The sequence below is a fragment of the Lentilactobacillus kisonensis DSM 19906 = JCM 15041 genome (genome assembly GCF_001434135.1).
GTDB classification, from domain to species: Bacteria; Bacillota; Bacilli; order Lactobacillales; family Lactobacillaceae; genus Lentilactobacillus; species Lentilactobacillus kisonensis.
This window is the reverse complement of sequence record NZ_AZEB01000022.1, coordinates 1-48,036: the sequence shown is the minus strand read 5'-3', so window position 1 is coordinate 48,036 and position 48,036 is coordinate 1. Positions and strand designations below refer to the sequence as shown.

General features: G+C 42.1%; 38 protein-coding genes, 3 pseudogenes and 1 riboswitch. Of the genes and pseudogenes, 18 read left to right on the top strand and 23 right to left on the bottom strand.

What is annotated here, in order from left to right; all coding sequences use genetic code 11:
- The coding region (locus FC98_RS14340; protein ID WP_143448119.1) for a helix-turn-helix domain-containing protein at nt 1-137 on the bottom strand (137 nt) is incomplete at its 3' end.
- Nucleotides 138-272: 135 nt separating this feature from the next.
- Here FC98_RS14340 and FC98_RS10480 point away from each other — a divergent pair.
- Nucleotides 273-1,130, top strand: coding sequence for a hypothetical protein (locus FC98_RS10480; RefSeq protein WP_235803615.1), 858 nt, complete (start codon nt 273-275; stop codon nt 1,128-1,130).
- 186 nt (nt 1,131-1,316) lie between these two features.
- Nucleotides 1,317-2,096: a hypothetical protein gene (locus FC98_RS10475; RefSeq protein WP_054655894.1), complete on the top strand. Its 780-nt coding sequence runs from the start codon at nt 1,317-1,319 to the stop codon at nt 2,094-2,096.
- Between the two features lie 522 nt (nt 2,097-2,618).
- Here the strand turns inward: FC98_RS10475 and FC98_RS10470 are convergent.
- The 3 genes from FC98_RS10470 to FC98_RS10460 form a co-directional block, all read right to left on the bottom strand.
- Nucleotides 2,619-3,140 (bottom strand): hypothetical protein, encoded by a 522-nt coding sequence (locus FC98_RS10470; RefSeq protein ID WP_008855378.1) that lies wholly within the window; start codon nt 3,138-3,140, stop codon nt 2,619-2,621.
- Between the two features lie 10 nt (nt 3,141-3,150).
- Nucleotides 3,151-3,588, bottom strand: coding sequence for a hypothetical protein (locus FC98_RS10465; protein WP_056949540.1), 438 nt, complete (start codon nt 3,586-3,588; stop codon nt 3,151-3,153).
- A 159-nt stretch (nt 3,589-3,747) separates the two neighbouring features.
- Complete coding sequence (locus tag FC98_RS10460; RefSeq protein WP_054655892.1) at nt 3,748-4,761, bottom strand: lipoate--protein ligase; 1,014 nt, start codon at nt 4,759-4,761, stop codon at nt 3,748-3,750.
- 445 nt (nt 4,762-5,206) lie between these two features.
- Between FC98_RS10460 and FC98_RS10455 the strand changes: the two genes are divergently transcribed.
- The 3 genes and pseudogenes from FC98_RS10455 to FC98_RS10445 all read left to right on the top strand — a co-directional run bounded on the left by FC98_RS10455 (nt 5,207) and on the right by FC98_RS10445 (nt 8,314).
- Nucleotides 5,207-5,680 (top strand): universal stress protein, encoded by a 474-nt coding sequence (locus FC98_RS10455; RefSeq protein ID WP_008855375.1) that lies wholly within the window; start codon nt 5,207-5,209, stop codon nt 5,678-5,680.
- A 208-nt stretch (nt 5,681-5,888) separates the two neighbouring features.
- Nucleotides 5,889-6,800 (top strand): RluA family pseudouridine synthase, encoded by a 912-nt coding sequence (locus FC98_RS10450; protein ID WP_054655890.1) that lies wholly within the window; start codon nt 5,889-5,891, stop codon nt 6,798-6,800.
- Nucleotides 6,801-6,841: 41 nt separating this feature from the next.
- Nucleotides 6,842-8,314, top strand: a pseudogene (locus FC98_RS10445) (amidase family protein).
- 213 nt (nt 8,315-8,527) lie between these two features.
- Here FC98_RS10445 and FC98_RS10440 read toward each other — a convergent pair.
- From FC98_RS10440 to FC98_RS10430, 3 genes are all read right to left on the bottom strand, one after another.
- Nucleotides 8,528-8,773 (bottom strand): hypothetical protein, encoded by a 246-nt coding sequence (locus FC98_RS10440; RefSeq protein ID WP_008855372.1) that lies wholly within the window; start codon nt 8,771-8,773, stop codon nt 8,528-8,530.
- A 150-nt stretch (nt 8,774-8,923) separates the two neighbouring features.
- Nucleotides 8,924-11,311 carry a phosphoketolase family protein gene (locus tag FC98_RS10435; RefSeq protein ID WP_008855371.1) on the bottom strand — a complete coding sequence of 796 codons (2,388 nt, stop codon included), beginning with the start codon at nt 11,309-11,311 and terminating at the stop codon, nt 8,924-8,926.
- A gap of 556 nt (nt 11,312-11,867) precedes the next feature.
- Nucleotides 11,868-12,599, bottom strand: coding sequence for a GntR family transcriptional regulator (locus FC98_RS10430; RefSeq protein ID WP_056949539.1), 732 nt, complete (start codon nt 12,597-12,599; stop codon nt 11,868-11,870).
- Nucleotides 12,600-12,721: 122 nt separating this feature from the next.
- On the opposite strand from FC98_RS10430, the gene ybaK reads away from it, so the two are divergent.
- Nucleotides 12,722-13,222, top strand: coding sequence for a Cys-tRNA(Pro) deacylase (gene ybaK, locus FC98_RS10425; RefSeq protein WP_056949538.1), 501 nt, complete (start codon nt 12,722-12,724; stop codon nt 13,220-13,222).
- Nucleotides 13,223-13,228: 6 nt separating this feature from the next.
- Nucleotides 13,229-13,960 (top strand): hypothetical protein, encoded by a 732-nt coding sequence (locus FC98_RS10420; protein ID WP_008855368.1) that lies wholly within the window; start codon nt 13,229-13,231, stop codon nt 13,958-13,960.
- On the opposite strand, the gene FC98_RS10415 is transcribed toward FC98_RS10420, so the two are convergent.
- From FC98_RS10415 to FC98_RS10385, 7 genes are all read right to left on the bottom strand, one after another.
- Nucleotides 13,961-14,602 (bottom strand): HD domain-containing protein, encoded by a 642-nt coding sequence (locus tag FC98_RS10415; protein WP_008855367.1) that lies wholly within the window; start codon nt 14,600-14,602, stop codon nt 13,961-13,963.
- A gap of 35 nt (nt 14,603-14,637) precedes the next feature.
- Nucleotides 14,638-15,213: a TetR/AcrR family transcriptional regulator gene (locus FC98_RS10410; RefSeq protein WP_054655888.1), complete on the bottom strand. Its 576-nt coding sequence runs from the start codon at nt 15,211-15,213 to the stop codon at nt 14,638-14,640.
- A gap of 15 nt (nt 15,214-15,228) precedes the next feature.
- The gene (locus FC98_RS10405) at nt 15,229-16,167 is read right to left on the bottom strand and encodes an alpha/beta hydrolase fold domain-containing protein (RefSeq protein ID WP_008855365.1); all 939 of its coding nucleotides are present in this window, start codon (nt 16,165-16,167) and stop codon (nt 15,229-15,231) included.
- Nucleotides 16,168-16,437: 270 nt separating this feature from the next.
- Nucleotides 16,438-19,059 (bottom strand): bifunctional acetaldehyde-CoA/alcohol dehydrogenase, encoded by a 2,622-nt coding sequence (adhE, locus tag FC98_RS10400; protein WP_056949537.1) that lies wholly within the window; start codon nt 19,057-19,059, stop codon nt 16,438-16,440.
- A gap of 213 nt (nt 19,060-19,272) precedes the next feature.
- Complete coding sequence (locus FC98_RS10395) at nt 19,273-19,803, bottom strand: DUF1836 domain-containing protein (RefSeq protein ID WP_008855363.1); 531 nt, start codon at nt 19,801-19,803, stop codon at nt 19,273-19,275.
- A gap of 188 nt (nt 19,804-19,991) precedes the next feature.
- Nucleotides 19,992-22,367, bottom strand: coding sequence for a cation-translocating P-type ATPase (locus FC98_RS10390; RefSeq protein ID WP_056949536.1), 2,376 nt, complete (start codon nt 22,365-22,367; stop codon nt 19,992-19,994).
- Between the two features lie 569 nt (nt 22,368-22,936).
- Entirely contained in the window at nt 22,937-23,302 is a 366-nt protein-coding gene (locus FC98_RS10385; RefSeq protein WP_008855359.1) for a hypothetical protein, read from the bottom strand.
- 196 nt (nt 23,303-23,498) lie between these two features.
- Between FC98_RS10385 and FC98_RS10380 the strand changes: the two genes are divergently transcribed.
- From FC98_RS10380 to nrdI, 3 genes are all read left to right on the top strand, one after another.
- Nucleotides 23,499-24,887, top strand: coding sequence for a hemolysin family protein (locus tag FC98_RS10380; RefSeq protein ID WP_056949535.1), 1,389 nt, complete (start codon nt 23,499-23,501; stop codon nt 24,885-24,887).
- 404 nt (nt 24,888-25,291) lie between these two features.
- Nucleotides 25,292-28,423, top strand: coding sequence for a YfhO family protein (locus tag FC98_RS10375; RefSeq protein WP_056949534.1), 3,132 nt, complete (start codon nt 25,292-25,294; stop codon nt 28,421-28,423).
- A gap of 89 nt (nt 28,424-28,512) precedes the next feature.
- On the top strand, nt 28,513-28,962 hold the full coding sequence (gene nrdI, locus FC98_RS10370) for a class Ib ribonucleoside-diphosphate reductase assembly flavoprotein NrdI (protein ID WP_040470651.1): 450 nt from the start codon (nt 28,513-28,515) through the stop codon (nt 28,960-28,962).
- Nucleotides 28,963-29,037: 75 nt separating this feature from the next.
- Here the strand turns inward: nrdI and FC98_RS10365 are convergent, their stop codons facing one another.
- Together FC98_RS10365 and FC98_RS10360 are read right to left on the bottom strand one after the other, a co-directional pair.
- Nucleotides 29,038-30,216: an MDR family MFS transporter gene (locus FC98_RS10365; RefSeq protein WP_040470649.1), complete on the bottom strand. Its 1,179-nt coding sequence runs from the start codon at nt 30,214-30,216 to the stop codon at nt 29,038-29,040.
- Between the two features lie 475 nt (nt 30,217-30,691).
- Nucleotides 30,692-31,432 (bottom strand): Ig-like domain-containing protein, encoded by a 741-nt coding sequence (locus tag FC98_RS10360; protein ID WP_056949533.1) that lies wholly within the window; start codon nt 31,430-31,432, stop codon nt 30,692-30,694.
- 267 nt (nt 31,433-31,699) lie between these two features.
- Here FC98_RS10360 and zwf point away from each other — a divergent pair, with 267 nt between their 5' ends.
- Nucleotides 31,700-33,178 (top strand): glucose-6-phosphate dehydrogenase, encoded by a 1,479-nt coding sequence (gene zwf, locus FC98_RS10355; protein WP_040470645.1) that lies wholly within the window; start codon nt 31,700-31,702, stop codon nt 33,176-33,178.
- Between the two features lie 167 nt (nt 33,179-33,345).
- Nucleotides 33,346-34,779: an NADP-dependent phosphogluconate dehydrogenase gene (gene gndA / locus FC98_RS10350; protein WP_056949532.1), complete on the top strand. Its 1,434-nt coding sequence runs from the start codon at nt 33,346-33,348 to the stop codon at nt 34,777-34,779.
- A 256-nt stretch (nt 34,780-35,035) separates the two neighbouring features.
- On the opposite strand, the gene FC98_RS10345 is transcribed toward gndA, so the two are convergent.
- On the bottom strand, nt 35,036-35,914 hold the full coding sequence (locus FC98_RS10345; protein WP_054656002.1) for a LysR family transcriptional regulator: 879 nt from the start codon (nt 35,912-35,914) through the stop codon (nt 35,036-35,038).
- Between the two features lie 143 nt (nt 35,915-36,057).
- On the opposite strand from FC98_RS10345, the pseudogene FC98_RS10340 reads away from it, so the two are divergent.
- The 3 genes and pseudogenes from FC98_RS10340 (at nt 36,058) to FC98_RS10330 (ending at nt 38,630) form a co-directional block, all read left to right on the top strand.
- Nucleotides 36,058-36,918, top strand: a pseudogene (locus tag FC98_RS10340) (aldo/keto reductase).
- A gap of 11 nt (nt 36,919-36,929) precedes the next feature.
- Nucleotides 36,930-37,967, top strand: coding sequence for an alcohol dehydrogenase catalytic domain-containing protein (locus FC98_RS10335; RefSeq protein ID WP_008855348.1), 1,038 nt, complete (start codon nt 36,930-36,932; stop codon nt 37,965-37,967).
- A gap of 21 nt (nt 37,968-37,988) precedes the next feature.
- Entirely contained in the window at nt 37,989-38,630 is a 642-nt protein-coding gene (locus FC98_RS10330) for an NAD(P)H-binding protein (protein WP_008855347.1), read from the top strand.
- Between the two features lie 473 nt (nt 38,631-39,103).
- Here the strand turns inward: FC98_RS10330 and FC98_RS10325 are convergent, their stop codons facing one another.
- The 3 genes and pseudogenes from FC98_RS10325 to lepB form a co-directional block, all read right to left on the bottom strand.
- Nucleotides 39,104-39,787 (bottom strand): NADPH-dependent F420 reductase, encoded by a 684-nt coding sequence (locus FC98_RS10325; protein WP_008855616.1) that lies wholly within the window; start codon nt 39,785-39,787, stop codon nt 39,104-39,106.
- A gap of 2 nt (nt 39,788-39,789) precedes the next feature.
- Nucleotides 39,790-40,836 (bottom strand): annotated as a pseudogene (locus FC98_RS10320) (LLM class flavin-dependent oxidoreductase).
- 250 nt (nt 40,837-41,086) lie between these two features.
- Nucleotides 41,087-41,671 (bottom strand): signal peptidase I, encoded by a 585-nt coding sequence (gene lepB / locus FC98_RS10315; RefSeq protein WP_008855614.1) that lies wholly within the window; start codon nt 41,669-41,671, stop codon nt 41,087-41,089.
- 243 nt (nt 41,672-41,914) lie between these two features.
- Between lepB and FC98_RS10310 the strand changes: the two genes are divergently transcribed.
- Nucleotides 41,915-42,514 carry a TMEM175 family protein gene (locus tag FC98_RS10310; protein WP_056949531.1) on the top strand — a complete coding sequence of 200 codons (600 nt, stop codon included), beginning with the start codon at nt 41,915-41,917 and terminating at the stop codon, nt 42,512-42,514.
- A gap of 494 nt (nt 42,515-43,008) precedes the next feature.
- Here the strand turns inward: FC98_RS10310 and FC98_RS10305 are convergent, their stop codons facing one another.
- Nucleotides 43,009-43,251: a hypothetical protein gene (locus FC98_RS10305; RefSeq protein ID WP_008855612.1), complete on the bottom strand. Its 243-nt coding sequence runs from the start codon at nt 43,249-43,251 to the stop codon at nt 43,009-43,011.
- Between the two features lie 72 nt (nt 43,252-43,323).
- Nucleotides 43,324-43,668, bottom strand: coding sequence for a hypothetical protein (locus FC98_RS10300; protein WP_081467778.1), 345 nt, complete (start codon nt 43,666-43,668; stop codon nt 43,324-43,326).
- A 107-nt stretch (nt 43,669-43,775) separates the two neighbouring features.
- Here FC98_RS10300 and FC98_RS10295 point away from each other — a divergent pair, with 107 nt between their 5' ends.
- Entirely contained in the window at nt 43,776-45,293 is a 1,518-nt protein-coding gene (locus tag FC98_RS10295; RefSeq protein WP_040470789.1) for a multicopper oxidase family protein, read from the top strand.
- Nucleotides 45,294-45,691: 398 nt separating this feature from the next.
- Nucleotides 45,692-45,855: riboswitch (M-box (ykoK) riboswitch) on the top strand.
- A 743-nt stretch (nt 45,856-46,598) separates the two neighbouring features.
- Here FC98_RS10295 and FC98_RS10290 read toward each other — a convergent pair.
- Nucleotides 46,599-47,621, bottom strand: coding sequence for a lipocalin-like domain-containing protein (locus tag FC98_RS10290; protein WP_056949530.1), 1,023 nt, complete (start codon nt 47,619-47,621; stop codon nt 46,599-46,601).
- A 154-nt stretch (nt 47,622-47,775) separates the two neighbouring features.
- Here FC98_RS10290 and FC98_RS10285 point away from each other — a divergent pair, with 154 nt between their 5' ends.
- Nucleotides 47,776-48,036 carry a TetR/AcrR family transcriptional regulator gene (locus FC98_RS10285; RefSeq protein ID WP_056949529.1) on the top strand — a complete coding sequence of 87 codons (261 nt, stop codon included), beginning with the start codon at nt 47,776-47,778 and terminating at the stop codon, nt 48,034-48,036.

Below are 48,036 nucleotides of genomic sequence, written 5' to 3'. Positions count from 1 at the left end.
TAAGGTTGACATCGAGATAATTCATAAGAAATTGTTGACGGTGATCGGTTCAGCCGAACGCCCATTTGGATATTGGACAGCCCTAGTTCACAAAAGGTTTCGATTTTAATTCGTTCGGAATAGGTTATACTAGACAAAAGATCAGCTCCTAAAAGATGGGTTTGTGGTAAACACCATTTTAAAGGAAGCTGATCTTTTTTGCCCGAACAGCGTTCGGATTAATTTTACAATCTACCTTAAAACAATTGTGAATGGATGAAAGGAACTCTATTATGAAAAAGCGACCTATTTCAATCTTATTTTTAACGCTACTGATCGTAGCAGGCTCTTTAGCTTCCTTTAATACGCCTACGTTAGCGAGTGAAAAGGGGCTGCATCGAGTTAGCAGTCGTTATATCAATAAAATCGGCTTAAAATCATCATATTATCGACTTAATCAAAATACCAAATTTAACTTTTATGGTGAAAAGATTGTTCTGCCAAAGGGGACAATCCTATCTGCCGTGGTAAGCATAGATAGTGGCAGTAAAGCAAAGAGTGGCAAGGCCCTTATTACAAATCACATTGATCTCAGCTATGCTTTGAAAAAGCGATTGGGATTTACGAAACCGTACAAGTTTGTGCCAATATTACTTTCATACTATCCAAGTAAGTATACTCGGGTAAAGCGCCCAGCCTATACACTACCATATGGGGAGAATATTCTTTATGCTGGTGGGATAAGGACATTTGAAAAGCGGGCTGCTAACTATTATTACAAGCCCAATTTTACTAGTAATGCATTAAAGCTTACATCAGATGGCTATCTAGAATTTTACAAGTATCGTAAAGAGCCCTTGGCAGATGGTGCCCTCAATTGGCAGTATGTTCAAAAAACAACGTCGTACGTTAAGATCCAGCACACACTAAAAAAAGGATCTAAGACTTTTCTGTATTATCAAAACAAGCTGAAGGGTGTTAAAGCCACTCACTTAAATAAGGGAAAGTATCATTATCGTTTAACCCTCAAGAATCAACATACGCCATACCAGTATTCCGGTAAAGTCTATGCAATGTGGGCTAGTCTGTACACGGTTGGTGGTGCCAGTTACTTCACAACACCTCAAAATGATGCGAATTACGGTGACTAATTCAGTTATTGCCCTTTAAGAATCCTGTTAAAACAATGCCAGGACATTAGTCATTTTTTCATTTATAATGGCCTCTTTAATCATCACTTTTTATTGTAAAGGACGGTGGTTTTCAAGCTTATTTACCTTATATTCACCACCAAGTATAGACTTAGGTTTAAATTATCCACGAGGAGATGTAACGTGATGAATAAGTTAATGACCGGTTTGTTGGCCGGTGTTTTAACCTGTGGTCTTGGATTTGTTGCTCAATCTTATCCAGCATACGCCACGGGAGTATACACTTCTATTAAAAGTAAGACTTATAAAAATGTTCCGTATCATTGGAACGGTCAAAGTAGCCATGCTTACCTATGGAATGCGAACCTCACAAAACGACAACATCGTCTGGCTCACTGGCCAGTAACGACTTGGTACGTTTCAAAATCGCTAAAAATGAGTAATGGTCATAAAACTGGCATCTTTTATAAAGTGACTAACGCAAAAAAGAGTATGAGTGGCTACATTGGGAAAGGTTACCTCACCAAAGGAGCATTAACTAAAGGAACCTATCCGACTGGTTTAATTGATTCAAAATTAAACCAATCATTAATCAATTTATTTCCAGGTACCACTCCGGATAAGCAGTTACAACAAGTGGCTGAATACTATATTCATGCGGTCAATACTACTGAACCAGGCGATACCTACTATGAATATGAAGGGGCAGTCTTAGGTGCTGAAAAGCAAAAGAAGGCTGGCGGATTTTCCACTTACACAGCGGCACCTGGCGCATATAATCAGCTTCGACAAAATAAGGTTAGTTTCTTAAAGTTTGAAAGGGATTGGCTTCAAAAGGATTTGAAAGCTGATCATAAAACGTTTTCTGATTTTTCTGGTTGGTCGATTGGCGCTTACGCATTTCCAAAGAATAGTATTTTTTATGGAATTATTATGATCGAACTATTGCCACCAATGACTAAGTAGCAAAAAGACTAGGTATAAGGGTTTTCACTTTAACTTTGGGAATACAGCTCAAAAACCTAGCCTTCCTTTCTGGATATATCCAGCTTATGCGTCATTAACCAAATATGGGCTTATCAAACTGGTAAATTCGGTTTTGCTGCGTAATACTTTGACCATCAGAGACCTCAAAGCCTTGAATTGCGTTTTGACTAATCATACTAGTTAGATACCTCAAATTTCCGAAGTCTTTTTGTTGACTGAAACTTTTGTCCCCGCCTTGCCCCATAATCTAATAATTATTTATATGTATGAAAAAAGGATTAGCTAAGATAAACTCAGCTAATCCTTTCATACGGCACTCATATTACTATGAATGGACTTCTTAGACTCCACAATCCATCGAAGTCAGACACCACAAATCCGTGCTTAAAATGTGTCCCGCTCAAAATACCACCTTAGTCGCTTGCGCGAACAGCAAATTGCTGTGTGGTCTCTCGACTCATCGCATATAACTAGTATGCCACATTTTACGGATCTTTTCAATTACTTTTTAGACTTAGGCTTCGCTTTCTTGGGCTTATTTTCAGCTTCCTTAGCTTCCGTTTCGGCCTGTTTAGCGATATTTTCTTGAACAGCCGCCAATTTTTCTGCCACCCAATCATTCATAGTCTTGGCATAATCACCAACGTGACCAATGAAATCGTCTGCGCTCGCCACTTCATCGATCCGCAACCCAGACTGGTTAACGTGTGGTGATGTCATAACCAAATAGACGTTAACTGGCAACTGTTCTTGATCAGAAATCATTTTGGAAATCCGGGTCGGCTCCTGTAGCGGCAAATTAATCAAATTAGTTTCCAGCCTAATCACGGCGTCAGCATCGCTCACTTTGAGCTCACCGTAACCTAACTTGCCTAAATTAAGCTGTTCTTCAACAAAATCATACACCGGCTGCATCACCTTAGCCGGATCTTTAACAATCGCAGCCGTTTTCCCCGTAAAGGATTTACCAGCTATTTTTTCATTCGTGACGTCTTCAATAAAATCCGCAACATCTCTTTGCATTTATTTTCACCTACTTTTTAAAATCCCTGAGTTTTTCAGCCTGCTTCTCGCGGCGGCCTTTCTGCAGTACCACTCGCATTCGATATGCAATTATAAACCAATAGATATTAACAAAAATTCCCAAGCCAGCAATTACGACCATTAGTACTCTAATTATGATATTAGCACCACTGCCATTTAGCATGGTCACAATCATCCCCACGAAGCCAACGGTATATATGGCAACCACCGCAGCCAGGAGATAGTAGCTAATCCTAACCTTCAATAATGCCAAAATAATTGTCGCCGCGTAAAAAATAATCGCAATATAGGTTACCTGGATGGCCTCTGATACTTGGGCAGTTTGGTGTAACTTCATCACTGGCAGAACCATCAGCCAATTAACTATCAGAAATAATAATAGCGACGCAACCGCCCACCAAACAACCTTTTTTTCCTCTTCTTTCATCTGATCCCCTATCTTTCAAAATTTCAAAGAAAAAAGGATAAATTCATTTGTGAATTTTATCCTTTTACTTACCATAATCAGTTTAACTTATTTAGTTACATTAAGAAAGTTAAGTTGTGGTAACTTTCTGATATCTTCAATTAATGCTCGTTAATAGTCTTAATCAGTTAACATGGCAATAATATCAGCCTTCGGAATTCCCGTGAAATACTGGTTAGTATCGACATCGCTTAATGCCTGTTCAATATCTTGACGTTCATATCGAATTCCTTTAAGCTTATTCGCAACTTCACCAGCATCTTGAGGCCCAAAGAAGTCACCATAGAACTTGATATTGGTGATCTTCCCATCGTCGACTTGCAGCCGGGCGTCGATTGTCCCATTGGTAAAGTGCTGGCGCTTCTTAACGGTAAATTCTGGTGAGTTCCCATATACCCAATTCCAATTGTTATAGTAATCATCAAAAATCTTATTAATACCATCCTCATCGGCTGAGGTTAATTGGTATTCCTTATCCTTAATGTCGGCTAAATTCTCAACGTGGAATAATTCTTTCAGTAAACGATCACGGAACTCTGGCGTGGTCAAGTTCTGATATTTAGGTGCTAGATATGGCTTTAAATTCGTTACCCGAGAACGAACTGACTTGATTCCCTTAGACTTAATTTTATCTTCTGGTACATCCAGGGCATTTGGAATCACTGACAAATCAACATCTAGCATCAAGGTTCCATGGGAGAATGTCTTGCCATTCTTCGTATACATCGCGTTGCCGGAGAACTTTTTGCCATCAACCAAAATATCGTTTCTGCCACTGACCTCAACACTGGTTGCCCCCATATCATGTAAGGCGTCAACGATTGGTTGAACAAATGACTTAAAGTCACCAAATTCTTCACTGTCACTATCAACAACGAAGCTAAAGCACAAATTACCAAGGTCCTGGTAAACCGCGCCACCGCCGGAAAGCCGCCGGGTCACAACGATTCCATGCTCATCAACGTACTTCTTATTAATTTCTTCAAGCGTATTCTGATTACGACCGACAATAATACATGGGCCTTCAATATAAAATAGTAATAATGGTTCATCAAATTGGATTTCATTCATTAAATACTGTTCAGCAGCAAGGTTTCTTCGAATATCATTTGACTTCATGACGTAATAATACATATTTAAAAACCCTCTTTTCATTATTTGACTCAAAGAGAATGTTAGCACCAAAAGTAAGCGATTTCAATCACATGCAGAAATTGCCGGGCTTTTAGGATGGCTAGCAGGCAAACAAGTGCTTGTTGTTTGAATTCGGGGTATCCGATCAAAATTTACATACAGCTATCGCACACTGTAACTCAGCTTTTTCATTTACATAGGATATAATTACTTCATGAGGTAAAGAACTAAACTTCTTTATTTACTTAGATTAGGACCGCTCCTCAAAGCAGAAGTCTGCATGTAAGCACCTCAAGCAAAAATCCCCAAACCCCGGGGATTTCTGCTTGAGGAGACTTACACTCCGACTTCTAACCGCTTTGCTCCGCTCACTTATTTTTACTTACATTTTCACCAGAGAATGTTATAGTTTAAGTAGTTACAAATCGATTACGGGGTGATAAATATGCAAGAACAAAAATATCAAAACGTCCTGGTGCCCGTTGATGGTTCTGCCGTCACTGAGCATGTGCTTCATCGCGCCATTGAGGTCGCTAAGGTTAATGATGCCCATCTAGATATTCTGAATATTTTGGAGGTTAATCAATTTAACCAAACTTACGGAAGTGCCGTAAGCGGTGACGTTGTTTTCAAATTAACTGAAAACACTGAGAATAAACTCAAGGAAATGAAAAAAGAAGCTGAAGACGCTGGCGTTAAGGACGTGGATATCCATATCCGTTTTGGTAATCCTAAGCCAATTATCGCCCGCGAATTTCCAAGTGATCATGGCACCGATATCATTGTCATGGGATCAACTGGGCTAAGTGCCGTTGAGCGCTTAATCATCGGTTCCGTTACCAGCTATGTCACCAGAACATCGAAGTGCGATGTTTTGATTGTCAGATCCAAGGACGTTAAGAAAAAGACGCAAAAATAAAATCGATCGTTCTAGGAAACCTAGACAACCAACGTTTAGATCTTAGAATTTAGCGGAAATGCAGTTATCCTGGTTTGGGGTAATTGCATTTTTCAATTAGTAACGGAAATTGACCGTTTATCGCAGCTTAATCAACATGTGAGTGATACAACAAAATAATCCCAATTCACTCAATATCCCCCCTCTTTTAGTTCGAAAGGAAAATTCCATGAACACACCCACCAAATGGCAATTTAACGAAATCGTTCCTTCCTCGCTTGATGGTCAACCGCTCAAATCACTTCTAGGCGACTATTGGCAGCTGCCAAAGCACTTAGTTTATAGCATCCGTCACGCCAAGCGGGTTCTCGTCAATGGCAGTTATCGCCCAGTCAACTTCGCCGTAAATGCCAATGACCACGTTCAGCTAACGTTTATTCCGGCCGATTTTGTAAAGCCATTCCCACAAGTTCAACCAGATTCGGCAGCTACTGTCAGTATTTTATTCGAGGATGCTAACTTAGTCGTTGTAAACAAACGGCGGGGCGATAAAACGCACCCCAATCAACCAGGCGAAGTCGGGGCAACAATCAATCACTTGGCAGCCTATTTACAGTCCGAGCAAACCGTCCCCTACATGATTCACCGGCTTGATCAGGAAACGAGTGGGGCGATTATCTTCGCAAAGAATCCGGTTGTTGTCCCCATCCTGGTCGCTAATATCCGCGAAAAACAAATTCGGCGGACTTATTTAGCCTGGGTTCAAGGCATTGGGCTCCCCACAAACGGAACGATTAATTTACGAATTGGCCGCGACCCTGAAGATAAACGAAAACGAAAAATCGATGGGATAAACAGCGCTCCTGCAGTCACCCATTACCAGGTTATTAAAGAGGTTAGGGGCTATTCGTTAGCTCAAATCCAACTGGACACTGGCCGAACCCACCAAATTCGGGTCCATTTTAAAGCCATTGGTCACCCCCTTGTTGGCGATCCGCTGTATAATTCAACTGATGCAAGCCCGGTCTTGTTACTGCATTCGTGGCAGCTTCAACTTCCCCTACCATTTACGAAGGCGCTCAAAACGGTAACTGCCCCAATACCGAAACATTTCCGTGACTTCAAAACCCGTCTCATTTAAGATGTGACTGCTTTTCACCTCTGCATAGAAAGGAGTTTCCAATGGCTGACAACTACTTAGCAACCCATTCCGCAACTGAATTATCAAAACTGATTCGATCAAACCAAATTGACCGAACTGATCTGGTACAAGAATTGGTTGAAACAATTAATTCAAAAAACTCACAATTAAACGCCGTAACCAGTTTATGGTCTGATCGAGCGCTTAAAATGGCCCAACAATTCCGCGATACGGGTCAACCCTTTGCTGGGATTCCAATTTTACTCAAGGGACTCGGTCAATCATTTAAAGACGAACCAGATACAGGTAGCTCGGCGTTATTGAAGGATCACAAAGCTACTTTTACCCATAATTTTGTTAAAGCACTCATCAATGCCGGCCTAATTCCCGTGGGTGAAACTAACGCGCCAGAGTTTGGCTTCAAAAACGTGACTGACGCCATGCTATATGGTGACGCCCATAATCCCTGGAACACAGATTTTCAACCCGGCGGCTCTTCGGGCGGGTCAGCTGCAGCGGTTGGTGGTGCCTGGTTGCCAATTGCAGGTGGTAATGACGGTGGCGGTTCGATCCGAATTCCATCTTCGTTTTCAGGGACAATCGGTTTAAAACCAACCCGCGGACGAGTACCAGCTGGGCCAATCGAATAGCGCGGCTGGCAAGGCGCCTCGATTAACTTTGCCATTACCCGTGATATCACCGACACCGCTACTCTCCTAGATGCTTTGACCACTGTTCAAATGGCCGCACCATTCCAGGTACCAAGGCCTGACATCAAGTTTGCCGAATCACTAGCTAATTTACCTAAGAATTTAAATATCGCCTACACAACTGAATCGCCCGTTGGTACCCCAGTGTCTGAAGAAGCTAAGGAAGCCGTTTTAAATGCAGTCCAAGTTCTTAAGGCAGCGGGATTTAACGTGGAACCAGCTGATGCACCAATTGATGGCATCGCTCTTATGCGTAGTTATTACGTTATGAATGCGGGTGAAACGGCCACTTTATTTGCCAATATGCATCTTAGCGATCAAACCATCAAGGAAAACGTCGAACCGCTAACTTGGGCGCTAGCCGTCACTGGCCGTTCAATAACCGCCGTTCAATACAGTCAGGCTTTAAGTACCTGGGACAGTATCGAAAGTGACATGGATGAATTCCAGCAGGCGTTTGATTTGTATCTGACCCCAACAACTGCTCACCAAGCTCCTCGGGTCGATCAGCAGTTAGTTTCTGACGAAAATATGGCTAAGCTTATCCATATTACTGATTATTCACCACAGGACCAGCTACAACTCATTTGGGACCAGTGGTTACCGGCCTTGACACTATCACCGTTTACCCAACTGGCTAATATTTCTGGTCAACCAGCTATTAGTCTCCCTACCTATGTTGGTAAAAATGGGCTACCATTGGGCATTCAGTTCATAGCTCGAAAGGGACGAGAAGATTTGTTACTACAAATCGGCAAATTCTTTGAAGATACTGGTCAATTTAAGTTAAAGCAATTATCCTAGCAAATTAGTCTGCCCCTAGACCCAAAAATGAGTCCGCTAAAATCGCCAATAACGGCAATCTTAACGGACTCATTTTTTATGGGACAGCTGCACAAAACAGAAGTCTGCACATAAGCACCTCGGGTGAAAATTCCAAAACCCGGAATTCCCACCCGAGGAGACTTATACTCCGACTTCTAATCGTTTTGCTCCGCTCACTTTTTATATCATTAATTAATCGTCTGATTCATGCTTAGCTTTATAGTCTTTCCAAGCCGCTAAACCCGCGTCAGTCAAGCCATCGACAGTCCGGCCATCGCTTTCAATGAGACCGGCATCGATCAATGGTTGTGGGTGCCCACCAATCGCATTGTCACAGTAGTCGACGAAGTGGTTGATCAGTGTTCCAGAACCAACCCGCCCCGTTTGAATTGCATCTAAGATATCAAAATCAGTTTGTGAAATTTCCATAGTTTTCATTAAGCCTCCCTTGTATTAGTTATTATAGTTGATTTAGTCTCCGTAATCATCCATCAAGACTTAAGCGTTAAAATACGCACAAAAAGGATCAAGAAATCCAAATTGAATTTCTTGATCCTTTAGTATTAGTAATTTAATTAGTTAATTGAATTACTTCTTAAGGCCTTCCCATTTCCAGTCAACAACTTCTGGAAGATCAGTACCTTCTTGACGAATGTAAGCATTGTGCTTATCAATCGTATCGTTCATACGTTGGATGAAGTAACCACCCTTGATCGTGTAAGCTGGAATATCTTGAACAGCTTCCTTAGCAAGGTTGAAACGATCCAATTGGTTCAAGACACGCATGTCAAATGGTGTCGTGATATCACCGTTTTCACGGTAACCATGAACGTGTAAGTTATGGTTATGACGATCGAAGAAGATATCTTTGATCAAGCCTTCGAAGCCATGGAATGCGAAGATAACTGGCTTGTCAGTAGTGAACAAGTTGTCAAAGTCTTCGTCGCTCAAGCCACGAGGGTCAACCTTTGGTGAACGAAGCTTCAATAGATCAACAACGTTGATGTATCGGATCTTCATTTCTGGGAATTCCTTGTTCAAGATTGAGATAGCAGCCAATGCTTCCAAGTTAGGTTCTGAACCTGCGGCAGCAAAAACAACATCTGGTTCTTGACCTTGGTCAGTTGATGCCCAATCGATGTAGCCAAGACCATTCTTAACGAGGTTTTGAGCTTCATCCATTGTGTACCATTGACGACGTGGGTGCTTTGAAGTAACGATTAAGTTGATCTTTTCGTAAGTTCTGAATGCAACATCACCAACAGCTAACAAGGTGTTAGCATCAGCTGGCAAATACTCACGGATGAATTCAGGCTTCTTCTCAGCTAAGTGAGTTAACATACCTGGATCTTGGTGGGTATAACCATTGTGATCTTGCTGGAATACTGTTGAAGTATCAACAAAGTTCAATGAAGGATATTGCTTTCTCCAGTATTGTTCTGAAGCCTTACGTAACCACTTCATGTGTTGAGTCAACATTGAATCAACAACACGGCCAAATGATTCGTAAGTAGCAAAGAATCCATGACGACCAGTCAATACATAACCTTCAAGCCAACCTTCTGCTTGGTGTTCTGAAAGTTGTGAATCAATCACACGGCCATGGTTTGAAAGATCTTCATCAAATGGTTCGTGAATATCTTCCATCCATTGACGCTTAGAGTCATCAAGTAAGCTGTAAAGACGGTTTGACTTAGTTTCATCAGGACCGAATCCACGGAAGCTAGTTGGGTTAAGTTCAGCAACTTTTTCCAACCAGTTTGACCATTCAATCATATCTTGCTTCTGAGTGACACCACGATCGAATTTAACTTCAAAGTCGCGAACGTTAGGAAGCTTCAATGGTTCTGGCTTGATACCACCATTAGTGATTGGGTTAACTGACATCCGTTGGTCACCCTTAGGGGCAACTTCGCGGATTTCTGGTTTAACAGTCCCATTTTCATCAAATAATTCTTCTGGCTTATATGACTTCAACCAGTTAATCAGTAAGTCTTTGTGTTCCATTGAACCTGCGGCAACAGGAATTGGAACTTGGTGAGCACGGAATGAACCTTCGATAGGGTTACCATCGAGATCCTTCTTAGGACCAGTCCAGCCCTTAGGTGAACGGAAGATAATCATTGGCCAGTTAGGTAACTTAACGTTATCTGGCGTTTCGTTTTCACGAGCATTCTTTTGAATAGACTTGATTTCTTCAATAACATGGTCAAGAGTCTTAGCAAATTCTGCTTCAACCTTGGCATGATCCGTATCAGCAGTAGCTTCAACGAAGTATGGATCCCAGCCCATTCCCTTAAAGTAACTTGTTAAGTCTTCGTCACTCATACGTGAAAGGATTGTTGGGTTAGAAATCTTAAAGCCGTTCATGTTAATAATAGGAAGAACAGCACCGTCAGTAATTGGGTTGATGAACTTGTCAGAGAACCATGATGCAGCCAATGGGCCAGTCTCTGATTCACCATCACCAATTTCAACAGCAGCGATTACATCTGGGTTGTCTAAGATAGCACCGGTACCATGTGAAAGTGAGTAGCCAAGTTCGCCACCTTCATGGATTGAACCTGGGGTTTCTGGTGCGGCATGGGAAGCAACTCCACCTGGGAATGAAAATTGCTTGAATAATTTAGCCATCCCTTTTTCGTCTTGGCTGATGTTTGGATAGATATCTGAATAACTACCATCAAGATATGAGTTAGAAACCATAACTTGACCACCATGACCTGATCCTTCAATGTAGAACATGTTCAAATCGTATTTGTTAATAACACGGTTCAATTCTGCATAGATAAGGTTTTGGGATACAATAGTTCCCCAGTGACCAATAGGCTTAACCTTAACGTCCTTGGCTTCAAGGGGCTTCTTAAGCAATGGATTGTCGCGTAAGAACAATTGACCTACTGAAAGGTAATTAGCGGCACGCCAGTACTTGTCAACAAGTTCCAAATATTCTTTGGAATCGTAATCTACTGTCATTAATTAACACTCCTTCTTCGATTTAACAACAAAGGTTCTGTATAGAATGTTCGAGAAATTGACAGATTCACATCTAATCAATTTACAACACTAATACTAAACGATATTTGTAAAAAGTCAACCTTTTTGCAAATTGATACGGTCCAATATTTTGTGCTCTCAAACGCTACACATTACCGCCATTATGAACGATATAAAAATATTAGTCTACCAATATATTGAAATTGTAATAAAAGTTTTTCAGAGCGACTGAAAATGCTTGTTCAAAGCTGAATCATTGGGTGTTTCGAGTGAAGGTGAGATCTGCCTTCATAGCTTTCAATTGGTGATGCACTTCGGTGGCCTAGCTAAAACGTATTCTAAAAAGCTAATGCTAAACCATGTAAAAGGCCACCAATAAAATTCAAAACCTGGATTTGTTCTTGGCAACCTAGTGGAAACGTGCTCAGCCCATCAGTTCTCTGCACCTAACTGAAAATAGCCACTGAACGGAAAACCACCGTTCAATGACTATTTACCAGTTAGGCTCCGAGAACTCCCGATGGGCATTCGCACTCTAACTATCTTCATCCAAACTAACAAACGTATTATAATTCAAATATTTATAATGAATCCTCATATTGGAGACTTCAAACGGTGTCCCATCATCCAGGAAGAAAATGCCTTCCATTACACCGACTGGCTCTACTGGCTTTAATCCCAGCAATTCCTGATCCTCTTTGCTTGATGGATCCGCGGTGATTGTCATGAACGACTTTGTGACTGATTTGCCGGTCGCGTCCTCAAAATAATTAAAAATCGACCCCTCAACTCGTTCGCTATTTAGCTCTGGCGCTACCCTGATTGGGATATAGCCCATTTCAATCATAAACGGGTTGTCGTCAAACGACCGCAATCGCTTAATTTGATAGACAAACTCGCCCGGATCCAGAAATAGTTCCGTCTGGAGTTCTTCACTCGCCGGGATCACCTTGAAGTCCAATAGCTTAATTTGGGGAACCTGGCCGTCACTCTTAAAACTATCAGTAACGCCCAAATTAGATCCTTCATATTGGAAGATCGTCTGATTCTTTTGATATAGCGGATTAATAAATGTCCCCGAACCACGCTTTTTGAAAATAATCCCCTGATTGGCTAATACATTCAACGCCCGTTTAATCGAGCTTCGGCTAACCCCATACGATTCGCTCAAGCTCCGTTCATCAGGGAGCCGTTTGGATTCAAATTCATTAGCCTGAATCCGATCTTTTAAGTCTTTCATGATGGTACGATACACTAAATCAGTCATTGCTGCTCCTTATTAAATCGTCCAATTGATCTATTATCTTTAGAGTATAACAGATATTTTCATTCTGTTCAGACAGAATTCATTTTCACAATGTGATAAAATATCCCTGAGGTGTATCCAAAATGGCAAAAAAGAAAAATAAAAAAGTTCACAAAACATTAGTTGAACAGATCCTTGATAAGCATCAAATTCCGTTTGAACAGATGACATTTCCAACTCATAAAGAGGGAGACGTTGAGCAGATCAGCGTCGATCATGTCGACCAAAATGAGCATCAGATCTTCAAAACCTTAGTATTAGAAGGCAAGAAGACCGGACCAGTCGTTGGCGTAGTCCCCGTTGACGAACACCTAGACGAAAAAAAGCTTGCTAAAGTGTCTGGCAATAAGAAGGTCAACATGGTGCCGCTAAAGGACTTACTCAAAACAACCGGCTACCAGCACGGTGCCAACACACCAATTGGTATTTGGGAGAAATTTCATTATCCCATCTACATCGACCAAGAAGCGAAGAAAATGGGTGACATCATCGTGTCATCTGGTCAAATTGGCCGCTCCGTTAAGGTGGATGCTCAGCAGCTAGTTGATCTTGTCGGTGGTCAATTTGCCGATATAAAGGAATGATGGTAAATGCTGACAACAATTTTAACAAACATTGGCTTGGTACTCGGATTAGTGATCGGAGTACCATTTCTTTTTATCCTGTTGCTTTCACTAATTAACCGCAATACCAAGCAACATATTGCAACGCGGTTTGGGATCAACGGCCAACTCTACTTTGGCTTCTTAGGAATTATGATTCATGAAGCTAGCCACCTAATCACTGCACTTCTTTTCGGCCACAAAATTAACCAGTTCCGCCTTATCAAGTTCCCTTCTAGTGAAAATCCGACACTCGGTTATGTTCACCACACCTGGCATCAGCGGAACATATACCAGAATATGGGCAACTTATTCATTGGCATTGCGCCAATTTTTGGCTGCTGCGGTGCCATCCTGTTAGCCTGCCGGTGGTTGCTGCCAAACGGTTACGAATTAGTCGTTACTTTAGCTGATCAAACAACTTCAGCACCCATTACCATCCCCGATTTCAATTGGCCGGGACTGCTCATTTTCATCGTCATCGCCGCCAACATTTGCATTGGCGGCTTTGATCTAAGCACCGCCGACTTTCAGAATGCGAAGCAAGGATTGTGGCAAGCCGTCGTCCTATTAATTATCGTTGCCCTCATCAGTTCATTCTTACCAATTCGGACATCCCTTTTTGGGTGGCTTATTCAATTAACAATTATCTTGAGCGTTATTTCAGGATTTAATCTAGTTATTTCATTACTTTTCAACGGCTTTTTCAGACTCATTTAACTATTTCAAGCCATTCCATTCATCCGTAAACTCGCTCAAGAACTCAAGCATCACTTGCTGACGGTGGTTGGCAATCTTTTTAGCAGTTTCAGTATTCATTTGATCCTTAAGCTTTAATAGCTTTTCATAAAAATGATTAATCACGGTGCCCCGTTTGCGATATTCTGCTTTGTTCATATCCTTTCGGGGCATTATTTTTGGATTATACATCATTTCACCAAAGTGGCCCCCAAAGTAAAATGTCCTGGCAATTCCAATCGCTCCAATCGCATCCAAGCGATCAGCGTCTTGCACAATCTGCCCTTCAATCGACAATTTGTGGTGAGTCTTAAGATTGGCGCTGTACGACATGTTATCGATAATTTCAAACACATTCTTGATGAATAAATCGTCACTGCCAATTTCTTTAAGCTTATTCGTGATTGCTTTTCGCTTTTCTTCGGGATTAGTGGTGACTTTATCATCGCTAACATCATGCAGGTAAGCGGCAATCAGCACTAACCGTTCATCAGCTTCTTCACCCTTCAAAATCAGCTTAGCCAACTTAACGACCCGCTCAATGTGCGTGTAATCGTGTCCCGTTGTTTCATATTCAAGTTGTTGTTCTACAAATTCACGAATCTGCCGTAGTCCTTCTATCATGTGTAAACTGCTCCTATCGTCTCGTTTAGAAACTACTATTTCAAGATTGCCCGTTTTGATAGCTGCTTAATCATCTCAAACGGGACTGTTTTTGAATTCAAAGTCCCATTATTAATCGCTAACAAGTATTCAATAACGGGTGTATATGCATATGCCATCAGCACTTGGTAATCAATAGCTAGAAACGCGCCATTTTTAACTCCCAGTGAAACAAATGTCATAAGTTTCTCATAACCTGAATAAGATTCTTCATGGGTAACGCCAAGGGTCTTTAAAATTGGCGTCTGGGTAATTTCCCGCAAAAGGAGGAAGTCCTCCAAATGCTTTTTACCGTATTCATAAACCAGGTCCATAAAGTGATCTAACTCATGTTCAAACTCACCAGCCAAGCTAATTTGGGTAATCGCTTCGGCTACTTTCTGTTTTCGATCCAAATAAAGCGCTTTTAACATCGCATCTTTATTGTCAAAGTAAGTATATAAAGTCCCAGGCGCAATCCCAGCTTCCTTAGCAATCTTACTCAGGGAAACCGCAGCGATCCCCTGCGTCATAATAATGTGACTGGTTCCCGATAAAATCCGTTCCTGCTTCTCTTTGTCCTGTGCACGCATCAGACCACCTCATTCCTATTCATTCAGCTGATTTAAAAACTGCCAAGCCTGCTTACGGGATGAAATTGCTTCAGGCAAATTTTCCTCCCAATGAAAGCCGTGCCACATTCCTTCTTTAATAACATACTGATATGGCACCCCAGCAACGCCTAGCTTTTCAGCAAACCGCAGCACGTTACTAAGCATGATATCACGAGTACCACTACTCATAAACGTTGGTGGAAACCAGCTGCCAATGGCCCCATAGATTGGCGAAATCATTGGTGATTTGGGATCGGTATCCTGAATGTACTTTTGAGCCATCCGCAGGGCAAGATGAGCTGACATGACATCCCGCCGATTGTTAAACACTGCGCTGTCGCCATTCCCACTAATATCAAGTGCGGGCGCAAACAACAACATCCCATCTGGTAACCGCAACCGTTGTTGGTGGGCCCTAAAAATAACTGCGGTAATGATACTTGCACCAGCGGAGCTTCCCATCCCAAATAATTTCCGTTGCCCGATCTCTTCCAGCAATCCCTGATAAAAGCGGGACACTTCGTCCAGGGCAACCTTGGAACCTGCCTCGGGAGCAAGGGTGTACGCCACGGAATAAACGGGTAGGCTTGTTTCAGCTGCTGCTAATAAGACATTTCGTTCACGAGCAGTGCCCATTACAAAGCCCCCACCATGGACGTTAAAAATGACGCCCTTAGTGAAATCAGTTGTGGGCGATGAAACCAGCTTACCACTTACGCCGTTAAACTTAACATCCTGAATCTTAAGGTGATGGTTCGTAATTATGCCCATCTCAACTTTATCTTCGCCAGCTTGGAATTGCCGGCGCATCTTAAGTATCAGCTTATCTGAAATCGGAATAAAATTCGGAATATCCATAAATCGAAATGTTTTTAAGGTTTTTGCAGCTGCTTGAGATACGGTGTTCAGTTGTTCATCATGTATTTTTGTCATTATTTATCCTCTTTCTTAATTGAACGATCATTCAATTAAGAAAGAGGATACCCGATTGATCAGTCAGAGTCAAATAAGGGGCCTTTTTTAATTTAAATTAAGTAGGGAACACCAAGCAATTCTGAACTGTGAGTATCGGTTCAATAACTACTAATTTTTTAAGATCAATACAATAATAATTCCTGTAATCATTATAAAAAAGCAGTCTCGTTAAATCCTAAATTAGGATTTCAACGAAACTGCCTTTTTATTCGGATTTTGAATCCCCTACTACTTTTCTACATTCGTACCATTGTAATCATCAATCATAATTTGCTTGAGATCAGCAATCAATGGTTCCTTTGGATTAGCAGTGGTGCATTGGTCTTCGTATGCTAACGTTGATAGCCGGTCCAATGATGCTTCGAACTTGGTCTTATCAACACCCTGAGCCTTTAAGCTCATCGTTACGCCAACTGAATGCGCTAACTCGATGAACTTCTGAACCAATCCTTCGATCAATTCTTCATCATTCTTACCTTCAACACCCACGTAACGGGCAATTTGAGCATAGTCCTTGTTTGCACGGAAGTATTCGTACTTAGGCCATGCAGCAATCTTTTCAGGTAATTTAGCATTGAAGCGAATAACGTGTGGCACCGTGATTGCAATTGCGATTCCGTGGGTAATCCCAAATTCACCACCAAGTTTGTGAGCAACTGAATGAGTGATCCCTAAGAAGGCATTTCCAAAGGCCATTCCAGCGAGTGTTGCAGCATTGTGCATTTCTTCACGGGCATGGGTGTCACCGTTGTACGACTTAGTTAAGTTATCAAAGACCAACTTAATGGCTTGTAATGACAATGGTCGGGTGTAATCAGATGCCATCGTTGAAACAAATGATTCAATTCCATGGCAAAGGGTATCCAAACCTGATGCGGCAACGGTTCCCTTTGGTACGGTTTCAACGAATTGAGGGTCAACGATTGCAACATCTGGGGTCAACGCATAGTCAGCCAGTGGGTACTTAACGTGGGTCTTGGAATCAGTGATAACCGCGAATGGGGTTACTTCTGAACCAGTTCCGGAAGTTGTTGGGATGGCAATCATTTGGGCCTTACGAGGTTTCTGGAAACGGTAAGCCCGTTTTCTGATATCAATGAACTTCTGCTTTGCGCCAAAGAAGCTGGTGTTTGGATCTTCGTAGAATAACCACATGTTCTTGGCAGCATCTAGTGGTGAACCACCACCCAAAGCAATAATTGTATCTGGCTTGAATGCCCGCATCTGGCGAACACCCTTTTCAACCGTATCAGTGGTTGGGTCGGTTTCAACGTCTGAGAACAATGAATATTCAATTTCATTTGGCCGCCGTTTCAATTCATCTAAGACGGTGTCAACGTAGCCATGTTCAACCATTCCTGGCGTGGTTACGATGAATACCTTGTTGATGCCTGGCATGTCATCAAGGTAGCGAATTGATGTTTTTTCGAAGTATACCCGTGGTAACTTAATCCATTGCATATTATTTCGTCTCTTTGCGATAGTTTTAATGTTTAGTAGGTCGTAATCAGTTACATTGTGAGAAATTGAGTTAGCTCCCCATGAACCGGTTCCTAATGTTAATGATGGTGTCATTTCATTGTAAAGATTACCGAGACCGCCAAGCCCACCTGGTGTGTTAACCAGGACCCGGGCAGCTTTCATCTTAATCCCAAATTTAAGGGAAACGTCGTCATCCATGGTCTGGATACCAGCAGTGTGACCTAGGCCACCAAAGTTGAGTAATTGTTCACAAATATCAAACGCATCGGCTTGGGTCTTAGCACGGTAAACACTGATTACTGGGCAAAGCTTTTCTGCGGATAATGGTTGTTTAGGACCAACGCCCGTTACTTCTGCTGCAAGGACTTTGGTGTTGTCTGGCACTTTGATTCCTGCAAGCTTAGCAATGTGCTTAGCTGATTTACCAGGAATTGGGCCGCGGACACTCCCACGTTTTGGATCAAACATCGTATCGGATAACTTCTGCTGCTCCTTCTTAGGAACGAAGTACACACCGTTTTTAACAAGCTGTTCCTTAACTTGGTCATAAATTTCAGTATCAATAACAGCACTGTTTTCAGTTGCACAAATCATCCCGTTATCAAAGGTCTTTGACAGGATCAAATCGTTAACTGCCCGTAAGATGTTTGCGGTCTTTTCAATATAAACAGGACCGTTACCAGGGCCAACGCCAAGAGCTGGCTTACCAGTAGAATAAGCGGCCTTAACCATGCCTGGGCCACCAGTTGCCAAGGTGCTGGCAACGCCTGGATGATTAATTAATTTATCAGTTGCTTCAATACTTGGTTCGCTAATCCATTGAATACAGCCTTCTGGAGCGCCGGCAGCAATCGCAGCATCGCGAACAATCCTAGCTGCCGCAATTGACGATTTCAAAGCTTGTGGATGAAAACTAAAGATGATTGGGTTTCTAGTCTTCATCGCAATAATTGACTTAAACAATGCGGTTGAAGTTGGGTTGGTTACGGGAGTGATTCCTGCAAGAACACCCAAGGGTTCAGCAACGGTGATTAATTGCCGCTCCTCATCATCCTTGATAACCCCAACGGTCTTGTGGTTACGAATACTGTGCCAAATCTCTTCGGTGGCATACATGTTCTTGATTGCCTTATCTTCAGCAACCCCACGGCCAGTTTCTTCATAAGCCATCTGGGCTAATTCCATATGCTTGTCTTGACCAGCCATTACCATTTGGTGGGTAATGTGGTCGACCTTTTCCTGATCAAATGAGTCCATAATTTCAAGGGCTTTGTGTGCCTTTGAAACCAACCCGTTAATCATTGTTTCAACATCGGTCTTGCCTTCAGTCTTTGCTTGTTTCTTTTCAACTACTTTGTTTTCAATCATTGCTTGCCTCCAATGAAAATATGTTTGTTATCAATTTCACAATTTCAATAATATCACGATTATTTCAAATGTAAATAGTTTTGTTCAAAAAATCACAATAATTTTCATTAGCTTCTCATCGCTACTCATGCAAGGGATACATAAAGAGGGGCCTGATAATCAGTCCCCTCTTTAATGAAAGCGATTACACATTTTTATATGTGAACGCTTTCACTACTTCTCAACTTTTGTTAATGGTTTTTCAATGATTTCCAATAATTTTTCAGATTGAATTCGATCAATAATGACGTTAACGGCTACCTGCATCAATTTATCATTGAGATTTCGTTCCTCCACTGCCCGCCCATTATTTTGGCCGTCAATGTTTTTAAACGAAAACATGAGGTGTTTGATGAAACTATCATAGGCTTGTTGCGGATAGATGTTGGCGGTCACCTGATCAATCCCATGGCGGATAACCTCCAAAGAAAACGCCGGCTTCAATAAGCTAATCAAAATCACATCAGCAATCTGCATCGTCTGGTACTTTTTCTTTACGGGAGCCATGATTGCCTTATGTTTAACGTAATTATTGATCATTGCCGGCGTCACTTTATCAATCCCAATCGGCCCCAACGTATCGTTCACTAAAGCTGTCATTTGGTCCATGTATAACGAAAAGTTGGGTAATTCAGCCCACAATGGTAACTCAACGCTTTTAAGCCGCTGTTCCCATTGCTGGTATTGTTTTTCGTCGTAGCTCATAAGATCACTCCTTTGGTTTTATTATATCACATTACCTAGTTTATTAGACTAGATATCGGTGCTTAAATTAAACTATCCAACTTCCACCTGCCAAACAATTAACGACCAGGGCCATTCTTCTTCGTCGTTTTGAAGAAGGACAGCACCCTGATCGTTGTTTGGTGAAGACTCTTTAATTGATTTATTAACTATTTTGCTTTGAGCCGTTTCTGTTTTCGCTTCTCCCGCTGAGTTAGGAACGTTGAGATAACTCCTTGAAGGAACATATAAAGGGGGTACGCTGACGCAATTAGTGGGACAGCATACAGCCAAATATCCTTGTCGAAAAATGACACCAGCGAGAAAACGTCATTAAAGAAGATGATGATGGCAAAGAACGCGGCTAAAACCAATAAGTCCATCCCCGCCTTCAAGCGGTTAAGCGGCCGTGATACCATCACCAGCGCAAACCAGCAGATCGCGCCGGTTAGCAGGACACACAACGTCGATGTAAATTCGTAACGCATACCGAATAGCGATCCCATGATTTCAATCACGATAATGTAGCCAACAATACAGATTGCCGCCGGTGTAGAAACAATTAATACCTGCTTCATGAACTGATTAGTAATCCGTGAAAAATTAGGCTCCAACGCTAAGAAGAACGATGGGATCCCCACCATTAACGACGTGATTGGTGTTAACTGAATTGGTTCAAATGGATAACCCACTGCCAAAAAGAGAAAGATAAACGATAACGCAACTGAATACATTGTTTTAATCAGGTACATGGAGGCAACCCGCTCGATGTTATTAATAACTCGCCGGCCCTCCTTTAAAACATCAATCATTGCATCAAAGTTCGAGTTGATGAGAACAAAGTCGGCAATACTTTTGGTGCTTTCACTACCAGAAGCCATTGCGATTCCACAATCAGCCTGCCGAAGGGCCAATAAATCATTTACCCCATCGCCGGTCATCGCAACCGTGTGTTTTTGTTCTTGCAAGGCACTAATCAACCGTTTCTTTTGATCGGGAGTCACCCGACCAAAGACCGTATTTTCTTGGGCAATTTTACCAAAATCGGCGTTCTCCTTCACCGTAGACATATCAATTGCATTTTGGGCATCTTTGATTGTTGCTGTCTGGGCAATCGTTGCGACTGTTGTTGGATCATCACCGGAAATCACCTTGATGTTAACCCCTTGGTTACGGAAATATTGAAATGTATTGGCAGCATTCGGCCGAATAACGTCTGAAATCAAAACCAATCCCATCATCTGTGGATTCCGCAACGGCTGATCTGGCTTCAAATCATCAACTTTTGCAATTGCTAGTACCCGATACCCTTTTTTAGCGTTACTGGTAATTTGTTCTTTAACCGATGCCGTTAAATTCTTGAAAATAAATTGTGGGGCCCCAAATACATATTGGTCCCTGTCTTCAAACTGGCCGCCACTCCATTTTCGCTCTGATGAAAATGGCACAATTGTTTTGACCGGCCACTTCGGATTCTCAATTGCATCCGTAATTGCCCTGGCCGTCTCATTGTTATCACCCGTACTATAGGTGATTCCAGCGGCAATTTGTTTCAATTGATCACTAGTGATCCCCGCCATTACTGGAATCGCGTCGACAAATTTTAGGTCCCCACTGGTAATTGTTCCCGTCTTATCAAGACAGATAACATCTACCCTGGCTAAAGTCTCAATTGCCGGCAAATCCCGGACGAGGGTATTCTTTCTTGCCAAATGCATCGCGGAAACCGCCAGCGTCATTGATGTTAGTAAGACCAAACCTTCAGGGATCATCCCAATCATGGCGGCAACTGACCCTAAGATTGCTCGATTAATGCCTGTGCCCCCGTACAGCTTGGCAACGAATAAAATAATCCCTAATGGAATAATGACGTAGGTCAGCACTTTAATAATCCGGTTAATCGTATTCAACAGAATGCTTGAAGTATCTTCACCCTGTTTGGCTTCATTAGAAAGATGGTTAACAAAGGTATCAGCCCCCACCTTGGTTACCAACATTTTACCGGAACCGCCAACTAAAAACGTTCCTGAAGTGAGCTGGTCGTCGGAATTTTTTAGGATTGTTTCCGACTCACCGGTAATTGGTGATTCATCGACTTCCATCCCCCGGCTCTCCAGCACTCGGCCATCCACCGGAATTTGATCCCCACGTCCCAGTGAAATAACGTCGCCAAGAACAATGTCTTCGGAATGAACCGCAACCGTTTTTGAATTACGGATAACGTTAATCTTGCCCTCCGCCAGTAAAACCATTTTATCGACTTGGCGTTTGGAACGAATTTCTTGAATAATCCCAATAGCGGTGTTGAAGAAGGCAATTCCAAGGAACAGCAAGTTTTTATAACTGCCAGTGTAAAACACCAGCGCCCCCAGGATAACGTTAATCAAGTTGAACAGCGCAAAAATATTATCCCGAAAGATCTCCTTAACACTTCTAGTCAAGGATTGTTCCGCGGTATTTTTGTTGCCGGTTTGAATTTGGTGCGTAACCTGATCGTCGCTAAGCCCGTGGTCAGCACTAATTTCCGTTAACTTAACCTCAGCCATCGTGATCAACACCTCGCTTTATGTCAATTGTACAAAATAACGGCTCAAAAACACATTTTTTTGTACGGTTTGGCGGAAATTTAAGAAAGAGTGAGCGGAGCAAAGCGGTTAGAAGTCGGAGCCTAAGTTGAATCACGCAGAAATCCCCGGGCCTGGGATTTTTGCGTGATGTAGCTTAGGTGCAGACTTCTGCTTTGCGGAGCGGTCCTAATCTATGTAGCAGCACAATGACTGAATGGCTTTGGACTTTTTATAACGAGGGATTAGGTACAAGTCTCTGTTTTCGAAAAACAGCTACTGAACATATAAAGGGTCCTACCTCTAAAATCCCAAAACCAGGATTTCCGCCGTTATCTAGTGGAATGGTGCTCCGAAAAGCAGGTGCTAAACATATAAAGGGTTCACCCCTAAAATCCAAAACCAGGATTTCCGCCGTTACCTAGTGGAATGGTGCTCCGAAAAGCAGCTGCTAAACATATAAGGGGTTCATTCCTAAAATCCAAAACCAGGATTTTAGGAATGAACCCCTTATATGATCGCAGCTAAGCGCTTTTCTCCGCACACTTATCTTATCTTACTATCTTCTTATCCAACACTTCCGACAACTCTTTCAAAGCATCATCCCTGCTCTTGATAACATCCATATTCCAAATAATGGAATCAATGTCACCACCAGCGAAGTCAAACTTTTCAAAGTAAATATATGGATCTTCATCGCTCTTTTGGAAGACCTTGTCAATTCTTTCGGCAAAGCCCTTCGTCCAATCGTCGTCATCCATTTCTTTGAAATCTTTTTTAGTGACGTAACCTTTTTGTTCAATCAGGTCAACCGCTTTTTTAACATCGTCATCCGAATACTCAAATTTCTTGTCGGTCTCTCGTTCTGCTTGATCGGCTTTTTTCTCTGCTGCACTTTCCTTAGCCTTTTCAGCCATAAACCTACATCCCCTTATCTTGTATCTACTTACTAGCGTAGCACTGTTTCCTGTCAAAATTAAGAAAAAAGTTACCTCCAGTTTTCAATAATCCGCAAATAACTTAAAAATTCTCTTGTTCGGGCGTATAATTAGAGTTAATCTGAAGTTTACAAGATTCGTATTAATATTAATATTTGAAATGAGGAATTGAATTTTGGGAGATAGCCAGATACTGACTAACCTACTGATCGTAATTGTCACTTTCTTCTTCGCAGCGTTCTTTGTTGCTAGTGAGTTTGCCCTGGTTCAGACACGAGCCAGTGCACTGGAAGAACGTAAGAAGGATCTGATTCGAGGCAAGGGTAAAAAAGCCAAAGGAATCAAAAAGCTTGATAGAGAAATTCACATGGTTACCAATCTCAACGAGTATCTATCGACAACCCAAGTGGGCGTTAGCTTAGCCGGAATCATTTTAGGTTACTTAGGTGAATCATTTGTCGTTACAATCCTAGTCGACGTCATGGAAATCCATAACTCGCCGATTGATCCAACCACCGCCCATGCAGTTGGCGCAGTGCTCGGAATTATTATCTTAACTTACTTAGAAGTTGTTTTAACTGAAATTATACCAAAGAACATCAGTATTGACATGCCACTGAAGGTATTGAGCTTCATTTCAACACCTCTGCATTACTTCCATGTTATCTTTTACCCGTTCGTGTGGTTACTGAACATTTCCGCCAACGGGATCGTTAAAATGCTGGGGCTACAAGTTGCCAACGAAAATGACGAGTCATTCTCACAAGCTGAAATCCTTAACCTATCACGAAACGCGGTTAAAAGTGGCCAGTTGGAACAAAATGACTACCTATATATGCAACGAGCGTTTCAACTAAACGATAAGGTTGCCAGGGATATCATGATTGACCGAACCCAGTTAGTCGTTATTGATATCACGACGACCGTTAAACAAGCCGTTCAAGTATACTTGCAGAAAAAGTTTAGTCGGATTCCGGTTGTTGCCGATAATAATAAAGATAAAATTCTCGGCTACGTGTATGTTTACGATCTTATCCGCCAATCTCAAGTCGATTCGTCGATCAAAGTTGACCGGTTATTAAGGGACATTTCAACAACACCGGAAATGACCCCAATTACTGATGTTTTGCATCAAATGATCGACAAACGTACCCCAATTGTAGTCGTGGTTGACGAGTATGGTGGTACATCCGGAATTATTACCGATAAAGATATCTACGAAGAATTATTTGGAACCGTGCGGGATGAAATTGATCCATCATTTACCGAGTATATTTTCAAGCAGCCAAATGGTACTTACCAGGTTAACGGCAAACTCACAACGCATGACTTTGAGCGCTACTTTGACGCTGATTTTCCTGAGTTTACGACCTCTGACGCAGTTACTTTAGCCGGCTATTTCTTGGATAATTATCCAGATATCAAGGCCGGAGATGTCATTTCATTTGAAAACTTCGACTTTAAAATCATTGACTATGAAAATTCATTTATCAATTGGTTTGAAGTCACCAAACATCAGCCGGTCAATTCAACTAATGAAGACGACTCAAACGATGCAACTTAATTTATCATTATTAACAAGGCTGTCCCAAGATATAACTTTTTGGTCAGCCTTTTTACATATTATCGGTGTATTATTATTTTGTGGAACGGCTGTAGGAGTAGTGGCTTTCGTATAAGAACTTCTGGGAAAAATTAAACTAAGATTTTCCCGCAAATCAGAAACCTGCGTATAAGCACCTCGGGTAAAAATTCCAGAACCAGGAATTTCTACCCAAGGAGACTTATACTCCGACTTCTAACCGCCTGGATCCGCTCACTTTTCTTAGGACAGCTCCTCCAAGCAACAATCTGCGCGTAAGCACCTCTAACAAAAATCCCAAAACCAGGGATTTCTGTTAGAGGAGACATACGCTCCGATTGTTAACCGCTTGGATCCGCTCACTTTAATTTTTGGAGGGATTTCACTTGAAAAAGCTATGGCAAAAAACACCAGCTTGGATTACCTATTCGGTGCTATTTGTCGCACTAATCTGTGTTTTAGTTGGATGCTTGTTTATGACTGGTCGATCAATGATTTGGGAGCTTGACGGTTTGGCACAGCATTATCCAATTCTGGTTCAACTACGCCACATGATTGCAACGTTTATCCATAATCCAAGTGGCGGTTTTACCCACTGGGCTTGGAATATCAGCCTGGGATCCGATCAGTTAACCAACTTTTCTTATTACGTTATTGGGGATGTATTTAACTACTTAATTATCCTCTTTCCAAAGAGCCAGATCGAAACTGGTTTTGCGTTCCTGGTCTTTCTACGAATGTATGCTTCCGGCCTCGCATTTCTCTTATACGCGTCATCTTATAAATTCAAGAAATTCAGTAAAGTCATCGGTGCGCTTGCGTATACATTTAACGGTTATGCACTCGCAACTGGCTTACATCATCCATTCTTCATCTTGCCATTAATTTTTTTCCCGTTACTATGTTACGGCATTGACCGGGTCCTCACGAATAAATCATGGTTGCCACTCATTTTTGCGGTTTTCATCGTCTTATTAGGCAATTTCTACTTTGCCTGGATCTTAGGGATTGGCGCCATTTTCTACACAGTCATCCGGACCTTCAGTCTTTGGAAACACCCTGACTTCCATCTCTTCAAATCAATTGGTAAATTAATTGTCTCGGTTGTTTTGGGATTAGGAATGTCTGCCATTGTGTTCATCCCCACGATTATGTTGGCCACCGGTTCAACTCGGATTACCAATAATTTTGCCAACGGGATGACATTATTTCCGCCAGAATATTATCTCAATATCGCCGATTCGATCCTGCCAACGGGGCGGGCAATGAACTTCTGGCTGGTCATTGGCATTTCAGCCGTTTCATTTCTCGGCATTATCTATGTCCTCCGCCATTTCAAGAAATATCTATGGCCTAACGTTGGCCTTATTGTCATCCTAATCGGCATTTTACTGCCAGCGTTTGGAGCCGTGATGAACGCTTTATCAACTCCCTCAAACCGCTGGGTATTACTGGGTAACCTCATTTTTGGAATGGCAACGGTCGTCTTTATTGACAATCTTGACAACTTCACCAGAAAAGACGTGGCCTGGTTTGTTGCCGCGGCAGTTCTATTACTGACCATCATTTGGGCCACTAATGGTTTCTTGTTAAACTTGAAGCCTCATGATGCCGTCACCTATGGTATTTTGCTACTAACGGTCATCGTCGTGCTCAGTGCCGTCTTCTTTAACTGGCGCAGTTCAACCAAAAAAATCGCTATCTTAAGCGTGTTCATGCTAAACATCGCCAGCAATATCATCGGTATTTATAGCCCCAACGCAAGCAATTTAGCGATTCAACAGTTAAACCGTGGGTTAGCAACGCGGTTTAGCAACGACTACTTTAACGGTGCCAATCAGTATCTAGCTAAACAACCCGGCTTCTTTAGAACTTCCAAGGCCCCCCGTTATCATTACAATCAACATTTACAAAATCTAGCTAACTACACGAATACCAATACCGATCTTTCAATGAACAGCGGCCTGAACGACGAATCGGTGTATCTCACCCTTCAAAATGGCTATCTGGGAAAATTCTCTCAAGCCGTTGGTAACAGTCAATTCTCAATGAATACGCCAATTGCCCAAGGGGACTATCGAACCGCGTTTAATGATCTACTAGGTGTTAAGTATATCTTCGCTAAAGCTAATACCGATAAGGCACCCGTACTCCCCTATGGCTACAAACCCATTCGTGATAAGAATGGCAAAATCAAAACCTTTCAGGCAGCGCCACGGGTTAATGCCGTTCCAGCAATTGAAAATATGGATGGCACCAACATTTACAAAACTAATAACGCGTTGCCACTTGTTTACCTGCAATCTAAAACCGTCTCACCCAATACGTTTAACCGTTTAAGCCCAGTTGATCGGGAACGGGTCATGACTCAAGGCGCTGTTGTGAACAAAAATAGTGATAACACACATCCGCTAACGTACCACTCCCCTAGCCGTCAACTAAAGTATTCCGTTCAAGTTGATGAGACTAAGGTCATTGATTCCGGAGACCAGCTAACTAAATACCGGCTAGGAATTCTGGGTGATGCCGATGCTGACAAAGTTATCAAGCAACCCCATGCTCAAGTTAGTTTAGGGGCTAACCTTCAAAAGACAAAGGATTTACTCGCCACCAACCGAATGATTCTGGAAAATAACGACTATACAAACCAAAACGGATTAAAAGAAATGACTTCAGATGTTACCGGCAAACCGTTTGACTATTACCTCACGATTAATAAACCCAAACAAACTAAGAATGCCGAACTCTTTTTAGTCCTTTCCGGAATTAAACAAACTGATAGTTCGATTGCCGATCATAACAAGTGGTACGAGAACCAATATTTACTTCAAAACAAGCTTTATTCAAGGCTTAGTAAGCTAAATGCCGCCCGCCATGACCTACTGAAGCCAACGTTCGGCGGGTACCTTTTCGATGCTCGGGCCAAGGGCTTTCATAATGGTTATGCACAATATGACAAGGATAACCTCTCAAACTATCGTCAAATTAATAATATGGTTCTAAACCTTGGTTATAACACGAGCTCTCGTAAAACAATCAAGCTCAACTTTAACCTGGTTAAAAACATCAAGTTTAAGTCAGTCAAACTGATTGCAATGCCATACGATAAATCCTACGATACCCAAATGGGCAAATTAAAGCGAACCGGCCTGCGGAATTTATCCGTTCACCAAAATGACGTTATCGGCACAGCGACTACTAAACGGGCTGCTACGTTAGTAACCTCGATTCCTTACTCAACTGGCTGGAAACTTACAGTCGATGGTCAAAAGGCCAAGACGTTCGTCGTTAACAAGGGCTTTGTCGGGGCCAGTCTTCCTGCTGGAACGCACAAAATTCATTTCAAATACACAACACCAGGGTTAATCCTTGGATCACGTTTGTCTGCTGGCAGTGCGGTGATCGTCATTCTACTGATGATCTTTGCTGGCTTCCACAAATTGTTTTACCGAGAAAAGAAGGTCCCTCGACATACTGCCAGTCATTTGAAGGGCCATTCGAATGATTCCGAAAAGTAAGGGCTTGCGAAGTTAACCAACAATCGGTACAGTAACTATGAGGAATATGGAAATACATCACCCAGTGATATCTATTGAGGAGGTTCATTTTGAGTCCAATACGAATACTATTTATTTCAATCGAAGGTAATACCCGTTCATTCGTTAAAAAGCTTGCCGGTTATGCAACGGGGATGCATGACCAAGATAGTCATAATCCACTAGTTGAATTTGAGGAAATTTCGGAACAAACCGACTTCGCCGATGAGACTGATCCGTTCTTTGCCTTTGTGCCAACGTACTTAGATGGTGGCAATGGCATCGACACTGGCGTCAAGGAATTAATGACCAACACGCTTGGCGAATACATCGACTACAATCAAAACGCATCGCTCTGTCAAGGAATCGTTGGCAGTGGTAACAAAAACTTCAACGAACAGTATTGCCTGACCGCCCGTCGGTACGCCTCAAAGTTCAACGTCCCCTTTCTGGCTGATTATGAACTACGAGGAACGGGCCGCGACGTGGAACGAATTTATGAACTATTAGCAAAATTATGATCAAGAGTAACTAAAGCGGCCGTAAAACCAACGCATATGCTGGTTTTACGGCCTTTTTGCTTAATTCAAATTTAATTAGTTAGTTCCCTTTGCCATTCCCTGGCTTCGGTTGACGATCATCAGAATAATCATAAAAATAATAATCAAACCAGCGGCTAATAAAAATAGTCCCCAGTAAGACGCAAAGTCGAGAATAATGCCACCAAATAACGGGCCGACCGCACGGCCACAGGACATAAACAAATTGTACATTCCTTGGAATTTTCCCCGCTGTTGCGGTGTCGATAGACTGTCAATCCAAGCTGGAATACCGGGAAAACCAATCATTTCACCAATTGTGGTGATAACCATTACAAAAATAAAGGCCGGGTAAGTCTTCGCAAAAATCAGGCAAACAAATGAAGCCGAAAAGATCGTTGCCCCAACGTAGGTCTGAGTACTCAGCTTTACTTTGGTACTAACCCGATTGACGAATGGCTGTCCGAATACAATCATTAACCCGTTGAGCGTCCACAATAGACTGTAATTCTCAAACGAAATGTGCAGGTTTGTCATATGAACTGGAACAACGCTTTCCCACAGCGTGTATGCCAAGTAAACTGCCAAAACAACCCCACAAATGGCCATTACCATTTTATTAACATTGCTTTCTGGTGGTGCTCCTGGTGTAACCACTTTTGTTGGTGCTCGGCGATCAACCGCTACGTTAAAATCAATTAAGGTAATGATCAGCAACGTCAGGTAGAAAAGCGACGTGACCATGAAGACCACCGTCACGCCATGCTTCAATAGGAACCCAACCATCAACGTTCCAATCACAATCCCAATGTTTTGACCAATGTATAAAACATTGAAAATGGCCCGGGTCGAACGACTCTTAATACTGGCGGCATATGAATTTAATAGGGTCATACAACAGCCGTCTCCAAATCCAACAAATAATAACAGAATCGAGAAAATCGGCCATCCATGGAAAAAGATCAAAGTGATAATCGCCGAAGTAGAGATTAGAACACTAATGATGGTTGTTAAATACGGCGACCACCTATCAAACAAATACCCACCTAAATAATTCCCTAACATCATAAAAACAGACATCGCTAACAACGTCAGACCAGCTAACGTCAGTGATTTATGTAAGTAGTTATGCATATAGACCGTCACCAGCGGCCACATGAATGACGCCCCTGCGTTCAAGATCAATGAATAAATGATGACCGAATTAAATCGGATTTCACTTCTCTTTTTAAACAATTAATCAATCCCTTCGTCAACTTCAATGATGCCTAGTATCTCTTTATCCATTCTCGCATATTCTGGCGGAAAACAAAACTATCTCAATAAGTATCTTTCGACAGTGTGACGGGGCAATTTAGTAGACAGAAAAACGGACTGCAACAAAGTTTGAGTTGCAGTCCGTTTGGTTTGGTTGTTAGTTTAGTATCCCTATTCAAGTCAATGGGATATTATCGAAAATCTAAGAGCCTTGGCGACACAGAAAAAATGTGCTCCACCAAGCAGAGACTTGCACCTAAGCCTTCTCCGCCAAAAATCCAAACCCGGGATTTCATTTCCTGGCTTCCTAGTTATCGTCCCATCTCACATAGAGTAGGACCGCTGCGCAAAGCAGAAACTTCCACATAAGCACCTCTAACAAAAATCCCAAGCCCAGGAATTTCTGTTAGAGGAGACTTATGTTCCAGTTTCTAACCGCTTTTCTCCGCTCACTTTATTTTTCTAATGCAAACTTATAATAATGCAATGGTGAATTACCATACTGTACTTTGACCGCTTTATTTGCCTTATTTACGATAATAAAGTGGGTATTATCAGTAAATCTCAGATAGAACTTCTGGTATGTCTTATGACCTCGTTGACGATACGTGATCCCCCAGAACGTTTTACTGTAGGTTGTGACCTTGTAGTTCGCATAGTTAATCAGCTTGCCTTGGTACTTACCGTTCTTGTAAAGTCCTTGGTTCAAACCACCTGCTTGGCTAAACTTGGTAACAACCGTGTAGCCATTGTTATTACCTGAACGCCATGTTCCAGTGGGTTCACTAATGCTGATCTTATTAGATGAATTAGAAGCATTCGTCTTGCTAGTTGAAGTTGAGGCGGTGGCTGAAGCTGCTTTAGCCGCCTTAACGATCATGATTCGATAAAAATAAGACGTTGAAGATTTTCTCGCGTAAACGTATAATTTCTGATTTGCTTTGACGCTCGTATGCAAATCCGCACTAAACTTACCAGTTTGGCTATCAGCCGTTGTTGTCGAGAGTACTTTTTTGTTAGGTGTTCTCACGATAATCGAAACGCCCTTAGTAGCCGTTCCGTTCACACTGTTGGAAGTTGTATAGACATTGTTAACCTTTAGAGATGGTGAACTACTTGCTGAAGCAGTACCGCCCAATCCCACTAGGAATGAAAATACAACCGCAAAAAAGGTAATTATTTTAATTTTCTTCATCATTACTTACTCCTAATCTTTAATTTGCAATCTATATTATAAGTGATCGGCTTAAAAAGTGCTAAGATGTTTACCCCATTTATAGGTTTCTTAATAAACCCTGACTGTAAATTTCATGAAATTATTGAAAAAAATTGTAATGAAAATAATATTCATTTACATCGGTAATACGCTTTTGTTGTGCAGATTTGTGTTATATAATGTTAGCGAACTGGTATAGACAATATATCTGATTACTTAGTTAATTTATTGATAGGAGTGAACATTTTGCCAACTGAAAGACGTTCTTTGATCGTGCTCTTCGGAGCGACTGGTGACCTTGCCACCCGTAAGCTTTATCCAGCAATGCTAAAGCTTTACGAAAAGGGAAATATTCGCGAACACTTTGCTGTGATTGGGACTTCCCGTCACAAAATTGATGATGAAAAATACCGAGAGATTGTTGAAAAATCCTTAGCAAAAGAATCTAGTAATAAGAAGATGGTGAGTGAATTTGCTAGCCATTTCTACTTTGTAACCCATGATGTGACTAACGTTAGTCACTACGCTAACTTAAAGGCAAAATCTGAAGAGCTTGATAAGAAATACAGCCTGGGCGGTAACCGGGTATTCTATATTTCAATGGCGCCAAACTTCTTTGGCATTGTTGCAAAGAACTTGAAGACCCAGCACTTACTTTCCGATAACGGCGGCTTTAACCGCTTAGTTATTGAAAAACCATTTGGCCGTGACTTCGACTCAGCTAAACAATTAAACGACGAGTTGAGTGCCGCTTTTGAAGAAAACCAAATTTTCCGAATCGACCATTACTTAGGTAAGGAAATGATCCAAAACATCGAAGCCATCCGCTTTGGGAACACCATTTTCGAAGCCCTTTGGAATAACCGATATATCGACAACATCCAGGTTACTTTAGCTGAAAACCTTGGCGTTGAAGAACGGGCCGGCTATTACGATAACTCCGGTGCCCTTCGTGACATGGTTCAAAATCATATCATGCAAATTGTCAGCCTTCTTGCAATGGAGCAACCGGTTGCATTTAAGGATACTGATATTCGACAAGAAAAAGTCAAGGCCCTACGTAGCTTACGAGTTTACAACGTTGCCGAAGCTTCAACCAACTTTGTTCGCGGCCAATATGGCGGTGTTGGCAATTCTAAGGAATATCGCCAAGAAGACGGTGTGCCAAAGGATTCTAACACTGAAACCTTTGTTGCCGGCAAATTGTTATTTGATAACTACCGTTGGTCAGGGACCCCATTCTACATTAGAACTGGTAAGAAATTGGCTGACAAATTTACCCGCGTGGACGTTGTCTTCAAGAAACCGCTCGTAGATATCTTCTCATTCCCACAAAGTGGCAGCACACCTTTGAATGCCAACGTTTTGACGATCTTCATCGAACCAAACCAAGGCTTCTCATTGATGGTTAACGCTAAGAACAGTGAACAAGGCTTCCACACGGAACCAGTTAACCTACAATTCCTTGAAGATTCTAAGCGGACTAAGGAAACACCACAACCTTATGAACGTCTAATCCATGATGTTTTGAAGGGTGATGGCACTAACTTCGCTAGCTGGCCAGAAGTTGCCAGTGCTTGGAAATTCGTTGACCAAATTCGGCGAGTATGGGATATTCAACAACCAATGTTCCCTAATTACATTCCAGGCTCAATGGGCCCAGTTTCAGCAGATGAGTTGCTAGCCCGTGATCACAGAGAATGGGTATATAAACTGAACAAGTAGTTGTGAAAAGCATTTTCAAAATTCCGTTTATCATTTTCACAATCTTTCATGTTAATTGAACAAATTCCTATTATAACGTGGCTTTTTGTTCACTTTATACTTGTGAGATGGTAAACTAACGATGTAGTAAGATGTAGTAATTCTTAAAAGAAAAGGATGGTTTTTAAATGTCTGATCAAAAAGCAAACATTGGTGTTGTTGGTATGGCCGTTATGGGCAAGAACTTAGCCCTTAACATCGAAAGCCGCGGTTACACCGTTGGTATCTTCAACCGTACCGGTGCCAAGACTGAAGAAGTTATGAAGGATCATGGGGACAAGAAACTTGTTCCTAGTTATACAATCGAGGACTTCGTTAAGTCTCTTGAAACCCCTCGTCGAATTGTCATGATGGTTAAAGCTGGAAAACCAACCGATGCTGTGATTGATGAATTATTGCCATTACTCGATAAGGGTGATGTTTTAATTGATGGTGGTAACACAAACTTCCACGATACGATGGCTCGTAATGCCCGTCTTGATAAATCAGGAATCAACTTTATCGGCATGGGTGTTTCTGGTGGTGAACTTGGTGCCTTACAAGGTCCTTCACTTATGCCAGGTGGCCAAAAAGAAGCTTATGACTTGGTAGAACCAATTCTTAAGCAAATTGCTGCCAAGGCTCCTGCCGATGGCGAACCATGTGTTACTTACATCGGCCCTAACGGTGCTGGTCATTACGTAAAGATGGTCCACAATGGTATCGAATATGGTGATGAAGAGTTAATCGATGAAAGTTACAACATTTTAAGAAACCTCGCTGGTTACAATGTTGACGAATTAGCTGACATTTATAAGGACTGGAACAAGGGTGAACTTGACAGTTACTTGATCGAAATTACCGCTGATATCTTGACTCACAAAGATGACCTTGGCGATGACAAGAGCAAGCCAATCGTTGATATGATCCTTGACCGTGGTGCTAACAAGGGTACTGGTAAGTGGAGTTCACAAGATGCTCTTGAAATCGGTATCGATCAATCAGTTATTACCGAAGCCGTTTATGCTCGATTCATTTCAATGTTCAAGAAAGACCGGGTTGCAGCTTCTAAGGTACTTCCAAAGCCTAAAGCTGACATCGACTTTAACAAGAAAGAAATCGTTGAAAAAGTCCGTGAAGCCCTCTACTTTGGTAAGGTTATGAGTTATGCCCAAGGCTTTGACCAATTAAAGGCCGCTTCAGACCAATACAAGTGGGACATCAAGTTAGGCGAAATGGCTAAGATTTGGCGTGCCGGTTGTATCATCCGAGCTCGTTTCTTGCAAAACATCACCGATGCTTACGACAAGAACCCAGCACTTCAAAACTTACTGCTTGACCCTTACTTCACTGATATCTGCAAGAAGTATCAAGAATCAGCTCGTGACGTTGTTGCGCTTGCTACAAAGGCCGGCGTTCCAGTACCATCATTAGCTGCTGCCGTTTCTTACTACGATTCATATCGTTCAGAAGTTGTTCCTGCAAACCTATTGCAAGCACAACGTGACTACTTCGGTGCTCACACATACGAACGTGTCGACCGCCCAGGAAACTTCCATTATACTTGGTATGAAGAACAATAGAGTGCTGAACCCAACGGTTTGACGCGTTAATATAACAAGGGCCATCAATAATCCTGGTTTTGGGATTATTGATGGCCCTTGTTATATTGTTAGCGTCAGTTGGATGAAGCACGTTTTAGAGTGCCCTTTAAGCCGTTTAGCTTTTGAGCATTAATTAAAAAAATAAGTACTGATATGCGGGCTTTGCGTATCAGTACTTATTTTTGGGTTAAGCGAAGAAAGCTGGTTTAAATGGCCCGTTTCTACAAAGTAGGCTTTATTTGGGCCAATCCTTAACAATTTCCTTGAGAATCGGCTGAACAACAGGTCGTTCACGCTTTAAATAAGTGCCATAAAACACCATTTTATTCTGCGGATCATCAATTTGAAGTGCATTCCGATTCCCCTTGCCAAAGCGATTGATGGTGGTGGGAGCTTCTTGACTTAAATTTGAAAAGAAAAACGGAAAGTTTGAATACTCACTAATTTTACTCATTGCACTAAGATTCTCTTGATAGAGAAATGACGCATCTGGAATATTATCTTCGACCACTTGACGCCAAGGGCCAATATCTTGAACAACGATGAAACTCAACCCAGCTAAATCTTTAAATTTAAGTCGTTTCTGCTGTGACAACGGATTAAAGCTATCAAGCCCAACTCCTAGATACTCGATCCCGACATACATAGATTCAATATCATCAGTCACAATTTCTTGATTGGTAAAAATGAGCTTTTCTTTGAAATTTTGCAAATCACCAATGACATTATCAGGATTAATAGTTTGATGAGTAATAATTAGCTCAGCGTTAATCCTACCCTTGATCTGTTCCAAGAATCCAGTTGGTCCCGGAGCCACTGAAGCAACTGCAATCTCATTCTTCAACCGATCATAATTAAGAACTTTGTCCGTGAAGTTATTTTCTGCTTTTAGCAACTTCTCGGCTTCTCTGGCAGCTAATATGCCAGTCTCATTAAGCTTGATCCGGTTGCTAACCTGACGATCAAACAAAGTCACCCCTAGCTCCTGTTCAAGTCGCTTCATCCCTCGAGTGACCGTTGGTTGCGTGATCATTAAATGCTCAGCAGTTGCGCTAAGCGTTCCGTATCGTTGAAAAGCGACAAGTTCTTCCAGCAACTCTAAATTGACAGCCAAATCGAACCCTCCCTTTGCTATGCATTAACTGTATAGTAACATACTTAATTGGTAATTTTCTTCCGCAGAGCCTCAACGTATACTAGGAATCGTTGATAGATAAATAATGTTAATTTGAAACTTATAGCAAGGAGATTTTAATCATGCAATACGTAACTTTAAATGATGGTCATAAAATGCCCCAACTTGGATTCGGTGTCTTTCAGGTTCCTGATTTAAACGTCGCTGAAGAAGCCGTTAGTGATGCACTGGATACCGGTTATCGGTTGATTGACACCGCTGCCGCTTACGCAAACGAAGAAGCGGTTGGCAAAGCAATCAATAATAGCAGCGTTGATCGGGACGACATCTTTGTCACATCCAAATTATGGGTGGATCATTTTACCTATGAAAAGGCAAAGCAAGGAATTGATGATTCTCTGAACAAGTTGGGCCTGGATTATATCGACCTCTACTTACTTCATCAGCCATATGGCGACATTGCTGGTGCTTGGCGGGCGCTGATTGAAGCCCAAAAGGCTGGTAAGATTAAGTCAATTGGCGTTTCTAACTTTGCTCCCGACCAATTGATGAACTTAGAATTAATGTCAGACGTTAAGCCAGCAATGAATCAAATCGAAGTTTCACCATGGTTCCAGGAACATGATGCCGTTTAATTTGCTAAAAAGCAAAACATTCAAGTAGAAGCTTGGGCACCATTCGCAGAAGGCAAACACGATATTTTCACCAACGAAACCATTGCCAAGATTGGTCAGAAATATGGTAAAGCAAATGGCCAAGTTATCTTACGCTGGTTAATGCAACGCGGAATTGTGGTTATTCCAAAATCCGTTCATAAAGCCCGCATGGCAGAAAACTTTAATGTTTTTGACTTTAACCTCGATGATGATGATATGAAGCTGATGAGCAGCCTCGACAAGAACGAAAGTCAATTCTTTGATCATCGCGACCCTGCTGCCATCGAAAGCATCTTTGGTCAAAGTTTAAAAGCATTGCGTAATTAAGGAGGAGAAAAATGAAAGCAGCCGTCTTTATTAAACCTGGTCAAGTTGAAATCCAGGAAGTGCCAAAACCCCAGATTGATGGTGACAATCAGGCGTTGATCCACGTCGTCCGGGCCAGCGTCTGTGGTTCTGATCTGTGGTGGTACCGAGGAATCACCGAACGCACCGCTAATTCACTGGTAGGCCATGAAGCAATTGGCGTCATTGAAGAAGTTAGCCCTGATGTACACAACTTTCATCCAGGTGACTTTGTCGTCGTGCCATTCACCCATGGTTGTGGTCATTGTGTTGCCTGTTTAAACGGGTTTGAGGGTAACTGCCTTAACCAAAAGCCCGGTGGCAACGGTGGCTATCAGGCTGAGTTTATGAAGTACGAACCAGCTAATTCCGGCCTTGTCAAGATACCGGGTAAGCCTGAAGATTACACAGACGAGCAACTTGCATCCCTGCAAACCTTGTCTGATGTCATGGCAACCGGCTTTCACGCAGCCAAAAACGCCGAAATCAAAACAGGCGCAACCGTGGCTGTCATCGGCGATGGTGCCGTGGGCCTCTGTGGCGTCATTGGTGCCAAACTACTAGGTGCAGAAAAGATTATCCTATTAAGTCACCACGAAGACCGAGCTGAATTAGGAAAACAATTTGGCGCCACAGATATCGTTTCAACTAAGGGCGACCAGGCCGTTACAGATGTCTTAGCCCTAACTAAAGAAAATGCCGGCGCCGATGCAGTTCTTGAATGTGTCGGGGCTACTAGCGCTATTGAGCAGGCTGGCCAAATTGCCCGTCCTGGTGCCGTCATTGGCCGAGTTGGCGTTCCGCAAACTGAGCCCAAGTCCAACCAATTGTTCTGGAAAAATATTGGCCTGCGAGGTGGGATTGCCTCAGTTACTAAGCCGGACAAGGAAATTCTGTTACAAGCAGTCCTTGATGGCAAAATTAATTCGGGAAAAGTCTTCACCAAGACCTTCGACCTTGATCATATTGAAGACGCCTATGAGGCAATGAGCAATCGTGAAGCAATTAAATCGTTATTAATCATTAAATAATCAATAAGGGTGGTAAAATTTATGACAAAGTATGTCGTTTTAGCAGCAACCGGTCAAATTGGTCAATTAACAGCACAACGTTTATTAGATCATAGTGATGCGGACCTTGTTTTATTTGGTCACAACGCCGACAAACGATTAAGCAAGTTTGCTGGTGATCGGGTGAGCTTAGTTGACGGTGACTTAAAGGATACCGATGCGTTGAAGAAGGCTTTTGCTGGTGCAGATGCTGTATTCCTTGCACTGGTTACAAGCCCTGATATTATACAACCACTCATTAAGACGTTAGACGATAGTGGTGTCAAGCGGTTCATCGCAATGTCCATACCAGACGTCTACAAGGAAGTTGCTGGTCCATTCCAGGCTTGGTACCGCGAACACACCGGGCTCGTTTGGAAGACTAATTACGTTGACACAGTTAACGCGATTGAAAATTCTGACTTAAACTACGTGATTTTGCGGACGACCTGGCTCTATAACGACCCAACCAAGACAGAAGTTAACGTTACCAAGAAGGGCGAACCATTTAAGGATGCCCAAATTTCTCGGGAAGCAGTGGCTAAGTTTGCCGCTGACCTCTTAACTGGTAAACAAGATTACCACCATGAAAGCCTGGGAATTGGTGAGCCTAACACGGAGTGGACGAAACCGAGCTTTTATTAAAGTGAGCAGAGCAAAGCGTTTAGAAACTGGAACATAAGTCTCCTCTAACAGAAATCCCTGGTTTTTGGGGATTTTTGTTAGAGGTGCTTATGTGGAAGTTTCTGCTTTGCGCAGCTGTCCTAATAAGTGAGCGGAGCAAAGCGTTTAGAGATCGGAGTGTAAGTCTCCTCTACCGGAAATCCCCGGTTCTGGGATTTTTGGTAGAGGTGCTTACGCGCAGATCTCTGCTTTGCGCAGCTGTCCTAATAAGTGAGCGGAGTAAAGCGCTTAGAGATCGGAGTGTAAGTCTCCTCCACCGGAAATCCCCGGTTCTGGGATTTTTGGTAGAGGTGCTTACGTGCAGATCTCTGCTTTGCGGAGTAGTCCTCATCCATGCCGCCGAGAATCAACCTCTAATTTCACTCAATCAAATATCAAAAAACAGCTTCAGCCAATCAATCACCATGGCTAAAGCTGTTTTTATTAACGGAAAACTAAGCACTCTTCCCCGCCTTAATCTTCTTTCCAAATTCAGTTTCATCAAAATGATCAATCACATTCTGTAAATCTGGTTTGGTCAAACTGGCCCCAAACAATTCACTACCGGGTTCAGTCATAATCCCATCTGCAAGATTATAGTGAACAACCGTATCAAATCCCATGGTGTCCACAAACGCCGCAATCTCATCGACCGCTTCCTTATTATCACCAGTCACGAACAATGCCTTGCGATTCTCAGCACCAACTGGTCGCGCCTCTTCTTGCAGATTATGGTAACCCATGTGATTAAACGTCTTTACAACGGTACTCTTATTGAAATAGTTTTGCACTTGTTCACTAGAGGTTGATGACGGATCTAACACTTCTTCACGAATGCCGTCGGTTTCCCACCAATAGTTCATCGCATCAATTACCAGCTTGCCTTTAAGCAGCTTGGGCTTAATATTTTTATAACGACTAAGGGGAATTGCCAAAATGACTAAATCACTTTTACTAACAACGCCTTGATTAGTTGCTGGTGTTGCCCCTGGAACCAGGGTTTCGATCGTCAAGGCGATTTTTTGAACCGATCCAGAGCCTGAGATTCTCACGTTATAGCCAGCAGCTAAAGCAAGTTGAGCTAGGACAATCCCAACTTTTCCGGCACCCAGAATGCCAACGTTTTTAATTTTAGCCATGACTAACCCTCCTCAGTCAGAATCTCTTTAACACGGGGAATGACCTTTGTTCCATAGAGCTCAATCATTCGTTCACGTTGGGCAGCGGTCTGATTACCAGCGCCATACACGAGATCGAAGCGGCCAAGATCAAGCAGCTTAATTGTTCGGGCCATTCGTTAGGCAACGTGTTCCGGATTGCCCACGTAAAACGATCCAACCTTTGTTTCGCCATCAAACTGTTCTCGGCTCATTGGGGCCCAGCCACGCGTCAAACCAATTCGATCAAAGTTGGCCTTGATATTCTTCCACGCCACTTCAACCGCTTCATCCTCGTCATCGGCAATAAAACCATGGGAATGAACGGCCACTGGGTAGACCGGCATTCCAAATTGACCGGCTGCCTTCTTATAGAGGTCAAGGTAAGGAACAAATCGGTCCGCCTGACCACCAATAATTGCTAAAATAACTTTGTAACCATACTTGGCAGTTCGAATAATTGATTCCGGTGAGCCACCAATCCCAATATAGGTTTCGATGCCATCGTAATCAGTCTTTGGATAGACATCTTGATCCTTAAGCGATTGTGTAAACTTGCCATGCCATGTAATCGGCTTTTCTTTGATTAATTGGCTATACATTTCCAGCTTTTCGTTAAATAAATCGTCGTAGTCCGTTAAGTCATACCCAAATAATGGAAAAGATTCGGTAAAAGACCCCCGGCCAAGCATGACTTGCGCGCGGCCTCCTGATAATCCTTCGAGCGTTGCAAATCGTTCGTATACCCGTACTGGATCATCCGAGCTCAGAACCGTAACGGCCGTTGCCAATTTAATCTGTTTCGTAACGGAAGCAATTGCCCCTAACACGATCTCAGGACTAGAAACACTATAATCCGGTCGATGATGTTCACCAACCCCAATCACATCAACGCCTAATTTGTCGGCCAGTTCGCCCTCTTTAACAATCTGGCGGATTGATTGTCCCGCTGTTAAGAGAGTGCCATCTTCAGCAGAAACAATGTCCCCAAACGTTTCTAACCCAAATTGTAATTTGTCTACATCAACCATATTCTTCCTCCTGCCACTTACTATTTATAAGTATGATATAAGATTATTATAGATTGCGGTAAAAAGCAAGTAAGTGAGCGGTAAAGCGGTTAAGGATCGAAACACTTCCTTTGAGACAAGTTCACTTACAGCGCTTACGGGCAGATTGCTACTAAGCGAAACAGTCCCTGTGGTAAAGTGATTCAGCATCCGTTCTAAAAATAGGACCCATTACCAGTGCTTTCACACCATTAATGAATCCTAAGTGAGGTTAGTTACCAATCTTATATGCCTGATTAATTTGATGACTCTTTTTCTGGAACGGAAACGCCTTCGTCACGCCTTGAATCTTATCCTTATCAACAAATCCCCAATAACGGCTATCATCAGATATTGACCGATGATCGCCAAGGACAAAGTATTTATCTTTAGGAATTTTCGTCACTTGTTTATCGCCTACCCAGTGACTAGATAATGACTTGAGATTCCAATCACCAGTCCCGCTAGTTCGTTGATCAGCACTGATATAGCCCTGATAAAGTTTCGTATGATTAACATAGATATTGCCATCGTGGCTTCTGACCGTGTCACCAGGCAATCCAATCACCCGTTTGACATAATAGTCTTTTGAAGTCGCCTGCGGATCTTCTCCGTGAGCATTAAAAACAATCACCGAATTTCGATGAATCTTAGCCGTTCTTAAACTGACTACCATTTGTTTATTCTGCAAGTTGGGTTGCATTGAATCGCCATCAACAAAGTCTGCTGAAATAACAAATTGTTTAATTCCAAAGCCAACAACTAATCCAATTGCAATTGGAATAATCCAGCTGAATACTTCCTTAAAAATTTTCAATTAAGTCACCAATTCCTAACTTTAATAATGCTTGTTTATTGTTTAATGGTCTCCCATTCATTGAGCCACTCAATAATTCTATCATCTTATGCCAGCTTAACCAACCGAATTAGTAAATGACTGATCATAATCATCCTTTTAATAATTGGGTCCCTTATCGTTGATCATCCTAAAGTTAACGGGCTGTTTCCTAATCTTATCACCAGAAAAGCCGTATATTATTCTTAGGGGGTGGGCTTAAAAATGAATAAAACACGAGTGGAAGCATTCACCGATGCTGTTCTAGCAATTATCTTAACCATTATGATCTTGGAATTTAAAACACCTGAATCGTTTTCAATTTTAGCAGTGGTTGATCAAATCCCATATTTGATTTCATATGCCGTTGGTTATTTGTTTATTGGAACTGCTTGGTACAATCATCATTACATGTTTGCGAAGACTAAACGAGTAACTAAAGGCGTTTATTGGGCAAATAACTTTTGGATGTTCACGACGTCCTTTATTCCCGTTGCGACTGCTTGGGTGGGCCGTGGTTTGAACAAACAGGGACCAGAAATCTTTTATTTCGGCGTTTATCTGCTATGGTCAGTATCGTATTTTATCCTTTCCTACATGCTAGCAAATGCTAATCAGCGTGATCAGCGGCCAGAAGCAGCGGCTAGTATCCGCCAAATGGCGATTTACCGGTTTATGCGTGACTGGCGAATGGCGGCCATCCAACTTCCAATCACAATCGCTGCTCTTTACTACTTGCCAGCACTACAAATGGTCATTGTGACCTTGCAAATTATTTTGGTTGGGGCAAGGAGTAATAAAGATAGTGATCGGTTGTTTGACTAATATGGTGAACTAAGCAAAGGATTAATAATCGAACCTTCAGCCGCCTATTTCGAGAATTCCCTGGGCTTGGGGTTTTCAAAGTGGGTACTTATGTGCAAATTATTAGTTTCAATCCGCATTTTCACAATACAATAACCCGAATTCAAAAAATAGATCAGCCATCCAGAGATTGGATAGCTGATCTATTTTTACATTTGTCCTTGTACAGGGTTAAGTTAGAGCTAAATTTTGGAGTCCTTATACAACCTAGATTAGGACCGCTTCGCAACTACACATAAGCACCACAACCAGAAATCCCCAAAGACCAGGGATTTAATTATGGCAACATGGTGGAAACGTGCTGCATCAAGCAGAAAACTGCTCACTCTTCCTAGGACAGCTCCTCAAAGCAGAAGCTTGCACATAAGCTACCCCACTCAAAAATCCCAGACCCAGGGATTTCTGAGTGGGGCAACTTATGCTCCAGCTTCTAACCGCTTTGCTCCGCTCACTCTTTATTCATGATGCGTAATTCCACTCAGTCGGTCAAGCGTTTCTTGTTTAAGGTAGTAAGGGGTAATTCCATCATCTATGGCCTTGGATAATAGCCCCTGAGCCTTCTTTTGGGCGATTACAGTCGGTACTTTTAGCGACATAACAGACTTATTAATCACCATCTGATGAACGTCGACACCCGTCTTGTAGTGTAGTGGCTGTTGTTGCTTTTCCTTTGATTGGTTAGTCTTTCCTTTAGCCATGAAGATCCCTCCTCACTATTGATTGATTAACTTCATGATAGCAAATTCTAAATTGAAAGTATATTTAAACGACTAGTCACGAACGCTAATTTTCTTAAACTTATCTTCGTACCACTGATCCCATGAACCAGCGGCTAAATTCCCATTCGAATAATAGTCTGGATTAATAACTGAAATGACGTGTCGAATGTCTTGACCACGGTCAGCCAGTAAGTCTGCTCTCATCTGTTCGGGAGTAAAGGCCTTGTTTTCAAAAACATAATGATTAATATCAGCTAAATAATAATCCACTTTGTACTCGGCTAAAATCTCAAGATCATTTTTCTTTAACCACCGTAAGTAAAAATTAATGAAATCTTGAGTTGCTTTTTTAGTCGCTGCTTCATCTAACTTATCGAAAGATACTACATCTGCCAAAGTGCCACCTCCTCTTATAAATCCATTATGCCACAAATTCTGGGTTGTAGTCTAATTATGTAGTATGATTAAAGGGAATCCAAATTAATCAAAGGATGCGGATACTTATGTCAAACCGAAAAGTTTATACGGACTATTTTTTTGATGAACCTGCTTATAACACGCACGATGGTGGCTTTATTCCACTGGAGGCGCCTAAAGTTCCTCAAAAAGCGCTCGCAATTCCAGAACCATTAAAGCCAGATGAAGAAACTGATACGGATATGTATTATACGGTCACGGCTCAAACTGGCGAGGTTCAGTTATTACCAGGTACTAAAACAAAAACCTGGGGATTTAACGCGCCCCTTCTTGGTAAAACCATTATTTTCAAAAATGGCAAAACCATTCATATTACTTTGAAAAATGAGTTACCAGAATTAACAACCTTTCACTGGCATGGTCTGAATGTTCCCGGCCCAATTACGGACGGTGGCTGCCATGCACCAGTTTATCCTGGTAAGAGTACTCAAATCGAATTTAAATGTCATCAGCCGGCCGCTACTCTCTGGCTCCATGCCCATCCATGCCCATCAACCGCTGAGCATGTTTGGAAGGGGCTCGCTACGGGTGTTATTGTTAAGGATGACATTGAATCTAAATTGCCATTCCCCAGAAATTACGGGGTGGATGACATTCCACTAATTTTGCAGGATCGTCACTTTCACGAAAACAATCAATTTGATTATTTAGCCGACTACGATCCTGACGGTGTCCAGGGGCCAACCCCAATGATCAACGGGACCATTAACCCCTATTTCGATGTGACAACCCAACGACTCAGGCTGCGGCTTCTCAATGGTGCAAACCGTCGTGAGTGGCGGCTTCACTTTAGCGATGACCTCAAGTTCACCCAGGTGGCATCAGATGGCGGTGTTTTACCTGAACCAGTCGACTTTACCCACTTAATGTTGACCTGTGCTGAGCGGGCCGAGATCATTGTGAACTTTGGTGATTATAAGCCTGGCGATACGGTTACACTGTACTGTGATGACGTGCCAATCGTTCATTTCAGAATCCATCAATTTACGCCTGACAACACGAAAATCCCTGATCACTTGGTTGATATTCCAAATCCTGAAGTAACGCCGGGCACGCAAGTTCATAAGGTTGTTATGTCTGGCATGGACGAAGAAGTTATGATGAACGATAAGAAATTTGATATGCAGCGAATTGATGACCGCCAGAAAGTTGGCAACGTTGAATACTGGGATATTTCCAACACAAACGATAAAAGTAATGGCATGGTGCATCCCTACCACATGCATGGCACCCAATTCCGTGTGATTTCAAGAAACGGCCAGGCTCCTTATCCAAACGAAAACGGATTAAAGGACACGGTTGGCGTTAATCCTGGAGAAACGGTTCGCTTAAAGGTATGGTTTGAACATCTTGGCGTCTTCATGAACCACTGCCATATCATTGAACACGAAGACGGCGGTATGATGGCCCAATTTGAAGTCTACGATCCTGACCAACCAAAGACATATAAGTTGATGGACATGGATACGCTAATGAATGCTTTTGCCAAAGAGCGTGGCGTTAAGGTAGCAGATTTACACATTCCGGGAATGGATAATATGTAGCCTGACTTTAACGCACCGTTATTGATTCTTTTTAAATGATTTGTAACTAAGACCCGCTCACTTAATCTAGGCTGAGTGGGCCTTAGTCTACCCTGAGAGGTCGATAGCACGTGTTAAATTTTGGAAGCTGCAGTATTCAATCAATATCAGATGGGTGGTCAAAACCGCCATGCCACGAAAATTGATGGCTTAGTCTCATTCCTAACTATTTTATTTTTAGGACTGCTGTGCAAAGCAGAAAGCTGCACCTAAGCCACTTCGTTCAAAAATCCAAGCCCAGGATTTCTGAACGAAGCAACTTAGGCTCCGCTTTCTAACCGCTTTGCTCCGCTCACTATCTAATCCTTATAATTGCAAGCATCGATTCGATATGATATGATACGTGTAGAGTGATAAATGAATATAGCTGTTAGGTGAGGCTCCTATGTGAAAAATGCTACTGCTCAGAAACGTCGAAAAACGCCAATGAGTCAGCTGTCCCAGTCAAAGTAAGGCTTGGACTAACGTGGCTGTTATTATAACTACATCACATAGTGCTAAAGCTCAACGACTGGCGAAAGTGTTATTTTGTGTGTCCAGTCGTTCGCGGCTGGACATTTTTCATTCTAACTAAAAACTTTAATTAAAGAGGTGAGAGTTATGACAACTGAATTTATAGATCCTGGAGCGTCGAAGCATCAGTCTACCAAGGGAAAAGCGGTTGTGATAACTTCCCTCACAGCTTTGATTTAACGAGAAATTGTTACAATCGATTTTCCCAAAATCATTAATTGTCTGAGTATCTAAACGGTTTGTTTCTTGCTTATTAGCTTTAGTGCTAGATGCATCACAAGAAATTCCTCGACTTCGTTTGTTTAGATGCCTCATTCATTTGGGAATTCGGTTAATACAATTTCTCGGTGGTTTTGATCATTGAGGTACTGACGTACTTGTGATCAATCGATTAATGCAATCGACAAACGCTTCACCTTTTAGGAGACTAATTGGGGAGAATGCGATTAATCGTCCAATATTGCCAACACATAAATACGATAATAATAGTAATTATGAGGGACATTACCTCCAAGAATCTGGTGGAAACTGATTCTTGAAACATGACTGCTATCTTATCGAATTAATAACATTATAAAGCCGTCAACGTAAATCCGTTGACGGTTTTTAATTTTCCGTATTCCGTTTTTAGGATCTACTTATTTTTTCTTTGGCAATAGGCCCTTACCACCAAAATTGTATTCGTAAAGCATGGTCCCCTCAATGGTCTCGGTCTGCCCGTTACGCGTAATCGTCAACCGAGTTTTGGCATTGTTAACGCGTATAAGTCGGCTGTTGCTGAATAGCGTCAAATTGTTGTTTTTGCTTGTCGTCCGCTAAGCCATAAATATCAATTGTGTTGATTTCAGTTGGCTGCATAATTTCATAGGTTACCAGAATATCCCCTTTAGAAAAGGTGTACCGAATGTCTGATGGATACTCTTTGTTCGTCGCTTGTTGAACATAAGTGTCGAGCATCTCAATCTTGACATTCTTTTCATCCGTGATTTCTAGCAAACGATTGCCCTGATCATCATCGATGGTAAACAGTGGAATCTGAGTCAACCCAAATTGTTGACTTGCAACCATATCATAAATCAACACGCTATATTTCCCGATATTTTGCCGACCCCATAACCAATGGTGAAAAGCCACCGTGGGACTAATGTTAGACCATTGGTGATTATAGTAGGCCGAACCGCTTACCGCCTTTTGTTCACCATCAATTAAAATGGTTCCGCTAACCTTTAAGCGCGTCACACAAATAAAATTATAATAGGTCTCAACGTTGCCAAAAGTAATATAGCCCGTTCCTGGTCGAAAGGGTTTTGTCTCTGCATCGAAGTGGAGGTCAATTTTACTCTTGTGTTGAACACTCTTTTTTCCTTCCATGACGATTTCCTGGTCGAGTTCGGGTTCCACGTGGAAATTGTAATGCGTAAAATCCTCACCAACCAAATAATTTGGCCCAAACTTCAAATCACAGGTCTGTTGACTAATGCTAACCTGGCTATCTTGGTATAATCGATAATCAAAAAAAGTGGGTTCACCCTGCTTCGTGTAGTTAATGGCAATGTTTGGATTATAGCCTTTTTTATTCTGTTGGGCGGCTGACTTTGTGCGCGTTCCCAACACCAAAGTAGAACCATCATCAAAGGAACAATCTAAATACCAGATTTCCGCTTGGCCAGCCGCATCCGTCCCGCGGATACCATCCTCCCACGGTTCAAGCTTATTCGGGTTGATCCCTAACCTTTTATAATTTTCTGGTTGATTCATAATTTTACTAATTTTCATCGTTTTTCCTCCATGTCTATCTGCTAATCAACGCTTAAGCATGAATCGAGTATAAAAGGAATCACGTAACTGCTCAATGGTCAAACATGCTATACTTATTACATAAGTAACACTCTCGTCCTAACCATTACTTTTTGAAGGAAGATTAGCTAAAATGGACTTACGCGTTCAACGAACCGTCAAATCAATCGAACATGCTTTTGTTAGCCTGACCTTGGAGCAGGGATTTGAATCGGTAACCGTTCGTCAAATTTCAAAACAAGCCGAAATCAATCCCAAAACTTTTTATGACCACTATCATGACAAATATGACCTTGTCCATCAATTAGAGGCCCGTTTTTTAGACCGCTACCAGCAACTCCTGAGAAGCTGTCTAAAATCTCTTAAGAAGCTGTCCAAGATCTATGATTTTTGA

Bases quoted from the DNA above. Each gene is read 5' to 3' on its own strand.
- FC98_RS10420 (WP_008855368.1), top strand. From the start codon at position 13,229: ATGCTGACAACAATTTTAACAAACATTGGCTTGGTACTCGGATTAGTG.
- ybaK (WP_056949538.1), top strand. From the start codon at position 12,722: ATGGCAAAAAAGAAAAATAAAAAAGTTCACAAAACATTAGTTGAACAG.
- FC98_RS10395 (WP_008855363.1), bottom strand. From the start codon at position 19,803: ATGAGCTACGACGAAAAACAATACCAGCAATGGGAACAGCGGCTTAAA.
- FC98_RS10360 (WP_056949533.1), bottom strand. From the start codon at position 31,432: ATGAAGAAAATTAAAATAATTACCTTTTTTGCGGTTGTATTTTCATTC.
- FC98_RS10470 (WP_008855378.1), bottom strand. From the start codon at position 3,140: ATGCAAAGAGATGTTGCGGATTTTATTGAAGACGTCACGAATGAAAAA.
- FC98_RS10475 (WP_054655894.1), top strand. From the start codon at position 1,317: ATGAATAAGTTAATGACCGGTTTGTTGGCCGGTGTTTTAACCTGTGGT.
- adhE (WP_056949537.1), bottom strand. From the start codon at position 19,059: ATGATTGAAAACAAAGTAGTTGAAAAGAAACAAGCAAAGACTGAAGGC.
- FC98_RS10335 (WP_008855348.1), top strand. From the start codon at position 36,930: ATGAAAGCAGCCGTCTTTATTAAACCTGGTCAAGTTGAAATCCAGGAA.
- FC98_RS10385 (WP_008855359.1), bottom strand. From the start codon at position 23,302: ATGGCTGAAAAGGCTAAGGAAAGTGCAGCAGAGAAAAAAGCCGATCAA.
- FC98_RS10435 (WP_008855371.1), bottom strand. From the start codon at position 11,311: ATGACAGTAGATTACGATTCCAAAGAATATTTGGAACTTGTTGACAAG.
- FC98_RS10310 (WP_056949531.1), top strand. From the start codon at position 41,915: ATGAATAAAACACGAGTGGAAGCATTCACCGATGCTGTTCTAGCAATT.
- FC98_RS10405 (WP_008855365.1), bottom strand. From the start codon at position 16,167: ATGACAAAAATACATGATGAACAACTGAACACCGTATCTCAAGCAGCT.
- FC98_RS10295 (WP_040470789.1), top strand. From the start codon at position 43,776: ATGTCAAACCGAAAAGTTTATACGGACTATTTTTTTGATGAACCTGCT.
- FC98_RS10325 (WP_008855616.1), bottom strand. From the start codon at position 39,787: ATGGCTAAAATTAAAAACGTTGGCATTCTGGGTGCCGGAAAAGTTGGG.
- FC98_RS10410 (WP_054655888.1), bottom strand. From the start codon at position 15,213: ATGCGTGCACAGGACAAAGAGAAGCAGGAACGGATTTTATCGGGAACC.
- FC98_RS10430 (WP_056949539.1), bottom strand. From the start codon at position 12,599: ATGACTGATTTAGTGTATCGTACCATCATGAAAGACTTAAAAGATCGG.
- FC98_RS10440 (WP_008855372.1), bottom strand. From the start codon at position 8,773: ATGAAAACTATGGAAATTTCACAAACTGATTTTGATATCTTAGATGCA.
- gndA (WP_056949532.1), top strand. From the start codon at position 33,346: ATGTCTGATCAAAAAGCAAACATTGGTGTTGTTGGTATGGCCGTTATG.
- FC98_RS10305 (WP_008855612.1), bottom strand. From the start codon at position 43,251: ATGGCTAAAGGAAAGACTAACCAATCAAAGGAAAAGCAACAACAGCCA.
- FC98_RS10465 (WP_056949540.1), bottom strand. From the start codon at position 3,588: ATGAAAGAAGAGGAAAAAAAGGTTGTTTGGTGGGCGGTTGCGTCGCTA.
- FC98_RS10480 (WP_235803615.1), top strand. From the start codon at position 273: ATGAAAAAGCGACCTATTTCAATCTTATTTTTAACGCTACTGATCGTA.
- FC98_RS10285 (WP_056949529.1), top strand. From the start codon at position 47,776: ATGGACTTACGCGTTCAACGAACCGTCAAATCAATCGAACATGCTTTT.
- FC98_RS10450 (WP_054655890.1), top strand. From the start codon at position 5,889: ATGAACACACCCACCAAATGGCAATTTAACGAAATCGTTCCTTCCTCG.
- FC98_RS10455 (WP_008855375.1), top strand. From the start codon at position 5,207: ATGCAAGAACAAAAATATCAAAACGTCCTGGTGCCCGTTGATGGTTCT.
- FC98_RS10390 (WP_056949536.1), bottom strand. From the start codon at position 22,367: ATGGCTGAGGTTAAGTTAACGGAAATTAGTGCTGACCACGGGCTTAGC.
- FC98_RS10290 (WP_056949530.1), bottom strand. From the start codon at position 47,621: ATGAAAATTAGTAAAATTATGAATCAACCAGAAAATTATAAAAGGTTA.
- FC98_RS10415 (WP_008855367.1), bottom strand. From the start codon at position 14,602: ATGATAGAAGGACTACGGCAGATTCGTGAATTTGTAGAACAACAACTT.
- FC98_RS10330 (WP_008855347.1), top strand. From the start codon at position 37,989: ATGACAAAGTATGTCGTTTTAGCAGCAACCGGTCAAATTGGTCAATTA.
- FC98_RS10460 (WP_054655892.1), bottom strand. From the start codon at position 4,761: ATGTATTATTACGTCATGAAGTCAAATGATATTCGAAGAAACCTTGCT.